Below are 43,969 nucleotides of genomic sequence, written 5' to 3' on the forward strand. Positions count from 1 at the left end.
CACGGTCGAAATGACCTCGCCCGGTGCCAGCGGCAACAGGTTGACCATCGGCCGCCCGCGCGTGGCGGGTCCGCCTTCGGGCAGGCGCCAGACCTTGTAACGATAGACCTTGCCATGGTTCGAGAAGAACAGGACTGGCGTGTGCGTACTGGTCACGAACAGCTCGGTGACGACGTCCTCGTCCTTGGTCGCCATGCCCGAGCGGCCCTTGCCGCCCCGGTTCTGCGCGCGGAAGGCATCGAGCGGTGTGCGCTTGATATAGCCCTGCATGGTCACGGTGACGACCATGTCCTCGCGCTCGATCAGGTCCTCGTCGTCGATGCCATCGGCGGCGGCGGCGATTTCCGAGCGGCGCGGGGTGGCGAACTGGTCGCGGATCGCCACCAACTCGCCACGCATGACCTCGTACAGCTTCACGCGGTTGGCGAGGATTTCGAGCAACTCGGTGATCGAGTCCGCCAGACCCTTCAACTCGTCGCCGATCTCGTCGCGGCCGAGCGCGGTCAGGCGGTGCAAGCGCAGATCGAGGATCGCGCGAACCTGCGTCTCCGACAGGCGATAGGTGTCGCCAAAGCCTTCGCTTTCGACCGCTTCGACCAGACGGATATAGGGCGCGATCTCGGCGATCGGCCATTCGCGGGCGAGCAGCGCCTCACGCGCGGCGACCGGCGAAGCCGAACCCCGGATGATCCGCACCACCTCGTCCAGGTTCGTCACCGCGATGACGAGACCCAGCAAGATGTGCGCTCGCTCACGCGCCTTGGCCAGTTCGAACTTCGAGCGGCGGGTGATGACCTGCTCGCGGAACTGAACGAACGCCTGGATGATGTCGCGCAGGTTCAGCAGCTCGGGGCGGCCGCCGCGAATGGCGAGCATATTGGCCGGGAAGCTGGTCTGGGCGGGGGTGTGCCGCCACAACTGGTTGAGCACGACTTCCGGGGTCGCGTCGCGCTTCAGGTCGATGACGATGCGAACGCCTTCGCGGTTCGATTCGTCGCGAATGTCGCTGATCCCCTCGATCCGCTTTTCCTTGGCGGCCTCGGCGATCTTTTCAACGAGTGCGTTCTTGCCCTGTTGATAGGGGATTTCGGTCAGGACGATGGCCCGACGGTCGCCGCGCATTTCCTCAATCTCGTGGCGCGAACGCACGATGATCGACCCGCGCCCGGTCTGGTACGCCGACCGCGCGCCCGAGCGGCCGAGGATCAGCGCGCCGGTGGGGAAGTCGGGGGCGGGGACGATCTCGTTCAGTTCTTCGACCGTGATCGCGCCGTTTTCCATATAGGCGAGACAGGCGTTGACCACCTCGCCCAGATTGTGCGGCGGGATGTTGGTCGCCATGCCGACCGCGATACCGCCCGCGCCATTGACCAGCAGGTTCGGATATTGCGCGGGCAGGACGGAGGGTTCGCGCTCCGAGCCGTCATAGTTGGGCTGGAAGTCGACCGTGTCCTTGTCGAGATCGTCGAGCAGCGAATTGGCCACCTTGGCCAGACGCGCTTCGGTGTAACGCATCGCGGCGGGCGGATCGGGGTCCATCGAGCCGAAATTGCCCTGACCGTCGATCAGCGGCACGCGCATCGACCAGTCCTGCGCCATGCGGGCCAGCGCGTCATAGATCGCACTGTCGCCGTGCGGATGGTATTTACCCATGACGTCGCCGACGATGCGCGCCGACTTGCGGTACGGCTTGCCCGCGACGAAGCCGCTTTCGGCGGCCGAATAGAGGATACGGCGATGGACGGGCTTCAGGCCGTCACGCACGTCGGGCAGCGCACGCGCCACGATCACGCTCATCGCATAGTCGAGATAGCTCGACTTCATCTCGTCGACGATGGAGATCGTCGAAATATCGGAAGGTTCCGCGAGGGTCGTCTCGTCGGCCAAAGTCTGTTGCTTTCCGGGTTGGTGGTCAGATGGGAATTGTCGTTCCTAGCCCAGCGCAACGCCCCTGACCACCCCCGCGCGACCCATTCGCGCCGTGCCGACATGGGGAAAGGTCAGCGCGCAAAAGAGGCGGCGGGGGCGGGCCCGATGCATCTGCTTCCCCCCTCGGCAGCAGGGTTTCGGGGCTTGGGAGTCGCTGGTCGCCAGCGGGAGTAAAGGCGACCAGCCCCGCCCTTATGGGGGCACGGCGGTTTCGGGCGAATGTCGCGGATGTTACGATATTGTAATCTGAATGATAAGTTGGACGGCGCAATTCTCGTGGGTCCGGGGAAGGATTATGGCTGGACCTCCTTACCCTCCCAATCGAACAGCTTGCCGCTGTCGGGCGCCCTCAGTCCATCGATCACGTCGAGCAACTGCACCGCCGCGCGAGCAGGATCGAACAGGCCGCCGGGGCGGACATTGCCTTGGAACGGCTTGGACAGGGCGGTGTCGACCGTGCCGGGATGCAGCGCGACCACGATCGAGCGATCGTTGCGCCGCTTATGCTCGATGGCGAGCGTACGGATGAACTGGTTGAGCGCGGCCTTGGACGCGCGATAGCCATACCAGCCGCCCATGCGATTGTCGGAGATCGACCCCACACGGGCCGACAGTGCCGCAAAGATCGTCTTGCCGGTCCGTGGCATCAGCGGGAGGAGATGCTTGGCGACCAGCGCCGGGCCGATCGCATTGACCGCGAAGTTGCGCGCCAGCCATTCGGGCGAGAGCTGATCGATCGCCTTTTCGGGGCCATGCTCGCCATCATGCAGCAGGCCGGTCGCGACGATCACCAGATCGGGGGCGGGGCCCTGTGCGATCCGCTCGGCGGCGGCGACAATGCTGGCTTCATCCTCGATATCGATATGCGAGTCACCGCTCATCGCCCGGCCGAACCGGGCGACGGTGACGCCTTCTTCTTCCAACGCATCGGCTAGGGCGCCGCCGATCCCGCCCGAGGCACCGATGATGATCGCCCGCTTCCATTCGCTCATCGCACGAACCTCCATAGCGTCGGCGTGCTTGCCTCGGCGTCGAACGCATAACCGTCGCTATCGAAACCGCGCATCGCGTCGGTATCGGTAATGCGATGCTCGACCATCCAGCGCGCCATTGCGCCGCGGGCCTTCTTGGCATGGAAGCTGATGAAGCGGTCGCCTTCGCGGAAATCGACGGCGATGACGCGGGTCGAGGGCGGCAGCTTGCCGTCCACCGCATGCCAATATTCCTGGCTGGCCAGGTTCAGGATCGTGCCCGACCCTTCCGCCTCGACCTCGTCCGCCAGCCGCTTGGCGATGCGGTCGCCCCACCAGTCGGTCAGCTTGTCGCCGTCCGATCCATCTCTATGGGGCGCCCAGCGCGTGCCCATTTCCAGCCGATAGGGCCGCATCGCGTCGAGCGGGCGGAGCAGTCCGTACAAGCCCGACAGCATCCGCAGATGATCCTGCGCGAACAGCACCGCCGGCTCGTCGAGCGTCTTGGCCTCCAGCCCGGTATAGACGTCGCCGGCAAAGGCGAAGAGGGCGGGGCGTTCCGGTCCATCGGCAAAGTCCCGAAAACGCTCGGCATTGAGCTTGGCGAGGGCAGGCGAGATGCGCATCAACGCAGACAGCTTCTCCTCGCCCAGTCTGGCGGCGGCGGCGGCGAGCGTATCGGCCTCGGTCGCGAAATGCGGCCGGGTGGAGGTGAGGGGCGGGAGCGGGCTTTTATAGTCCAGCGTCTTGGCGGGGGAGATGACGGCAATCATGATGGCCCGCCCGCTAGCGCCGGGAGCGTTCGCGTTCAATCCGCGTTCAGCGGTTGATGGATAGGGGGTAAGGCATCATTGCTTTGCTTGAACGGGGCGCTGGCTGTCCCTATCAAGCCTGCCATCGACGATCCCGGACCGACCGGCTCTATTCTTGGAGAGAATTCGCATGAAAATCATACCGAAGCTGGCGCTGGCGGCCGTGCTTGCGACGGGCGTTGGCGGCGTTGCGCTGACCGCGCCGGCCGTGGCCCAGAAGAAGAAGGAAGAAGCCGGCGGTCTGAAGCTGAGCCCCGAGGCGCTGAAGGCGGCGCAGGCGGCCCAGCCGGTGCTCCAGCAGAAGAATTATGCCGCCGCCGATCCGCTGGTGTCGGCGGTCGAGGCCGCTGCCAAGACCGAGGACGACAAGTATATCGCCGCGGCGATGCGCTACGAGCTCGAATCGGGCAAGCTGTTCGCGGCCCAGCAGGCCAATCCGAACGCCCCGATCGACGAGACGACGCTGGCCAAGCCGCTCGACGCGCTGATCGCCAGCCCCTCGACCCCGGCCGCGGACAAGCCGCGCTATGTCTATCGCCGTGGTGCGCTGGCCTTCAACGGCAAGCAATATCCGATCGCGCTGAAATATTTCGAGCAGGCCAAGCAGCTGGGCTATAGCGACCCCAACCTGCCGCTGCTGATCGTCAAGGCGAAGATGGAAGCGGGTGACGTCGCCGGCGCCAATGCCGATCTCGCCGCCACGATCGACCAGATGAACGCGTCGGGTCAGAAGGCGCCCGAGGATTATTACAAATACGCCATCGGCCGCGCCAACAAGAGCAAGATGGTGCCCGAGACGCTGAGCTGGATGCGCAAGTGGATCGCGGCCTATCCGACGGCGCAGAACTGGCGCAACGCGCTGGTCATCTACGGCCTGCAGCCGGGTTCGCTGGCGACGCTGGACAAGAATCAGCGGCTCGACCTCTTCCGCCTGATGCGCGCGTCCAAGTCGCTGGCCGACCAGAATGACTATATGGAATATGCGCAGTATGCGACCGACAAGGGCCTGCCCGCCGAGGCCGCGACGGTGCTGAAGGAAGGCATGGCGACCGGCAAGATCCCCGCCGGTAATGCCACCGCCAAGGCGATGCTGACCGCCGCCGAAGCCAAGAACCGTCAGGAAGGCTCGCTCGCCCCGACCGAGGCACGCGCCAAGTCGGCGAACGACGGCAAGCTCGCCGCGCTGACCGCCGAGGCCTATTATGGCCAGGGCAATTACGCCAAGGCGGCCGAGCTGTATCGCCTGGCGCTGCAAAAGGGCGGCGTCGATGCCAATGAGGTGAACACCCGCCTCGGCATCGCGCTGGCCGCGCAGGGCGACAAGGCTGGTGCCAAGGCGGCGTTCGACGCCGTCCAGGGTTCGCCCCGCGCCGAGCTGGCCGGCTTCTGGAACACCTGGCTCCAGACCCAGGCGTAAGACCGGATCGTCTCCGCGTTTGAGATGCGGGGATATTCGGAAAGGGCCTCGGCGAAAGCCGGGGCCTTTTTGGGGCAGGGGCGTGGCCTTCGACTTCGCTCAGGCCGAACGGGCCGAGTGAGAATGGCCCCACGCCAAAACCTCCGTTCCGCCTGAGCGAAGTCGAAGGCCACGCCCCAACCCGATCGACACAAAAAAGCCGACCATCCTTGACGGAGGGCCGGCTTTCGCACGCACCAGATGGCGCGCCCGATCAATCCGCCTCGATCGGAATCCCCGACACCTGCTTGGCGGTGCGGATGGTCAGCGAGGTCTTGACGCTCGCCACATTGGGCGCGGGCGTCAGATGGGTGGTCAGGATTTCCTGGAAGCTCTTCAGGTCCGACGCGACGATCTTCAGGATGAAGTCGATCTCGCCGTTCAGCATATGGCATTCGCGGACCTCGGGAATGCCGGCGACATGCGCCTCGAACGTCGCCAGGTCATGCTCGGCCTGGCTGCGCAGCGACACCATGGCGAAGACGGTGATCGGGAAGCCCAGACGCGCGGCGTCCAGATCGGCATGATAGCCACGGATCGCCCCGGCTTCCTCCAGCGCGCGGACACGGCGCAGGCAGGGCGGGGCGGTCAGGCCGACGCGTTCGGCGAGTTCGACATTGGTCATCCGGCCATCGGCCTGCAACAGCGCCAGGATTTGCCGATCGATGCGATCGAGCGCCATTACACAATACTCCACATAAAAAGCCGATTCCCTATGCTCTGTCGCGGCTGGATATAAGAAAATTACGCACTACCGCAATTGTCACACAATGCAACGGGGATGCATCGTGATATTTGCAGGTTACCAGTTGGAAGGATAAGGGCGTTAAGTCAGATGGCTGATGGCCATCCGGCCCAAGGAAAAGGGAATTAGGTGCGGTTCGACGACAGCCTTGCGACGATCCTGTCGGCCGACACGGCAACGCCTTTCGGCGCCCAGACCGCCTGGCGGCAACTGGTCGACCTGATGGGGCGTGGCCGCATCCCCGCCGACCCGCCGACACTGGCGCGTCTGGTCGCCTTGCGCGACTCGGTATCGCACGCGACACGTTCGGCAAGCGCGCGGCTGCTCAGCCTGTGCCAGCCCCCCGCCGCCCTGGTCGCGTTCTTCGCTCAGGACGATCTGGCAATCGCGGCACCCGTGTTGCGCATGGCGCAACTGACCGACGCCGAATGGCTCGATATCCTGCCACAGCTCAACCCCCGCACCCGGTCGGTGCTGCGCCATCGGCGTGACCTGTCCGAGACCGTGACGCGCGGTCTGGAGAATTTCGGGCCAGTCGATTTCGTCCTGCCCAACATGGTCGCCGCCAACCCATCGGTTGCCGAACCGGTGGCGCCACCGCGCCCTGTTCCGCCCCTTGCCGTCGAAAGACCCGAGGACGCGACGCCACAGCCTTGGCCGATCGCGGCGCCGTCCGCGCCCGTGCCCGAAGTAACAGAGGAGGTGCAGCGCCCACCTCTGTCGGTGATGCTCGATCCCGTGCCGACCCAGGCGGCGACGCCCTTCGTACCGCTGGGGCAGGTGGCGCGCAGCCTTCCCTTCATGGCCGAGGCCCTGCGCCATGCCCCGTCGCCCGCCGCCCCGCCGCGCTATGAGATCGCCGATCTCGTCGCCCGGATCGACGCGTTCAACCAGCGTCGCGAAGAGGTCACGGGTACGCCCCACGCCAATGCCGGCCCTGCACATTTCGACTTCGAAACCGATGAGCGCGGCCTGATCCTGGGCGTCGATGGCGTGGCGCGTGGAGCCTTGGTCGGCGTCAGCATCGCCGCGACCGTCGCCCAGGGACTGGCCCAGTTCGACGGGGTGGGGATGGGTGCCTTTCGCCGCCGCTCGCCGTTCCGCGATGCGCGACTGGAAATTGGCGGGGCGTCCGACGCGGCCGGGTCATGGCGCGTTTCCGCTGCACCCTATTTCGACTCCCTTTCAGGATGCTTCCTCGGCTATCGTGGCAGCGGGCGGCGGCCACGTCGCGACGAATGCGCCACCGTCGCACCGACCGAGAGTGTCGCGGATGCCGCCTCGTCGGATTCGCTGCGGCAGTTGGTTCACGAACTGCGCACTCCCGCCAATGCGGTGGCGGGCTTTGCCGAGTTGATCGAAAGCGAATTGCTGGGCCCCGTCGCACCTGTCTATCGCGACCGTGCCACCGCGATCCGGTCCATGGCATCCGATCTGCTGGCAGCGGTTGAGGATCTCGATACCGCGGCACGGATCGAGGGGCATGTGCTGGAGCTTCGCCCCACCAAGATTTTGCTGGCGCCGCTGATCCAGCGCCTGCTGGGCGAATTGCAGCCGCTCGCCGAACTGCGCCGGGCCGAAATCCGGTTCGAGCCGCCGGCGGCGACGATCGCGGCCTTGGCCGATGACCGCGCGACCGAGCGGCTGATCGCCCGGCTTTTCTCCGTGCTCCTGTCCAATTGCGTCGTCGGCGAGCGCCTGACTGCCAGCCTGACCGAAGAACAGGGCATGGCTAGCCTGCGGATCGACCGTCCCCTGGCGCTTGCGATCGAGACCGAGGCCGCGCTGCTGAGCGATGCGGGCGACGAGGAACAGCGTGAGGGTGCGCCGCTGCTCGGCACCGGCTTTTCCTTGCGGCTGGTCGACAAGCTGGGGGCCGAGATGGGCGGCGGCCTGACCATCGGGCTGCACCGGGTGGCCTTGAGCCTGCCAATGGGCGTGGATCAGCGCGCAGGGCAGGCGTCGACGCGCTGACCGTGTCCGTGCCGGCCCGACCCTGGCGCCCCGAAGCTCCCAGCGCTGCCGAACGGATAGGCTGGCCGGCGGCGTTCGGGACGCGGTTTCTGGTGACGGTCGATGTCGAGGAGGAGTTTGACTGGTCGGCCCCACTCGACCGGCGGCACCGGGCGACCTCGGCGATGCGGGCCTTCCCCAAAGCCCATCGGCGTTTTGCGGAGGCGGGGGTCGGGCTGAACTGCATGGTCGATTATCCCGTGGCGGTCGACCCGGTCGCGGTCGCCATATTGTCCGAATGTCTGGATGATGGCCGGTCCGAAATTGGCGCGCAGCTCCACGCCTGGGTCACGCCGCCGCACAGCGAGGTCGTCGATCCGGTGACCAGCCATGCCGGCAATTTGCCGGTCGCGCTGGAGGCGGCGAAGCTCGACCATCTGACCGATGCCATTGCCGGGGCTTTTGGCACGCGCCCTCGCACCTTTCGCTCGGGCCGTTATGGTGTGGGCCCCGCAACTCTCAAGCTGCTGGCCGAGCGCGGGTACCGGATCGACAGCTCGATGCGCGCGCTGCACGATTATGGCCGGACCGGTGGCATGGATTTCCGTGCGATCGACGCCCATGGATTTTGCCGGGATGGGATGATCGAGCTGCCGCTGACCAGCGTCTATACCGGTCTGCTGCGTGGCGCAGGGCACCGTCTCCACGCATCGGCGCGTCGATTGCCGCATGGGCGCGGCGTGCTGGCGCGGCTGGGATTGCTATCGCGGATACCGCTGACTCCGGAGGGGGTAGGGCTGACCGATGCATTGGCCGCGATCGATCGCGCGCTGGCGGACGGCGTCAGGCTGCTGACCTTTTCCTTCCATTCGCCGACGCTGGAGCCCGGCCATACGCCCTATGTCCGCACGACGCGGGATCTAGAGGCTTTCGATCGCTGGTGGGATGCGGTGTTCGAGCGTCTGGCGCTGCGCGGCGTCGAACCCGTAACGGTCGGTGAGATATTATCCGCTTTGGCGGAATGACGGGGGCGGCCGATCCGGCCACCCCCCTTTACGTATCAGCGCTTCATCGCTTCGATCAGCTTCTTGACGTCCTGGCTGCGCCCGCGCGGCAGGATCAGGATGTCGTCGCCGCTCGCCACGACGATCAAATCCTGGACGTCGACGGCGGCCACGCGCACCCGGTCGGTGCGGATCAGGCAGTTCTTGGTGTCGATCGCCAGCACTTCGCCGCGATGCGCATTGCCGAAGCCGTCGAGCTCGCTGATCGCATGGAGCGCGTCCCAGCTACCGACATCGTTCCAGCCCATGGCGACAGGCACGACCGCCACACGGTCCGCGCGTTCCATCACGGCATAGTCGATCGAGTCGGACGGGCAGTTGCTGAACTCGGCCTCGTCGGGGAAGACGCGCTTGCCCTCATGCTTGGCGGCGCGCATCGCCTTTTCGGCGGCGACGAGCATTTCCGGCGCATGTTGGCCCAGTTCCTCCAGATAGCGATCGGCACGGAACAGGAAGATGCCGCCATTCCAGGCATAGTCGCCCCGCGCCAGCATCGCCTCGGCGCGCTCCAGGCGGGGTTTCTCGACGAAGCGGGCGACCTGATGGACGCCCTTGGCGATTTCGCGGCCGACCTGGATCCAGCCATAGCCGGTCTCGGGCTTGTCGGGCGCGATGCCGAAGGTCGCCAGCCAGCCCTGCGAGACCATGGGCAGCGCGGCATGGATCGCGGCATGGAAGGCGTCGAGGTCGGCAATGACATGGTCGGACGGCATGACCAGCATGACATCCTCGGGCTTGGCGGCGAGCGCGGCGAGCGCGATCGCCGGCGCGGTGTTGCGTGCGACCGGCTCCAGGATCAGCGCCTGTGGCGGCGTGCCGGCCTCGGTCAGTTGCGTCTCGACCAGATCGGCATGCCGCTGGCCCGCGACGACGATCGGCGCGGCGAATTCGTTGGATGCGGTACGTTGCGCCGTCAGCTGCAACATGGTTTCATCCGAGGTCAGCGCGAGCAGCTGCTTCGGCATTTCCGGCTTCGACATCGGCCATAAGCGCGTGCCGGACCCTCCGGACAGGATGACCGGTACGATCTGATTGTGCATATTCGCCCCTTCCTATGCCCTGTCACCAAAAACCGGGCGACACGGCTCTCTACAACGCCGCATAACGCATATCTTCACGCTTCGTTTGTCATTCTCTGCAAAAATTGGGACAATTGGTGAGAAAGCACTGGCCGGGTACGATTGATCGGTAGATGATCCGTCTGTTCAAACACTATGTCCCGCATGCCGTGCTGCTGCTCGGGCTGGTCGATTTCGTGCTGCTGATGGCGGCGGCGGAACTCGGCTGGTCGATGCGGGCGTGGCAGATCGGCTATCCGGCCGGGCACATGGTCGAGCATCTGCCCCAAGTGCTGAGCTTTGCCGTGCCGCTTCAAATCGCGCTCATGGCCGTGGGCGCTTATGCCGCCGCGTCGTTCCTGTCGCTGCGCTTTGCCGCTGCCCGGCTGCTGGTGGCGATCTCGATGGGCGTGATCCTGCTATCGCTCATCTATTTCTTCTTCCCCGACCTGACCTATTGGCGTTCCAGCCTGTTTTTCTCGATGGTTATCGCCGTCGTGCTGCTGGTCGTCGTTCGCGGCTTGCTCGGCCGATCCCTGGGGGGTGACCGGTTCAAGCGCCGGGTCATCCTGATGGGGGCCGGCGAGCGCGCGGCCCGGATCGCGACGCTGGCGGGGCAACCGGGTTGCAATTTCCTGGTGGCCGGGGTGATCGCGATGAACGCCGACGAGACGGCATTGCCCCAGGCGATCCCGCGTTCGGCGATCCCCAATCTGCAGGGCTTCGTCATCGATCACCGCGCGACCGAGGTGGTGCTCGCGATCCAGGAACGGCGCAACGCCTTGCCCTATCAGGACCTGCTCCGCGTCCGCACCGCTGGCGTTCAGGTCTCCGAACTGTCGAGTTTTCTGGAGCGGGAGACGGGGCGGATCGACCTCGCCTCGGTCAGCCATAGCTGGTTGATCTTTTCCGATGGCTTCGCCTCCGGGCGCATGTGGTCGGCGATGATCAAGCGGGCCTTTGATATCACGGTCAGCCTGTTGCTGCTGGTGATTGCCCTGCCGGTGATCCTCATCACCGCCATCGCGATCCGGCTGGAGTCCAACGGACCGGCTATCTACCGGCAGCGGCGGGTGGGGCTGTACAATCAGCCTTTCGAAATTCCCAAGCTCCGCTCGATGCGCCAGGACGCTGAACTGGGGGGGCAGGCGGTATGGGCCGAAAAGGACGATCCACGCATCACGCGCGTCGGCCGCTTCATCCGCAAGGTGCGGATCGACGAACTTCCCCAGATTTGGTCCGTCCTGCTGGGTGAGATGAGCTTTGTCGGCCCGCGTCCGGAGCGCCCGCAATTCGTGGAGCAGCTCGAGCAGCAGATCCCCTTTTATGCCGAACGACACATGGTCAAACCCGGCATCACCGGTTGGGCCCAGCTCAACTATCCGTATGGCGCCTCGATCGAGGATGCGCGGCACAAGCTGGAATATGATCTCTATTACGCCAAGAACTACTCGCCCTTTCTCGATGCCCTGATCCTGGTTCAGACCCTCCGCGTCATCCTGTGGCCATCGGGCGCACGGTGAGCGCGGCAGAGCCCGTCCATCGCGGACGCGACCGACGCGCCGCGCAGCCTTATCCGATGATGCGGCGCAAGCGGCGGATCTGGCGGCGACGCTCGATCCGGCGTCGGGCGCGCCTGATTGCCATTCTGGCCGTGATCGCCTTGGGGATGATTGGGCTGGCCTATCTGTTGCGCGGCGGCGAGCCGCCCGTCGATCCGGCTGTAGCTCTGCGCAACGCCGCGGCGGCCCTGCAAACCGGCAATTATCACGCCGCACATGACCAGGCTCGGCGCGCTGCCATCGCCGCGCCCGGATCGCGGGCGGCGCAGATGACGCTTGCGCGCACCAGCCTGTTGCTGGAGGAAGGCGTTGCCGCCGAGGCGGCGTTGGACCGGGCCATCGCCAATGGTGTCCCGGTGGCGCAGACACTGGCGATGCGCGCCGAAGCGCGGCTGCTGCAGGGCAATCTGGCGGGCGCACAGGATGCCGTGGCGAAGATGCCGCCGGTGCGTGACGCGGAGATGATCCGTATCGCTGCCAAGGTCCGGGCCGCGCAGACGAGCGGTGGCGCCGCAATGCGCGCCACGCTCCAGCAACTGGCGACCGCCCATCCCGATGACGCGGCCATATGGACCGACCTGGGTCGGAGCCGTTTCGGGGCAGGGGACATGGCCGGTGCCACGCAAGCCGCTGCGCGGGCCGTGGCGCTGGCGCCGGCCGACCCTCGCGCCCTGACCCTGCAGGGGGAGATCGTCCGCGCCCGTTACGGGCTGGCGGCCGCTCTGCCCTGGTTGCGGCAGGCCCTAGAGCGGGATTCCTATTATCACCCAGCGTTGATCCAATATGCCGCGACGCTCGGTGACCTGGGCCGGGCGACTGACGCGCTGGCGGCGACCCGTACCGCTTTGGTGTCGCGTCCGGGCAGCCCGGAAGCTTTTTACCTGCAAGCCGTAATCGCGGCGCGCGCCGGTCGATATCCGCTGGCCGAAGGGCTGTTGCAGTTGACGCGCGGCGCCCTGGCCCAGCGACCGGCCACGGCGATGCTGGAAGGCGTAATTGCGTATGCCCAGGGCCGACCTCAAAAGGCGGCGCGCGCCTGGGGGCGGTTGGTGACGATGCAGCCGATGAACATCGGCGCGCGACGTCTGCTGGCGGCTGCCCAGATCGGCACAGGCGACCGGTCGGCGGCGCTCGCCACGCTGCGCCCGATTCTCGCACGGCCCGATGCGGACGGCTATGCGCTACGGCTCGCGGCGATGGCACTGGCCGGCGGGGGGGATAGCGCCCCGCTTGTCGATCGAGCCGCCCAAGGCCGGCGCGGCGATTCGACGGTCTTCCGCCCGGATCGACCCTTGGCGGATCTGACCCAGGGAGCGGCGGGGGCGCCGACCGATCCGACCTATGTGCTGGGCGTCCTCCGCGGGCTCGCAAGTCAGGGAAATTGGGGTGCCGCCATAGCCCGCGCCCAAGCTCTGGTCCGCGCCACACCGGGAGCGCCTGCGGCACAGATGGCCTATGGCGACATGCTAGCGCTGGCCGGTCGGTCGGGAGAGGCGGTGGCACCCTATGCACGCACCGCGGACCTGACATTCGACGAGCCGGCAATGCTGCGCCTGATCGACGGCTATGTCCGTACCGCCAGGCCAAAGGACGCGGCGGTTGCGCTCGGCCTTTATGTCTCGCAAAATCCGCAAAGCGTGTCAGCGCGGCGATTGCTGGGGCAATGGCAGCTTCAGGGCGGCGAGTGGGACGCGGCGATCGAGACGCTTGAGGGTCTGCGCAGCCAATTGGGTCCGCGTGACGTCGTACTGCTACGCGATCTCGCCTTGGCCTATGCGGGGGCGGGCGATGCCGTGGTGGCGCGCCGCTATGGCGCTGCGGCCTATCGCCTTGCCCCGATGAACGCCAAGGTGGCGGATGCATTTGGCGTTACCTTGGCGGCGGCGGGCGAGGCGGATGGCGCCCGGCAGTTGTTCGACAAGGCGCTGGCCCTGTCTCCCGGCAATCCGGCGATCATCGCCCACCGCGACGCACTCTGAACCGGCGCGCTTTGCAGTCTGGCGCGGGCCGCCTAAAAGGCGCGTCATGACCGAGCTTTCCACCGCCGCGTTGGAGCGGATCGCCGCCGCCCTGGAGCGTCTTGCCCCGGCAACACCTGCCTCCGCCGATCCGTTGGCCAGTCCGGCCTATCTGTGGCGCGGCGAGGTCTTGCAGCCGGCACGCGGCTTTTCGCCCTTGCCGCTGGCGATGTTGCAGGGGCTGGATCGGCAGCGCGATGCGTTGCTCGCCAATCTGGAGCGGATGGCCGATGGCCATGCCGCGCAGGACGTGCTGCTCTGGGGCGCACGAGGGACGGGCAAGTCGGCTCTGGTCAAGGCATCGGTCGCCGCCGTTCAAGCGACGCGGCCCGGCCGGCTGGCGCTGGTTTCGGTCGATACGCTCGACAGCCTACCGGCCTTGTTCGCCCAGCTGGAAGGGGTCGACAGGGCCTTCGCGCTGTTCATCGATGATCTTGGCTTTGACGAGGCCGGAGAGGCGCGTCGGTTGCGATCCCTGCTCGATGGTGGGGCAGAGGCCCGCCCCGCGCATGTCCGCCTGCTGGTGACCGCCAATCGCCGCCATCTGCTGCCGCGCGACCTCAGCGAACAGGACAGCGCGATCAACCCGCGCGATGTGGTCGATGATCAACTGGCTCTGGCCGATCGCTTCGGCCTCAGTCTGGGTTTCCATGCGCTCGACCAGGACGGCTATCTCGCCATCGTCCGTGCCTATACGGATCGCCACGACCTGCCGTTCGACGGGGCGGAGGCGGTCAACTGGGCGACCCGGCGAGGCAGCCGTTCGGGGCGGGTGGCATGGCAATATATCGTCGATCTGGCGGGGCGGCTGGGCCGCGCGCTGTGAGGAATTTTCGTTTCGCGTGAAAAACCTCTTGCACCCATCCGAACCGCTGGCTATTGGCGCGCCTCCAGCACGGATCGGCCTTCCCGATAGGCCGTCAGACAGCGATCCGTACTCCTTAGTCGGGGAGTAGCTCAGCCTGGTAGAGCACTGCCTTCGGGAGGCAGGGGCCGGAGGTTCGAATCCTCTCTCCCCGACCATACTCGCCGTGACACGGCTTAGTCCATCGACAATGAACGGCCCTGAAGGGCGGCCCGGCGTGACCGGGTGACATGACCTTGCTGGAATCCATCGCATTCGTTCTGGGCGTCGCGAACGTCACGCTCGTCGTGCGGCGCAGTCTTTGGAACTATCCCATCGCGTTGGTCATGGTATCGCTCTATGGCCTGCTGTTCTGGCGCGAACGGCTTTACAGCGATGCCGCGCTTCAGCTCTTCTTCTTCGTCATCAACCTTTATGGTTGGATCGTCTGGCGCCGTAGCCTTGCGGAGCAGGGGGCGGTGCGGGTCGAGACGCTGACGCTCCGTGCGCAGATGGCATGGGTGGCGGGTATCGCCACCGCCGCTCTTCTCTGGGGTGGGGCGATGGCACACTGGACCGACGCTTCGATGCCCTTCTGGGATGCGACCAACGCCGCCGCCAGTATCGCGGCGCAGATTCTGCTCGCACGGCGGCGGCTGGAGAATTGGCTGCTCTGGATCGCCGTCGATATCTCCTCGATCGCGCTGTACGCGGTGAAGGGACTGATGCTGACCGCGCTTCTCTACGTCATTTTCCTGGGCCTGTCGGTGTGGGGCTATCGCGAATGGCGGGCGCGGGCATGAAGAGTATCTGCCTCCACGGCCCCGAAAGTACCGGCAAATCGACCGTTGGTCCGCGCATCGCCGAGGCCCTGGGCGGGTGCTATCTGTCCGAATATGGCCGCGACTATGCCGAGGCGCATGGCACCGATTTCACCATGGCCGATCTGGTGTCGATCGGGCAGGGGCATGACGCGATGCTGGCCGAAGCGCTGGCGACGGGGCCCTGGCCGGTCATCACCGACACCGATCCGCTGATGACCGCCGTCTGGGCCGACATGCTGTTCGGCGAGCGGGACCCATGGTTTGCGGCGTGGGACCGGCTGTCCGACATGTATCTGCTTTTCGCCCCCGACCTGCCCTGGATCGAGGATGGCACGCGCCTGTTCGGCACGCGGGCGGAGCGGCAGCGCTTCTTCGACCTGTCGCGCGCGGAGCTTGATCGGCGCGGCGTTCCCTACGCGCTCATCGAGGGGCAGGGCGAAAGGCGCTTTGCAAATTGCATGGCCGCGCTAGAGCACTTTGGCATCCGCGCACATCTTTGCTAACGGCTTGCCGAATAGCTTTTCAGGAAACCATTCCACCCGTGTCCACGCCGCTCGACAAGATCCGCAACTTCTCCATCATCGCGCATATCGACCATGGCAAGTCGACGCTCGCCGATCGCCTGATCCAGTTCACCGGCGGCCTGACCGACCGCGAGATGAGCGAACAGGTTCTCGACAATATGGAGATCGAGAAGGAACGCGGCATCACCATCAAGGCGCAGACCGTGCGTCTGGCGTACAAGGCGCAGGACGGCGAAACCTATACGCTGAACCTGATGGACACGCCGGGCCATGTCGACTTCGCCTATGAGGTTAGCCGGTCGCTGGCGGCGTGCGAGGGCGCGCTGCTGGTCGTCGACGCCGCCCAGGGCGTCGAGGCGCAGACGCTGGCCAATGTATATCAGTCGATCGAGCATGATCATGAGATCGTGCCCGTCATCAACAAGATCGACCTGCCCGCCGCCGAACCCGAAAAGGTCCGCGCCGAGATCGAGGACGTGATCGGCATCGACGCCTCGGGCGCCGTCCTGGCCAGCGCCAAGTCGGGCATCGGCATCGGCGACATCCTGGAAGCGATCGTCAAGAATATCCCGGCGCCCAAGGGCGACGCGACCGCGCCGCTGAAGGCGATGCTGGTCGACAGCTGGTACGATCCGTATCTCGGTGTCGTCATTCTGGTACGCGTGATGGAAGGCACCCTGAAAAAGGGTCAGCAGATCAAGTTCATGCAGGCGGGCACCACCCACCTGATCGACCGCGTCGGCTGTTTCCGTCCCAAGATCGAGCAGCTGACCGAATTGGGCGTCGGCGAGATCGGCTTCATCACCGCGCAGATCAAGGACGTGGCGCAGGCGCGGGTAGGCGACACGCTGACCGACGCCAAGAAGCCGACCGAGCAGGCGCTGCCGGGCTTTAAGGAAGTCCAGCCGGTGGTGTTCTGCGGCCTGTTCCCGGTCGATGCCAACGACTTCGAGAAGCTGCGCGAGTCGATCAGCAAGCTGCGGCTGAACGATGCCTCGTTCAGCTTCGAGATGGAAACCTCGGCGGCGCTGGGCTTCGGTTTCCGTTGCGGTTTCCTGGGGTTGCTGCATCTGGAGATCATCCAGGAGCGGCTGACCCGCGAATATGATCTCGACCTGATCACCACCGCGCCGTCGGTGGTGTATCAGATCGAGTTGACCCATGGCGGCGGGCAGATCGACCTGCACAACCCGGCCGACATGCCCGATCCCAACAAGATCGAGTCGATCAGCGAGCCGTGGATCGAGGCGACCATCTATGTCCCCGACGAATATCTGGGCAGCATCCTGAAGCTGTGCCAGGACCGGCGCGGTATCCAGAAGAACCTGACCTATGTCGGCGGCCGCGCGCAGGCGACCTATGAATTGCCGCTCAACGAGGTCGTGTTCGATTTCTACGATCGACTGAAGTCGCTGTCGAAGGGCTATGCCAGCTTCGATTATCACCAGATCGGCTATCGCGAGGGCGACCTCGTGAAGATGTCGATTCTGGTCAACGAGGAACCGGTCGACGCGCTGTCGATGATCGTCCACCGCGGCACCGCCGAGACGCGCGGGCGCGGCATGTGCGAGCGGCTGAAGGAACTGATCCCACGCCACCTGTTCAAGATCCCGATCCAGGCGGCGATCGGCGGCAAGGTGATCGCGCGCGAGACGATCAGCGCGATGCGCAAGGACGTGACCGCCAAATGCTATGGTGGCGACGCAACACGTAAGCGCAAGCTGCTGGAAAAGCAGAAAAAGGGTAAGGCGAAGATGCGCGAATATGGCTCGGTCAGCATCCCGCAGGAAGCTTTCATCGCCGCGCTCCGCATGGGCGACGAGGCGTAAGCGAACCCGGCCCGCTCGCCATAGGGGAGCGGGCCGCAGGCCGTCAGCGCAGCGGCAGGAACAGGTCCGTCACCGCATCCTTTTCTGCCACGTCGGGAAAGAATGATACGCGCTGCGCATAGAGCGGAAAATCGCGCAGCTCCTCACCGCTTTCGGGCAGCCCGTCTCGGTAGAGAAATAGCGCCGCCGGTTCGAGATCGTCGCTGCGCCCGGTGACGCGCAGGACTGCGCACCGTCCGCCGGGGATCAGGCCGGCCACCACATCGTCGTCATTGGGTGCTACCGCCTGCGTCGTCTTGACGCACAGGTCGAGGCGGAAATTGGCGGGCGGAGTGGTGCGCGGATCCCGATTATCCCCGTTCGGCAGACGCCGCTCGACCGATCGTGCGGAGGTGACGGCAAAAGGCCCGCCCGGTTTCCCGGACGGGCCTTTCGATAGTCGACCAGGGGCGGATCAGAACGCGATCTTGATCGTGCCCCGATAGGACTGGTTCTCGACATCCTTGCGTTCGAACGTCGTGTCGGCCCCCAGCGACAGCTGGACGCGGCCTGCGGTGTAGGACAGGCCCAGGCTCGCCTCGCCCCAGTCCTTGTCGTGGCCGGGCAGCGCGAACAGCGCCGACGGGCCGATGCCGCCCGCGAAGTTCGCGCCGAACACGCCCGGACGATCCTGGAAATCATGGACATAATAGGCCGAGGCATAGGGACGGAACGGCCCGTCCGAGCTCAGCATCAGGCCGGCGCGACCCTGGACGCTGTTATAGTCCTGCCGGTCATAGCGCAGGGCGGGGCCGCCGCCCGTTTCGGCGGTGGGGGTGAAGCCCAGATGGCTGACGCGCGCGGCGATGCGCGGACCGATCTTCAGGCCGCCAAAGCCATAGGTCTTGGCCAGCCCCACTTCGCTCGACAGCGCCAGGGCATTGTCGCGCGACCGCAGATTATAGGCGACACCGGCCAGGGACACGTTGCGCTGGGTCCGCGCCTGGAACACGCCCGCGCTGAACTGGCTGTCCAGCGAGAAGCCGCCCAGCTCCGTCTTGCCGTAGAGCGTGCCCTGATAAAGGTCGCCGCGCGCATATTGGCCGAATGAGGTGTCGCCGGTCGTCTTGGTATAGGAGAAACCGAAGCCGAGGATGCTGGCATCGTCCACCTCCGTCTCGATGCCGGTCGCGACATAGAAGCCGTCGAAATGGTCGCGGACACCCGATGCGGCCGTCTGTGGCAGGGCGCGCGCCTTGCCGTCGAGATAGCCGCCCGCCAGGAATACGGCGACATTTTCGGGCAGGACATTCTCACGCATCGACACGCCGCCGCTGTCGGTCGCCATCTGCGCCTGACTGCCCGCCAGATTGCTCATGGCAAGGCTGGCGACCTGCACCGGCTTGCCGATCATGGTCAGCGTACCGCCCAGGCCTTCGCTCGGCGACAGGGTTGCCAGATGCTCGCGGAAGAAGCGCGCGCTGTTGTCGAGCGCCATGGTGCCCTGCGCCCGCTTCAGCGCTTCGGTGGAGGGGGCGAGCCCTTCCAGCGTGGTGCGGATGGTCGACGCCGACTGAAGGTCCAGCGTGCCATAAAGGTTGCTGAAATTGCCCTGGATCGACCGGTTCTGGTCGAGCAGACGCGCATAGGCGGTCTGATAGGGCGTGTTGGCGACGACATTGGCGTAAGCGCCGGCGACGATCCGCGCGGTCACCGCGTTGCTGCTATAGTTCAGCGTCGGCGTCAGGATCGCGCTGAGGGCCGTCGGCGTGTTGAAGCGACCCGAAACGCCGCCGCTCGCGGTCGCGATCGTGTAGATGTCGCCGGCGCGGATCAGGTGCCCGCTGACCGGCGCGAAGCCGACCGAGCCGCCCGCGTTCAACTGACCACCCGTGGTGCCATTGGCGACGACCGCGATCTTGTCCGACGTGCCACCGGGGCCGACATCGATCAGCAGCTGCGTGCCCGAGGCGAGCACGACATTACCGCCGAAGGTCAGCGTACCAATTGTCCCCACCGTGCCGGGGGCGATCACGCCGCCGACGCTGGTGAAGAACGGCGCGTTGATCCGCCCCGTGCCCTGCAGCCCGCCTGCCAGCATCAGATAATCGCCGCCCGAGGTGATCGTGCCGTTATTGGCGATCATGCCCGTCAGCTGGTTGAAATCCGCCACGGTGGTAAGCGCACCGCCGCTGGCCAGCGACAACCGGGCCTGCGAACCGCTGATCGTGAAGCGGTCGACCGTCGCCGCCGAACTCAGCGTCGTGGTGCCTGCGGCCGACAGGGTAACGTCATAATAGCGCGCCGAGACCGAGGCGGTCGGATTGACGTTGTTCGGCACGAAGTTCGTCGCGCCGGGCAGGCCATTGGCCAGCGTGGCGGCGGGCAGGGCGGCGGCGACCGCCGTGCCGCTCGCCTGCGGCTGGTTCTCGGCACCCGTCATGCTGTCGGTCAGCGTGGCGCGGCCGGCCGAATTGGCCTCTCCGCTCAGGCTGCCGGCATCGTCATTCTGCGCCGAGATCTTGCCGGTCTTGATGTTCTGGCATTCCACGCCGTCGCAGACCTCGCCGAACTTGTTGTTCGGATCGTTGGCGGTGCCCACGCCCGGCGAATTGGGAACGCCGTTCACCAACTGGCCGTTCTGGATGATCTGATAGGCCGGGTCGAGCGTCGTCACCCAATGCGCACCGTCTTCCCAGGCGCCGTCACCGGCCTTGGCCGCGGCATAGCGATAAGGGTTCTTGGCGGCGATATAGTCCCAGAAGAGGTAGAGCGGTTGGTAGAAGGACGAGGTGCCGTAGGTGGAAAAGGGCTGCGGCCCAAAGAAGCGGCTGCCGCCCGACAGGACGCCGATTACGACCTTGCGTGCGAAGGTCTGATCGAGGATCAGCGGGCCGCCGGAATCGCCGCCCGCCGTCGTGCCTTCCTTGGGCAGGGGCGCATCGCGGAACAGATTGAAGTCATAGGGGCTGGCCGCCGCCGTGCCCCGCCGGGGATCGTCGAAGTCGAGCTGATAGAGGTTCTGCGGCAGGTTCGCCCCCTGGCCGAACAGCCACAGATTGCGGTCGTCGAACGAGCCGAGCAGGCCGATATAATTCTCGGCAACCCGGCGGCGATAGTCGATGCCGTTGGTGTCGCCCTGATTGCCGACGCCGCTGCGGCCATAGCCGGTCAGTGTGACGTGATAGCCGGTGCCCGTGGTCGGATCGATCGCCGCTGGTGCCGGCAGTGCCGAGAACAGGAGTGCCCAGGTCGGAATGCCGGTCGCCGGCGTGTCGAGCGAGGCGATCGCGACATCGGCTTCCAGGAAGGTCGTGCGCGCCGAGGCCGGGTTCCAGTGGACCTGGTTCACATTGTAGATGGCGTTGGCGGTGTTCGTCTTGAACTGATTGGGGTTGGCGACGCCGCCCAGCGTACTCAGGAACCATTCGCGCACGCCCGGCAGATTGTCGGTCTTGAAGCCGAAGGAGATCGGCGTGCCGCCGCGCGCCGTGCCATAGCTGGCCGCCGCGCTGGAATTGACGCAGTGCGCCGCGAAGATCACGGTGCGCGGGTTGATCAGCGTGCCGGTGCACAGGCTCAGCCCGCCGCCGCTGGCCGCGATGAACATCTGGCCGACGCCGTTGATACCCCCGGCAGTGTCGATCGTGCTGGTCGTGGTGCCGGGCTGCGAAATGACAATCTGCGGCTCATCCACGACGCGCAGGCCGGGAATGGCGCCCATCCGCTCAGGACTGGCCGACTGCGCCTGATCGATCGCCTGTTCGGGGCGAGCCGTGGTTTGCGCCTGCGCCATAGAGGCAAGTGGCAGAGCGAGGAGCGCACTGGACGCGAGCAGTGCGGCACGTCGTCGCGCTCCGCCCATGGATGCGATATCGTAAATCAAGGACCTATCCCCCATTTTGGACGGAACGTGGCTGTTTGCCATTCGCTCCGAAAACGGAGGTTATGTAGGAAATCGTTTTTATACAATTACTAAAGGGGCAGTTGGCGTGTCCTAACGACACCAAACTGCCGAATATGGTGATAACGCTACCCAAGAAAATGGAGATGGGTTAGCCCAAAAACGGGGGAAAACAGCCAATGATAGCGCGTATGATTTTGAGTGGGATGGCGCTGTGGCTGGCATCGCCAGTGATGGCTCAAGAGCGTCCGCCTTTGGTCTTGGCGGCGGCCAGTTTGCAGGAATCGATGAACGCTGCCGCCGATTCGTGGGCGAATCAGGGGCATAAGCGACCGGTGATTTCCTTTGCCGCGTCATCCGCACTGGCGCGCCAGGTCCAGGCGGGGGGCAAGGCCGATTTGTTCGCCTCGGCGGATGAGGAATGGATGGACGTGCTGCAAAAGGATGGGCTGCTGGCGGACCGGACGCGCAGCGCGTTTCTGGGCAACCGCCTGGTGGTGATTGCGCCGGCCGGGCAGGGGGTGCGGGTGACGACGCGTAGCTTGGGCAAGATCCTGTCGGCCGGTCCTCTGGCCATGGCGGATACAGCCAGCGTGCCCGCCGGCAAATATGGCAAGGCGGCGCTGGAGCGGCTAGGGGCGTGGCCGATGGTTGCGCCGCATGTCGTCCGGGCCGAGAATGTACGTGCCGCGCTGGCCTTGGTCGAGCGGGGTGCAGCGCCCTATGGCATCGTCTATGCCACCGACGCCAAGGCGTCGTCGCGGGTCCGCGTGGTCGGCATGTTCCCGGCGGCTAGCCATCCGCCGATCACCTATCCACTCGCCCGGCTGAAGGCCTCGACCAACCCGGCAGCCGAAGGGTTCCGACGGTTCCTGATTTCGGCGCAGGGCAAGGCGATCTTCCGGCGTTTCGGTTTTTCGACTCGGTGAGCGCTTGATGTTGTCGGCCGAAGAATGGGGGATCGTCCGGCTGTCGCTGCTGGTCGGGGGCACGGCGATGCTGGTCACGCTGCCGATCGCCTTTGCCATTGCCTGGGTGCTGGCGCGGGGACGGTTTCCTGGCAAGGTGCTGCTCGACGGCATCGTCCATTTGCCGCTCGTCGTGCCGCCGGTGGTCACGGGCTGGGCCTTGCTGCTCCTCTTCGGGCCAGCGGGGCCGATCGGTGCCTGGCTGGCGCAATGGTTCGGGGTCAGCGTGCTGTTCCGCTGGACGGGCGCGGCGATCGCGGCGGCGGTGATGGCACTCCCCTTGGTGGTGCGCGCGATCCGGCTGTCGATCGAGGCGGTCGATCGGCGATTGGAACAGGCCGCGCGAACGCTGGGGGCGGGGCGCTGGCGGGTCTTCACGACGATCACGTTGCCGCTGTGTGCGCCGGGCGTGCTGGCGGGGCTCGTCCTGGGCTTTGCCCGCTCGATCGGCGAGTTCGGGGCGACGATCACCTTCGTGTCGAACGTTCCGGGAGAGACGGCGACCTTGCCGCTGGCCATCTATTCGGCGCTCCAGCGGCCGGATGGCGAAGCGATGGTGTGGCGGCTGGCGGCGGTGTCGGTCGGCCTGTCGCTGATCGCGCTGATCGCTTCCGAATGGCTGGCGCGGCGGATGGGGCGGGGTCTGCATGTCCTTTGATGTCGCGCTGTCCGTCAGCCGGGGCGAGAGCCGCATCGAGGCGTCGTTCATAACCGGCCCCGGCGCGACGGTGCTGTTCGGCCCGTCGGGGATCGGCAAGACGAGCATCCTTCAGATGGTCGCCGGCCTGCTCAAGCCGGATGAGGGGCATGTGCGGATCGCCGGCGAGACGCTGTTCGATGCTGATGCCCGGATCGACGTGCCATCCGAACGGCGGCGCATCGGCTATGTCTTTCAGGAGCCGCGCCTGTTCCCGCACATGCGGGTGGCGGCCAATCTCCGCTATGGCATGGCGCGGGGCGGTGGCGACTGGGACGGGGTCGTCGCGATGTTGGGCATCGGGCATCTACTCGACCGCTGGCCCCGCACTCTGTCGGGCGGCGAGGCGCGGCGGGTGGCGATCGGCCGGGCGCTGCTCAGCAATCCCCGCGTGTTGCTGCTCGACGAGCCGCTTTCCTCGCTCGATCGCGCGCGGCGGGGAGATATTCTCGATGCGCTGGTCGCGGTGCGTGACCGGACGGGCATCCCCATCCTGATGGTCACGCACGATCCGGAGGAGGCCGAACGGATCGCCACCGCGATCGTCCGGCTCTGAGCGTCTCAGACCAGTTCGAAGCTGCGCTTCTCGCCATCGACCGAGCTGGTTGCGACCCATAGGTCGAACTGGCCGGGCTCGACCACCCAGTCATTCTCACCCCAGAAGCGAAGGTCGTCGCGGGTCAGGCGCAGACGAATGGTGCGCGACTGGCGGGGGTTGAGCAGGACGCGCTCGAACCCCTTCAATTCGCGGACCGGGCGCGTGCGGCTGGCCACCTTGTCATGGATATAGAGTTGGACGACCTCGGCCCCGGCGCGGCTGCCGGTATTCGTCACGGTCGCGGTCACCTCCATGGCGTCGGTCATCTGCGCCGGAACCGTGACGTTGGTGAGGGTGAAGCGGCTGTAGCTGAGCCCATGGCCGAAGGGGTAGAGCGCCTCGTTCTTCGTCTCGCGATAGCGGGCCTTATATTCCTGAGAACCCGTATCGGGCGCGGAGCGGCCGGTATTCTTGTGGTTGTAGAAATAGGGCTCCTGCCCGCTTTCACGCGGGAAGCTGACCGACAGTTTGGCCGAGGGGTTCACATCGCCGAACAGCACATCGGCGATCGCATTGCCACTTTCCGAACCCAGGAACCAGGTGGCGAGGATCGCGGGGGCATCCTTGACCGCGCCGTGCAGCGCCAGCGCGCGGCCATGGCGGAGCAGCACGACCACCGGCTTGCCCGTGGCCGCCACCGCTTCGGCCAGCGCCATCTGCGCGTCGGGCACGACGATCTCAGTCCGCGACTGTGCTTCACCCGACATCAACTGGGTCTCGCCGATCGCCAGCAACACGACATCGGCATTGCGCGCCGCCGCCACCGCCGCTTCGATCCCGCCGGCGATCGGCGCTTCCACGTCCGAGCCCTTGACGACGTCGACGGTCAGTTTGCGGTTGCGAAGCCCCTGCGCGATCGAGACGTTCAGCGTGGCGTCCGACATGAACGCCCAGGTGCCGACCACATTGTCGCGGTCCTCGCCGAACGGGCCGATCAGCGCGATGCGGCCCGGATTGGCCTTGAGTGGCAGGAGGTCGCCTTCGTTCTTCAGCAGCACGATCGAGCGTGCGCCCGCCTCGCGCGACAGTTTCAGCATGCCGGGGGTCGACACCTGGGTCCGCTCGGCCTTCTGGCTGATCGAGCGATAGGGATTGTCGAACAGGCCGATCGCTTCCTTCAGCGACAGGACACGGCGGACGGCTTCGTCCAGCCGGGCCATCGGCACCTCGCCCTTCTCGATCAGATCGGGCAGCCACAGATTGAACAGGTTGGAGGCCATGGCCATGTCCATGCCGGCCAGGAACGCCTTCTTGGCGGCGTCACGGCCATCGGCGGCATAGCCATGGACGATCAGCTCCTCGTCGGCGGTATAGTCGCCGACCACCAGGCCCTTGAATCCCCATTGCCCGTGCAGCAGATCGGTCAGCAGCCACTTATTGCCCGACGACGGTACGCCGTCGATATCGTTGAACGCTGACATGATCGTCGCCACGCCCGCATCGACACAGGCCTTGAAGGGTGCCAGGTGAACCTCGTGCAGCGTCTGCGGCGAGATTTCGGTGAAGTTGTAATCCATGCCGCCACTGACCGCGCCATAGGCCGCGAAATGCTTGGCGCAGGCGGCAACGCTGGTCGGATCGCGTAAGTCGCGGCCTTGGAACCCGCGCATCCGCGCGACGGCGAGCTTGGTACCCAGATAGACATCCTCGCCCGACCCTTCGGCGACGCGACCCCAGCGCTGGTCGCGCGCCACGTCGACCATCGGCGCGAAGGTCCATTGCATGCCCAGCGCCGTCGTCTCGATCGCGGCGGCGCGTGCGGTGCGTTCGGCCAGATCGGGGTCGAAGGCGCAGGCCTCGGCGATGGGCAGCGGATAGGCGGTGCGCAGGCCGTGGATCACGTCGCCCGCGAAGATCAGCGGGATTTTGAGCCGCGTCTCCATCATCGCGTCCTGCGCCGCCCTGGCGCCCGCATAGCCGACGCCGTTGAACAGCATCCCGATCTCGCCCTTGCGGATGCGCGCCAACTGCGCGGCCGCGTCGTTACGGGCGGGCAGGCCGGGGTTGAAGGGCAGGCCGATGGGGCGGATCTGGTCGGAGAAGCAGGACAACTGCCCCGCCTTTTCCGCCGGGGTCATCTGCCGGATCAGGCTTTCGATCCGATCCGACTGCGCGAGCGCGCGTCCGCCCAGGGACAATCCGGCGATGGTGGCGCCGGCCTTCAGCATCTGGCGGCGGTCCAGCTTCGGGGCCGAATGGGGGGACATGAGCGCTCTCCTGCAAGCATGATGATTTTGTCACGCAGCTACCCCCGGTGAGCGCGACGGGCAAGGTGCCGGGCGGCTCAGCGCGGCGGCGTGGCCGGCGGATAGGTACACCACAGAACCTGCGCGACCAATCGGGGCCTGGGACAGGGGTGCTCGGGCAAGGGGAGCGGGCTGCCCGGCTGCCACAGTTTCAGCCGGCGCAACGTCTCGGGCATTTCGGAGTCGATCACGGCCAGCGGATTGCCATCGCCATAGCCGGTGCCGCTGCGATAGCGGAGCACGGGGGCATAGCGGCCATGGCTGTCCATCCGGTTCACCGTGATCCAGAAGGCGAAGGGAGCGTCCGTGGTCGGCTCGGCCGAGATGATGGCGCCGCGAAGCGGACCCTTGTCGAGGAAGCGCACATCCTGGTTGTTGTTGCGGCCCGTGCGCTTGGCATAGACGGGCACGAAGCGCTGGCCGGCGCGGTCATAGGTCAGTGCCATTCGCCCGACGATCTGGTCGCCATTGCCGCCATGCAGGCTGGCGACCTGAACCCAGAGCAACGGGCGGTCCGGCGTGAGGTGGATGATCTTCGCCGCCTCGAGATAATGGGGGGTGTCGAAGACGCTCTTCTCACCTGGCGCCACCAGCATGGCGTCGAGCGCGGGGCGGCAGCTCTTGCCTCCGTCGCGGGTGATGCAGAGGTGGAGGGGGCCCGGCGCCGTGTTGCCGCCGGGGTCTTCGACATCGGCGCCCTGCGTCGTGACCAGCTGCCACCCGGCCGGCAGGTTGAAGGGCCCGGACAGGTCGAGACGCGGCTCCGCCTGCTGCGCCGGCGCGGAGGTCGCCAACAGCATCGTGCCCAGCATGATCGGTAATGCCCACCGCATGGTCCGCCCTCCTGATGCGCCTTTATAGCGGACGGACAGGGCGGCGCGAACGGGAAAGCGATATCTGACGAGGATGTTACTCGGGCGTCAGAACAGGGTCGTGAGAAGAACCCCGCCGATAATCGCGAAGCCGGACAGGATCTGCCGCGCGCCCAGCTTTTCGCGGAACAGTCTGTGCCCGGCCAGAGCGGCGATCGGCGCTTCGATGATCCCCAATGCCCGCACCGGCGCGGCGGGGGACAGCGCCAGTGCGACGAACCATCCGGCCGAGGCACAGGCCCCGCATAGGCCCGCACCCAATGATGGTCGCCAACGGCGCAGGACCTCGGCCAGCGTCGCCGGATCGCGCCAGGCCAGGATCAGGCTGAGCGCGACGGTCTGCATCGCCTGCACCACCGCCACACAGACCAGCGCGGCAAAGACCGGGTGCACCGGATCGAGCGCCAGCGCGGCATGGCGAAAGGCGTTCAGTGAAAAGCCGAAGAAGAGCCCCGAGGCGAGCCCCATCGCCGCCCCGATCAGCGAGGCGCGGCGTTGCTCGGGCGGCGGCCAGGACAGGGCGACCAGGCCGATCGTGGTGATGACGACGCCGACCCACGCCGTGACGCTGATCCGGTCATGATAGACGATGAGGCCGAGGATGGCGGCCAGCGGCAGCGAACTCTGCTGAAGCGCGGTGCCGACCGCGAAGCCCGAACGCTGCATCGCGTCGAGCAGCGCCGCCGTCGCCAGCACCTGCGATGTGGCGCCGACGATCGCCGACAGCCAGAAGGCACCGCCCCAATGGAGATCGGCCCCCGGTACGAAACGATGGGCGAGCGCGACGAAGAGGATGGAAAAGGGCAGGCCGAACAGGAAGCGGACCAGCGTGGCCCCCCAAGGACCCGAGGAGGACATGACGCCGCGTTGCAGCGCGTTGCGCCCGACCTGAAAGACCGAGGCGGCGATCGTGGCGGGTATCCATAAGGGGTTTGTCATGCGGGGCTTTTAGAGCATTTCTGCCGTGGGTGAACCGATGACGGCTTCCGTTCCGCTGCGTAGAGAATGGTTTCCTCACCGCGCCTGCCAGGAACTCGATTTTCATGCCGACGTTGGCCGGCCATGGTCGTATTCGGATGCCTGCTGCTCATCATCCTGCCGCTGGCCGGCTTCGTGATCGGGAGTTACTTCGGCGATGTGGCCGTCGGTATCTGGGCGGCGCTTGGTGGTTTTGGGCTGGCCGTGCTCGCCTGTTCGATCTCGGTCACGGCGTTGGTGAAGGCGCGGAATCGCTGACACCGCCGAAGACACCTGAACGACAAAAGGGCGACCCTTTGCCGGATCGCCCCTTCATAGCGAAGCCTGGGATAGCCGTAGCCATCCCAGCCCGTTCGTATCTTAGCGCTTCGAGAACTGGAAGCTGCGACGCGCCTTGGCGCGGCCATACTTCTTACGCTCGACGGCGCGGCTGTCGCGGGTCAGGAAGCCAGCGGCCTTGACCGGAGCGCGCAGGACCGGCTCGTACTTGGTCAGCGCTTGGCTGATGCCGTGCTTGACCGCACCGGCCTGGCCCGACAGACCGCCGCCCTTGACGGTGCAGACGACGTCATACTGACCTTCGCGCTCGGTGATGCCGAACACCTGGTTGATGACGAGACGCAGCGTCGGACGCGCGAAATAGACTTCCTGGTCACGACCGTTGATCGTGATCTTGCCCGAACCCGGCTTCAGCCAGACGCGAGCCACGGCGTCCTTACGACGACCGGTCGCATAGGCGCGGCCGAACTTGTCCAGTTCCTGCTGACGCAGCGGGGTGGAGCTGACGCGCTCGACGGGAGCGGCGGCGGGGGCTTCACCCTCGACGGCGGGCTGCGCCGAAGCGGCGGCGGCCTGCTGGTTCAGGGTGGCGCCGAGATCGGCGAGCGACTGGCGGTTATCGGACATTATGCGCCCACCTTGTTCTTGCGGTTCATCGACGCGATGTCGAGGACTTCGGGGTTCTGAGCGGCGTGCGGATGCTCGGTGCCGGCGAAGATGCGCAGGTTGCGCATCTGCTGACGACCCAGCGGGCCACGCGGGATCATGCGCTCGACGGCCTTTTCCAGGACGCGCTCGGGGAAGCGGCCTTCCAGGACCTTGGCGGCGGTGATGCCCTTGATACCACCGGCATAACCGGTGTGCTTGTAATACACCTTCTGACCCAGCTTATTGCCGGTGAAGCGCACCTTGTCCGCGTTGATGACGATGACATTGTCACCGCAATCGACGTGCGGGGTGAAGCTCGGCTTGTGCTTGCCGCGCAGGATGTTCGCGATGATGGTGGCGGCGCGGCCGACAACCAGGCCATCGGCGTCGACGATATGCCACTTCTTCTCCACCTCGTGCGGCTTGGCCGCCTTGGTGGTCTTCATGAGCGCCTTCATGGGCGAGAGACCTTTCGGTTTGAAATGCAACACGCCGCCCCTTGGATCGGGCGGCGCGGACGAAGGGCCAATGCTGGAGGGACTCGAAAATGTCAAGCAAAGTGCGGCTTTGCTGACGGGTATTATGATACCATAGGCTTGCGCGGTGCCTGGCCGAGCCGGTGCGCGGCGGCGGTCGCCGCGATGAGGAGAAGGGCGGCATTGGCCTGATGCGCGACCGCGATATCGATCTGCACGCCGGTCAGCAGCGTCGCGATGCCCAGGGCGATCTGGACGACGACCAGCACGATCACCAGCCAGCCGGCGCGAAGGGCGCCGCTGCGGATCGCACGCGCCGCCATCCCGATAAGCATGGCCGCCGCCGTGAAGGCGAACCAGCGATGGATGAACTGGACGACGACCGGGTTGTCGAAGGCGTTGGCGATGGCTGGCGTCATCATCGGCGTGCCCGCCGGGAACCAGGCATCGCCCATCAGCGGCCAACTCGAAAAGGCATAGCCCGCGTCCAGCCCGGCGGTGAGCGCCCCGAACATTAGCTGGATGAACAGCGTCACGATCGCGCCGGCACCCAGCAGCGTCAGGCGGGAAGGGGCCGCCAGCCGATTGCGATGCAACGCCAGGAGGTCGAGCGCGGTCCATACGATCCCGGCCAGGATGAACAGCGCGGTCAGCAGATGGACGGTCAAGCGGATATGGCTGACATCGGTCCGCTCGACGAGGCCCGAGGCGACCATCCACCAGCCGATCGCCCCCTGCAATCCGCCTAGGGCGAGCAGCGCGAGCAGGCGCGGCTTATATCCCACCGGGATCGCCTTGCGGGCCCAGAACCAGATCAGCGGCAGGGCAAAGGCCATGCCGATCACTCGGCCCAGCACGCGGTGCAGATATTCCCAGAAGAAGATCGCCTTGAACCCGCCCAGCGTCATATCACGGTTGAAGGTCCAATATTCGGGAATGCGTTTGTAGTTGTCGAATTCCGCCTGCCATTGCGCCTCGGTCAGCGGGGGAATGATGCCGGTGATCGGCTTCCATTCGGTGATCGACAGGCCGCTATTGGTCAGGCGCGTAATGCCGCCGACGATCACCATCGCGACGATCAGGCCGGCGACGATGATCAGCCAGCGGGCAACGGCGCGGGGGCGGGCGGTGACCATGAAGGCAGGGCTCGGTTGCAGCATCCCTTCATCATAGGGTGCAGAAAGGGCGTGGGATAGTGGACTGAATGCCTCGATACCTGACCGGTGGAACAAATGTTATGTTGTAACGCCTTGCGGCAATGCCTAGATGATGGCGATGAACGCGGCGTCCCTAACCCTGTCCAAGCGGCCGAGACACTGGGCCGGCCTTGATCGCTGGGCGATCGGGTTGTCAGGTCTGTGCGTCGTTCACTGTATCGCCTCGTCCGTGCTTCTCGCCCTGCTGTCGACCGCCGGAGGGATGCTCGCTGCGCCGATCGTCCATGAGGTCGGGCTGGTCCTCGCCATCATGCTGGGTGTTCTGGCGCTGGGTCGGGGTGTGATCGTCCATGGCCAAGCCTTGCCGGCGGCGGTCGGGGCCTTGGGGCTGGGCATGATGGCCGGGGCCATGACGTTGCCGCACGATGAATCCGGTGGCGAGGCGTTGTGGACCATTGTCGGCGTGGCCCTGTTGGCCATCGGCCATATGCTCAATCAGCGCGCGGGCCGACTTGCCCCCGTCACGGTCAGACCCTAAGTCGCTGTCATGGCGCACGCGCATCAGCATATGGAGCCCGTAGGGGCCGATCTCGCCCAGGCGGCAAAAGCCACGCTGGAGCGGGCGGGCGAGCAATGGACCGCGATGCGCGCCAGCGTGTTCGAGGCGTTGGCCGGTTTCGAAAAGCCCGCCTCCGCCTATGACATCGCCGATGCCATGTCGAAGGCGCAAGGCCGGCGGGTGGCCGCGAACAGCGTCTATCGCATCCTGGACCTGTTCGTGGGCGCCAACCTGGCGCGGCGGGTCGAAAGCGCGAATGCCTATGTCGCCAATGCACATCCCGACTGTCTGCACGACTGTATCTTCCTAGTCTGCGACAAATGCGGCCAGACCACGCATATCGATGATGACCGGCTGACGGGTGCCGTCCGCGATGCGGCACGCGGGGCGGGGTTTAGCCCCGAACGCCCGGTGATCGAGGTGCGAGGCCGCTGTTCGGACTGTGCCAAAGGCTAAGTCAGCGGAATTCTATTTACTGAGGGTGTGGTCTAATCGGCTAAAGCGGCCTCGATGGCGGCTTGGGCATGAAGTGCCGTGGTGTCGAACAGAGGAACCGCGCTATCCTCCTGGCGAACCAGCAGCATGATCTCGGTACAGCCTAGGATCACGGCTTCGGCGCCTTCGGTGATCATGCGGTCGATGATCTGGCGAAAGGCCTCACGCGACTGGGCGTTGATCTGGCCCGCGACGAGTTCGTCATAGATGATCCGATGAACCAGCGCCCGGTCCTGCGCATCGGGAATGATGACGTTCAGGCCATGCTGACGCTCCAGCCGCCCCTTGTAGAAATCATGCTCCATCGTGAAGGCCGTGCCCAGCAGCGCCACCTTCTGAAAACCCGCGGCCTTGATGGCGGCGGCGGTGGGATCGGCGATGTGGAGCAGCGGGATGCCGATGGCGGCCTGAACCGCTGGCGCCATGCGGTGCATGGTGTTCGTGCAAATGAGCAGGACTTCGGCCCCGCCAGCTTCCAGCCGCCGTGCCGCGTCGGTCATGCGCTGGGTCAGTCCCTCCCAATCCCCGGCATGCTGCAACGCTTCGATCTCGGCGAAGTTGAACGACCAGAGCAGGCAGGGGGCGGATGCGGTCGGGCCAAGGTGGTCTCGGACGCCCTGATTGATGATGCGGTAATATTCCGCCGAGCTCTCCCAGCTCATGCCGCCTATCAAGCCGATCATCCGCATCGCAACGTCCCTCATTGTCTGCCGAACCATATGCGCGGTCATGGACGGCGCGTCATAGAGCTTTCCCCATCCGGATCAGCGGTACGGTAACCCGTCCACTGGCGCGGATTGGGCCGGTTCGATCGGTTCATAACCACAGGCGCGGTAGAGCGGTTCGCCGGCGAGCGTCGCCATCATCTCCGCACGGCGAAAGCCGGCGGCCCGCGCCGCATCTTCACACCGCGCCAGGATCATGCGGCCTAGCCCGCGCCGGACGAAATCGGGATCGGTATAGATGGCCCGGATACGTGCAGGCTGGGTCGCGGGATCGAGCATCGCGGCATCGCAAATCCGTGCTGTGGTCGCCGTCATAGAGAGTCGCGCGGGCACTCCATCCTCCGTAACCGGCCAATCGTCCGTCGCATTCCGCGAGCAGATAGCTGCCATCAGCGATCAACTGCTTATCGAGACCCACTACGGCGCGGCTGGCGACAATTTCGGCTGGGGAGAGAAAGGCTTGCTGAAGCGTTGCAATCGCGCGGTCCATCAGGACCGCGATGCCAGGAAGGTCGGTCGAATTGGCCCAGCGAAATACAAACATGTCCCGATTTTGCCATAGGACCCTATGCCGTCAACCTGACATGGGCGAACGGTTGCAATCGACACCACCGATTTGCTGCGATAAGCCGGTGTGATGGCAGACATTCCTCAGACCCCGTTGCTCGATACGGTTCACACTCCCGACGACCTTCGGCGGCTTGCGCCCGAACAGTTGCGGCAGCTGGCCGACGAGTTGCGGACCGAGACGATCTCGGCGGTCGGCATCACCGGTGGCCATCTGGGCTCCGGACTGGGCGTGGTCGAGCTGACGGTCGCGCTCCATTATGTGTTCAACACCCCGGCCGACCGGCTGGTGTGGGACGTGGGCCACCAATGCTATCCGCACAAGATCCTGACCGGACGTCGCGACCGGATCCGTACCATCCGCCAGGGCGGCGGCCTGTCCGGTTTCACCAAGCGGTCCGAGAGTGAGTATGATCCGTTCGGCGCGGCTCACAGTTCGACCTCGATCTCGGCGGCGCTGGGCTTTGCGGTGGCCAACAAGCTGGCCGGGACGCCGGGCAAGGGCATTGCCGTCATCGGCGACGGTGCGATGTCGGCGGGCATGGCCTATGAGGCGATGAACAATGCCGAACAGGCGGGCAATCGCCTGATCGTCATCCTCAACGACAATGACATGTCGATCGCGCCGCCGGTGGGTGGCCTGTCGGCCTATCTATCGCGCATCGTGTCGAGCCGCGAGTTTTTGGGCGTTCGCGACGTCTTCAAGAAGCTCGCCAAGCGCTTCCCCCGCCCGATCCAGAAGGCGGCGCGCAAGACCGACGAGTTCGCGCGCGGCATGACCATGGGGGGCACGCTGTTTGAGGAATTGGGCTTTTATTATGTCGGTCCGATCGACGGTCACAATCTCGACCATCTGATTCCCGTGCTCGAGAATGTCCGCGACGCCGAGGAAGGCCCGATCCTGATCCATGTCGTCACCAAGAAGGGCAAGGGCTATGCGCCGGCCGAGGCGGCGGCGGACAAATATCATGGCGTCCAGAAGTTCGACGTCATCACCGGCGCCCAGGCCAAAGCGCCTCCGGGACCGCCGGCCTATCAGAATGTCTTCGGCGAAACGCTGAGCCGCGAAGCCGAGAGCGATCCGCGCATCTGCGCGATCACCGCCGCCATGCCGTCGGGCACGGGCCTCGACAAGTTCGCGGCCGCGCATCCCGACCGCTTCTTCGACGTCGGGATTGCCGAGCAGCATGCGGTGACCTTCGCGGCGGGGTTGGCCGCACAGGGCATGCGGCCCTTCTGCGCGATCTATTCGACCTTCCTTCAGCGCGCTTATGACCAGGTGGTTCATGACGTCGCGATCCAGAATTTGCCGGTCCGCTTCGCGATCGACCGCGCCGGGCTGGTCGGGGCGGACGGCGCGACCCATGCGGGGTCGTTCGACGTCACCTATCTCGCCAGTCTGCCCAACATGGTGGTGATGGCGGCCGCCGACGAGGCGGAGCTGGTCCATATGGTCCATACCTGCGTCAATCATGACTCGGGTCCGATTGCCGTCCGTTATCCGCGCGGCAACGGTGTCGGCGTCGCGCTGCCCGAGACGCCCGAATTGCTAGAGATCGGCAAGGGGCGCTTGGTCCGCGAGGGCAAGAAGGTGGCGATCCTGTCGCTCGGCACCCGTCTGGGCGAGGCGCTGCGTGCTGCCGACGCGCTGGAGGCCAAGGGGCTGTCGACCTCCGTCGCCGATCTGCGCTTCGCCAAGCCGCTCGACGAGGCGCTCATCCGACGCCTGCTGACCACCCATGAGGTGGCGGTGACGATCGAGGAGAATGCGATCGGTGGCCTGGGCGCGCATGTCCTGACCATGGCGTCCGACGAAGGCCTGATCGATGCCGGCCTCAAGCTGCGCACGATGCGCCTGCCCGATCTGTTCCAGGATCAGGACAAGCCCGAGGTGCAATATGCGCAGGCCGGGCTCGACGCCGATGCGATCGTCGAGACGGTGCTGAAGGCCTTACGCCACAACAGCACGCACGTCACCGAGGGCGCGCGCGCATGATTCGCGGCTGGACCGCCGTCATTGTCTTCACAACGCTGGCGGTGGTCATGATGGTGGGCGTGAATGTGCGAATGTGGCGGCGGATGAAGGCCGCCACTGCCGCCGCCAAGGCGGAAGCGGAGCGGGATGACGCCACGCCCATGAACGCGACGGATACGAACTCCGACCTCCGTTCCGCCTGAGCGTAGTCGAAGGCCACGCTCAGGACTTGCTCAAATGTGCTGACCAACGGCCAGTCGGACAGCCAAAGTGAGCTTGGTTAGTACTATCCCTTCGCCTTCGACTTCGCTCAGACTGAACGGAGGTGAGGTAGGACGCTGCCTTTGATCCCGCCGTTTCCGATCATCACCGCCCGAGATAATGCGCCTGCGCCGCATCGGTCGCGTTGATCGCCAGCACCGCTCGCGCCTCGCTGGGCGGGAGCGGCCCGGACGGCGTCGGCCGGTCGGTGCCGCTCGCCGAGATGACCCGGCCCAGCAGTTCCTGGCCTTCCTGCCACCAGCCCAGACCGCTGGCGGCATTGATATGTCCCTGATGTCCGGCATCGATGAAATGACTGCCCCAATCGACCGCCAAGCTGTGCGCGCGTTCGATCGAGATCCAGGGATCGTCCTGGCTGGCGACGAGGATGGAGGGGAAGGGGAGCGGCGTGCGCGGCGAGGGGGCGAAGCCCTTCAGGCTGTCGGGGGCATCCGACCGGTCGACATCGGCGGGCGCCACGAGCAGCGCACCCGCGACCGGCCAGCCATAGGGCTGGGGCGACAATTCCGCCCACCAAGCCACCGCCAGACACCCGAGCGAGTGCGCGGCGAGGATGACGGGGGCCTGAGCCTGGCGGATCGCCTGATCGAGCCGCGTGACCCAGGCGTTGCGGTGCGGCGTCGACCACATGCCCAGTTCGACCCGGATCGTATCGGGCCGCGACTCTTCCCACAGACTTTGCCAATGCGACCGGCCCGAGCCGCCCAGGCCCGGCACGGTGAGAATGGTCGGCTTACGCGCTTCGTAGGATGCAAACGAACCCATCAGGCGTCTCCTTGCTGCGGGGCCGGACGGTCGTGTTCCGTATTGACCCTATCGCTGCATCTTATTCCTATCGTTATGATAGGCAATAGGCCGCGCGCCTAATGGATCGCGGCTTGCGACGAACCGAGGGGCGCGATAGGGGCGGCCATGGCCAAGCAGCGTGTCGACCAGATGCTCGTGGATCGCGGACTCGTGGAATCGCGATCTCGCGCCCAGGCCATGATCATGGCGGGCCTGGTTTTTTCCGGCGAGACCAAGATCGCCAAGCCCGGCCAGCAGCTGGCGCCCGAGGCGGCGCTGGAAGTGCGCGGGCGCGACCACCCCTGGGTGTCGCGCGGCGGGATCAAGCTGGCGCATGGGCTGGAGCATTTCGGCTGGGACGTGACCGACGCGGTCGCGATCGATGTCGGGTCGTCGACCGGCGGCTTTACCGATGTGCTGCTGCAAAAGGGCGCCGCGCGCGTCTATGCGGTGGACAGCGGGACGAACCAGCTCGCCTGGTCGCTGCGCCAGGACCCGCGCGTGATCGTCCATGAACAGACCAGCGCGCGTATCCTGACCGAGGCGCATATCCCCGAGCCCGTCGACCTAATCGTGTGCGACGCCAGCTTCATCGGCTTGGCCAAGGTGCTGGAGCGCCCATTGCGTTTTGCCGGTCCGTCCGGCCGCTTGCTCGCGCTGATCAAGCCGCAATTCGAGGCGGGGCGAGAGGAAGTCGGCAAGGGCGGGGTGGTGCGCGATCCGGCGGTCCATGCCCGCGTCTGCGACGAGGTCGTCGCCTGGCTGTCGGGCGTCGGCTGGCATGTGGCGGGGGTGACGCAAAGTCCGATCACCGGTCCTGAAGGTAATATCGAGTTTCTGGTGGCCGCATCCCGAAATTGAACGGCGCGGCATAATTGGCGTTGAGCTTTCCGTTTACTGTCTTGTCGCAGTGCGGCAGATCGGCGGCCGACATGGCGAAAGAGGGACGAGTGGGGACGATCGCATCGAAGGGACAGTTGCGGATGTCATTTCTGCGCTGGGCAGTCGTGATCGTGCCGTTGGTCCTTCTTTTGGGCTTCGCATCGGGCCGGTCGGTGCCGGCGGGCAATGAGAATGAATGGTATCGTGCGCTGGCCAAGCCTGCGCTGACGCCGCCGGGCTGGGTCTTCCCCGTCGCCTGGACGACGCTATATATCCTGATCGGCCTGGCGCTGGCGATGATCCTCCATGCGCGCGGGGCCAAGGGGCGTGGTGTGGCGATCGGCTTGTTCGTGGCGCAATTTGCGCTCAACCTTGCCTGGACGCCGCTGTTCTTCGGCGCGCACCGCGTGACTGTGGCATTGATCGTGCTGCTCGCCATCCTGGTGCTCGCCATATGGACGACCTTCGCCTTTGCGCGGATCCGGCGTGGTGCCGCTTGGCTGATGCTGCCCTATCTGGTGTGGCTGTCCTTTGCCGGCGTGCTGAATTGGCGGATCGGTCAGCTCAATCCCGACGCGGAAAGCCTTGTGCCGCGCTCCCAAACCTCCCAAATGCTGTGAAACGCTTTCTGGGATTTTGAACATGCAGGCCGACAACAAGCTTTTCGACGATTTCGCCAAGGTGATGAACGGCTTGGCCGGCACCGTGGCCGGCATGGGCCGTGAGGCCGAAGCCAGCGCCCGTTCGCGCGCCCGCGAATGGATCGGCGGTCTCGACTTCGTCAGCCGCGAGGAGTTCGAGGTGGTGAAGGCCATGGCCGTGGCCGCGCGCGATGAGGCGGATGCGCTCAAGGCCCGTCTCGATGCCTTGGAAGCCAAGCAGCAGGGCGGCGTGGCGGCGCCCCTGACCGGGGCCGAATCCTGATCGGCGTGATCCTGTCGGATGGGCTGCCCGCCGTGTCGGGCGGTGCAGCTATCCACAGTTTTCGATGCGCGACTGCTTGCAGTGAGACCGTTACGGGTGCAACCTGTAGCGGTCTGGTTTTGTTCGCAGGACAGCGTAATGCTTGAATCGACCGATCATGAAGCCGAAGAATCAGCCCCCATCGACATGTTGGAGGCGTATTTCGCCGCGCATGGTTGGGAGCATGAGCGGCATGACGAAGAGATCGTCGCGACCGTCAAGGGAAGCTGGGCGAGCTATGAGCTCCGGGCCCTCTGGCGCGATGACGACAGTGTCCTGCAATTCCTGGCCTTTCCCGACATCAAGGTGACCGAGGATCGCCGCTCCAGCATCTATGAGGCCCTGGCGCTGGTGAACGAGCAGCTGTGGATCGGCCATTTCGAACTTTGGTCGAACAGCGGCATCCTCCTCTATCGTCACGCCGCGATGGTCGACGGCGGCGAGGATGGCACCATCTCGCTCAGCGCCACCGAATTGCTCGTCGAATCAGCGATCGAGGAATGCGAGCGCTTCTATCCGGTGTTCCAGTTCGTCTTGTGGGGCGGCAAGAGCCCGAAGGAAGCGTTGGCCGCCGCGCTGATCGAGACGCAGGGCGAGGCGTGAGTTTCCCAAGCGGACCGTTCTGGTTGATCGGGTGCGGCAATATGGCAGGGGCGATGCTCCGCCGTTGGCTGTCCCAGGGGCTGGACCCGGCACAGGTTACGGTGATCACCCGCAGCGGACGCGGGGCCCCCGAGGGGGTGCGATCGCTGACCGCCTTGCCGATCGACGAGACCCCCGCGACATTGATGCTGGGCTTCAAGCCCCAGCAACTGGACGATATCGCCCCCACGCTCAGCCATCTGAACCCTAAGCTGCTCTTGTCGATCCTCGCTGGTGTCGAGGAAGCGGCGCTGGCGACGCGAATCCCGGCGGGGGCGACGGTGCGGATGATGCCCAACCTGCCGGTGGCGATCGGGCAGGGGGTGACGGCCCTCTTCACCCGCTCGACCGATGCCGAGATCCGCGCTCATGCCCAGTCTCTGGCCGAGGCGCTCGGGCTGGCCCCGTGGATCGAGGACGAAGCGCGCTTCGATGCGGTGACGGCGCTCGCAGGATGCGGCCCGGCTTTCGTTTTCCGCTTCATCGATGCGATCGCCCAGGCCGGGGTCGCGCTCGGCCTTGATGCCGAATTGGCCCAGAGGCTGGCGCTGGCGACGGTGGACGGCGCGGGATCGATGGCGATCGGGGCGGATGCTTCGCCCGGCACCCTGGCGGACCGCGTGGCCAGCCCGGGTGGCTCGACGCGGGAGGGATTGAACGTCCTCGACGCCGACGATGGGCTCAACACGCTGATGGCGGCCACGCTGGCCGCCTCGGAACGCCGCAATCGCGAAATGGCGGCGGCGGCGCGGCGCTGACCGCCGTCAGGCGTCGTTGCTGCGAAGATCTTCGATCCGGCCGCGTTCCTGCTCGGGAATCAGGCCTTCCAGCACGGTCCAGAAACCGGTGACCGCCTGTTGTCCGGCACGCGCATAGGCCTTGGCGAGTTTATCGCGCAGTGCGTCGAACAGTTGCGCCTCCATCGCCGCGCCGGCCGGGGTTAGGCGCAACAGCCTTTGCCGGCGATCGCGGTCGCCCGGGCGGGTCTCCAGCAACCCGCGGGTCGCCAGTTCGTTCAGGACGCGGCCCAGCGACTGCTTGGTGATCGCCAGCAGCGAGAGCAACTCGCTGACCGTCATGTCGGGCTTGCGCGCCATGAAATACAGCGCGCGGTGATGCGCGCGGCCCAGTCCTTGTGCGGCCAGGCCGCGGTCGATGGAACGGACGATGTGACTATTGCCGAAATACAGCAATTCCAACCCGCGACGCAGTTCGGGTTCGCGGAGAAATTGTGCCGATGCGGACTGGTTCGAGGCAGCCATGTTGACCCGTCTACTCACACGCCCTAGGCCACGGCAACCCAAAACAGAGAGTTGGTCATGAAAGCGCAGCAATCCCTGACGTTTCGGTTCGATCCTTGCACGACCCCGGTCGCGGCGAGCGAGCGAGCGGCGCGTTTGGTAGACCCGGGCTTTGGGCGCGTTTTCACCGATCACATGGCGCTGATCCGCTATAGCGACGAACAGGGCTGGCACGATGCGCAGATCACCGCGCGCGTGCCGCTGAGCGTCGATCCGGCCGCGTCGGTCCTGCATTATGCGCAGGAAATCTTCGAAGGCATGAAGGCCTATCGCCTGGCCGATGGCGGCACCGCGCTGTTCCGGCCCGAGGCGAATGCCCGGCGTTTCCAGGACTCGGCGCGCCGTATGGCGATGCCCGAACTGCCCGAGGATATGTTCCTGGAATCGGTCGAGCGACTGGTCGAGGTCGAGCGCGACTGGATCCCCGAACAGGATGGCGGCGCGCTCTATCTGCGACCCTTCATGTTCGCGAGCGAGGTGTTTCTGGGCGTCAAGCCGTCCGCCGAATATCTCTACATGGTCATCGCCTCGTCGGTGGGTGCCTATTTCAAGGGCGGCGCGCCGGCGGTGTCGATCTGGGTCAGCCAGGGCTATACCCGCGCAGCCCCCGGCGGCACGGGGGCTGCCAAGTGCGGCGGCAACTATGCCGCCAGCCTGCTCGCGCAGAAGGAAGCGATCGCCAATGGCTGCGACCAGGTGGTGTTCCTCGACGCGGTCGAGCGCCGCTGGGTCGAGGAACTGGGCGGCATGAACGTCTTCTTCGTGTTCGACGACGGCTCACTGGTGACCCCGCCGCTGACCGGCACGATCCTGCCCGGCATCACCCGCGATTCGATCCTGACCATCGCCCGCGCACAAGGCCTGACCGTCCGCGAGGAACCCTATGCCATCGACCAGTGGCGCGCCGACGCCGCCAGCGGTCGCCTGGTCGAGGCCTTCGCCTGCGGCACCGCCGCCGTCGTCACCCCGATCGGCAGCGTCGCCGAGCCGGCGGGGCGCTTCACCATCGGCAGCGGTGGCCCCGGCCAGCTGACCACGAGCTTGCGCGAGCAGCTGGTCTCGATCCAGCGCGGCCAGGCCCCCGACCCCCATGGCTGGATGCGTCGCCTGGGCTGACGATTTTCCCCGGAATAGGGGCTTTTCAAGAGCGGCGCGCCGGTTATAAGGCGCGCCTCTCCACTGGGGCGTCGCCAAGCGGTAAGGCAACGGTTTTTGGTACCGTCATACGCAGGTTCGAATCCTGCCGCCCCAGCCATTGATTTCATTGCATTTTTCACGAATTTTCCCCCTCATTTGGTGAGGCTGGCGCAGCGTTCTGCACCGTCTTCTGCAATTTGGTTGTGCGGGCTTCGAGTTTGGCGACCGCAGAATCACTCAGTGAGGCGGTCATCGCCTGGTAGAGATCGAGCATTCTGGCGACCGTGGAGACGGTCCAGCCGAGCATCGCGGCGATTTCCGACGGCGTAGCGCCGGCCTGTGCCAGGACTGTGCAGGCGGTGCCGCGCAGATCATGAAAGTGGAGACCGTTGCGACCGGCCTGCAGCACGGTTTCCCGCCAGCGGTGGTCGAAGTTGACCGAGCCCCACGGTTTGCCGTTTCGGGTCAGGATCGTGGCGGCGGTGCGCGGTTGTGCATCGAGCAGCGCTTTCAGGGACCGCGTGACAGGCATGTCGACGAAGCGCTTTCGCTTCGCCTGGCGGAGCTGGATCCGCTGCCCGTCATAGGATGACCAAGTCAGCGCCAACAGGTCACCCTTGCGCTGTCCCGTCCCCAGGGCCAGCTCGAAGGCTAACCGGATTTCCGGAGACGCCACCGCGCGCAGTGCTTCGATATCCGCCGGGAGCCAGAGCTTATCGGCGCGATCGGCGCGGTAGACCTTCTTTGGACGGGTCGCGTGGTTGTGGATCAGGTGACCCCGATCGCGGCCCCACTCCAGGACGATGCGCAAGACGCCGAGAACGGCGTCCGCCTGGCGGGGCGAAGACTTGGCCATCTCATCGCGCCACTCTAGGAAACGTATGCGGATCTTCGGATCCTCGACCACTGCCAGGGGGTGCGTGCCGAACTTATCCGAGATCTTGAGCAGCGCGGTGCCATAGTCCCGCTGTGTGCGAGGCGCGAGCTTTGTGAATTGCGGGCTCTTCTCATAGGCGTCGATGACGGATTGCAGCGTTCCTGCCGTGCGTGCACGACGCGGTGCGTCGATCGCCGCATAATAGGAGCGCATGAACGCCGGTGTGCCGGGCGCGAATGGCTGATCCTCGTCACCCTCCAGCGGGTTCAGAGCGCCCGATCCGCGCAAATAATAATAGGTCGCGCGCGAACCGTTCGCGAGCTTTTTGACCGACTTGAAAACACCCTTAAGAGGCGCGCGCATTTTCCGCCTCCCATTGTTCCAGGGGGGACAGGGTTCGGCTCGCCTTCATCAGGCCGGCATGGCGATCGAGCAGCAGATCGTGTGCGCGAACATCGTAGCGGTTCGTGCCGCGCACCGGACCAGGGACCAGGCCCTTTGCGCACCAAGCGTCGTAGGTCGCGCCGCTGATGTGCCCTAGATATACGCAAATCCCCGCCTTGGTTTGCAGACGGGCGTGGGGATCGAAGGCTTCCGCGACCCTACCCATGGGCGGCATCCCTGATCGCGTCCTCGATATCGATCTGGCGATGGTCCACCAGTTCGTGGCCATAGGTGATGGACAGGGCGATATTGCACCAGGTGCGGTGACCGGTCCTGTCGTGGTGCTGGGCCGCGAGCCCTTGCGCGTTCGGGCCCGTCCAATGCGCGGCTTGTCCGTGGCAGACGGAACATCCGGCCGCGATCGTCCGATCGGTCGATTTGACGCGGGTCATTCGTAGTCACCCCAGTCGAGGTCGTTGTAATTTTCGTTATCGCGGGGGTCGATCCGATCGCCCCAGGGCGTTTCGAAGCGCACAGCAACGGCGGTCGACCAGTCGATCTCATCCGCCAGGCGCCACGGCGCGACAGAACCGTCCGCCCGCATCGCGATGCAGTTCGGGACGAATGAATAATCAGAGATGTAGTGCGACCAATCCGGCTCCCCGAACGGAGGATCGAGGGCGATCATGCGCTCTTCCTGAATGCGGCGATCGATCGTGACGAGCTGCGCGCGCGAAAGGATCAAGGTTGCACCTCCACTTCGTCCAGTCGGAGCGCCGCCGCGGCCGCGAGGGCGGGGGCGGGGTCGCCGGCAGCCGCCGCTTTGACGGCCGCCGCGAGTTGCAGGGTCACGCCGATCGCATGGGTCATGATGGCGGCGCGGGCGTGGGCCTCGCGCAGGGTCAGGGGGGCGGCGCGGCGGACATCGCCGTCGCGGACCACCTCCAGCGCGCGCAGGCTTTGGGTGAGGGTGGCGTACATCACGCGGGTTCTTCGAGATTGAGGCGTCGCACGACCCACCCGACTATCGCCTGCGCCTGGAAGGCGAGCGGGTCGGTCAGCGTCGTGGGAAGTTCGTCGTCCAGGATGGCGGTCGGATCGTCGCGCAGATGCTGGCGAAGATCTTTCAGGCTGGATTCGAGGCCGGCAGATACCAAGCAGACCGCCTTTCTCCGATCCTCGATCGTGAAGATCGGGCGGGCCGGAGCGGCCGGCTCGACGATCGGCGTCGTGGGGGCGGGCGCCTGGGCAAACCATGCAAGGAAATCGGTGATGCAGGACGGGCAGAGATCATCCATCCCGTCCTTGCCGACGCGAGCGCCACCACCGTGACGCCGCGCCGCGATGCCGCCCCAGCCGTCCGGGCGTGCCTGGTCATCGGCAACGCTGTGTTCGGTGCCGCAACGATCGCAACGAAGGGTGAAGGTGGTGGCGATCGACATCAGATCATCCCCAGCGCCTTCATGTAGACTTCCAGGATCGCTTCCTCTTCCTGGAATTCCTCCCGCTTCTTTTTGCGGATCTGCATGATTTTCTTGATGGCTTTGGGGTCGTACCCGCGCGCTTTGGCCTCGGCGAAAACATCCTTGATGTCATCGCTCAGGCCCTTCTTTTCCTCTTCCAGGCGCTCGGCACGTTCGATCAGCAGGCGCAGTTCGTCCGCTGTGACGTTACCGGCGCCATCGGCGATTTCCATGGGATCGGGCATTTTGGTCATCCTGTTTGGGTGTTGGGGTGGGGTTTGCGGCTCTGGCCAGAGCCGACTCTTGTAGAGAGGCGCTCAACAGGAGCCGGGCGGGTCAGAAATCGGGGGGCGGGCGGCGTGGGATGGGGTGGCAATCCTTGGCCAGCGCCAGGCAGGCCGCGCCGCTGTCGAAGCGGACCGAGGCGAGCGCGCCGCGCACCGCCAGCACGTCGCAATGCCTGCCACGCGACTGACCGAGCCCGAGATAGACGGCGCGGTCGCCATGACAGATGCCGGTCGCGACCATGTCACCGCCGCG

Annotated in this window: 48 protein-coding genes and 2 tRNA genes (1 of these 50 running past the window's edge); 25 read left to right on the forward strand and 25 right to left on the reverse strand. The window is 65.7% G+C overall.

Annotated elements, in window-relative coordinates; translation table 11 throughout:
- From gyrA to SP6_RS03930, 3 genes are all read right to left on the reverse strand, one after another.
- On the reverse strand, positions 1-1,887 hold the 5' portion of the coding sequence (gyrA, locus tag SP6_RS03920; RefSeq protein ID WP_007404437.1) for a DNA gyrase subunit A. The gene continues 864 nt to the left of window position 1, outside the view; 1,887 of the gene's 2,751 nt are visible here — the first part of the coding sequence; its start codon is at positions 1,885-1,887; its stop codon lies beyond the left edge, outside the window.
- A gap of 335 nt (positions 1,888-2,222) precedes the next feature.
- Positions 2,223-2,921 (reverse strand): SDR family NAD(P)-dependent oxidoreductase, encoded by a 699-nt coding sequence (locus SP6_RS03925; RefSeq protein WP_037568221.1) that lies wholly within the window; start codon positions 2,919-2,921, stop codon positions 2,223-2,225.
- Positions 2,918-3,673, reverse strand: coding sequence for a YaaA family protein (locus SP6_RS03930; RefSeq protein ID WP_007404462.1), 756 nt, complete (start codon positions 3,671-3,673; stop codon positions 2,918-2,920). Before SP6_RS03930 ends, SP6_RS03925 begins: the two co-directional genes overlap by 4 nt.
- A gap of 169 nt (positions 3,674-3,842) precedes the next feature.
- Here SP6_RS03930 and SP6_RS03935 point away from each other — a divergent pair, with 169 nt between their 5' ends.
- Positions 3,843-5,129, forward strand: coding sequence for a tetratricopeptide repeat protein (locus tag SP6_RS03935; RefSeq protein ID WP_007404352.1), 1,287 nt, complete (start codon positions 3,843-3,845; stop codon positions 5,127-5,129).
- Positions 5,130-5,382: 253 nt separating this feature from the next.
- Here SP6_RS03935 and SP6_RS03940 read toward each other — a convergent pair whose 3' ends face one another.
- Positions 5,383-5,850 carry an Lrp/AsnC family transcriptional regulator gene (locus SP6_RS03940; RefSeq protein ID WP_007404259.1) on the reverse strand — a complete coding sequence of 156 codons (468 nt, stop codon included), beginning with the start codon at positions 5,848-5,850 and terminating at the stop codon, positions 5,383-5,385.
- 192 nt (positions 5,851-6,042) lie between these two features.
- Here SP6_RS03940 and SP6_RS03945 point away from each other — a divergent pair, with 192 nt between their 5' ends.
- Together SP6_RS03945 and SP6_RS03950 are read left to right on the forward strand one after the other, a co-directional pair.
- Complete coding sequence (locus tag SP6_RS03945) at positions 6,043-7,887, forward strand: sensor histidine kinase (protein WP_007404289.1); 1,845 nt, start codon at positions 6,043-6,045, stop codon at positions 7,885-7,887.
- Between the two features lie 2 nt (positions 7,888-7,889).
- On the forward strand, positions 7,890-8,891 hold the full coding sequence (locus SP6_RS03950; RefSeq protein WP_050794141.1) for a polysaccharide deacetylase family protein: 1,002 nt from the start codon (positions 7,890-7,892) through the stop codon (positions 8,889-8,891).
- A 35-nt stretch (positions 8,892-8,926) separates the two neighbouring features.
- Here SP6_RS03950 and SP6_RS03955 read toward each other — a convergent pair whose 3' ends face one another.
- Positions 8,927-9,970 carry a mannose-1-phosphate guanylyltransferase/mannose-6-phosphate isomerase gene (locus SP6_RS03955; RefSeq protein WP_007404386.1) on the reverse strand — a complete coding sequence of 348 codons (1,044 nt, stop codon included), beginning with the start codon at positions 9,968-9,970 and terminating at the stop codon, positions 8,927-8,929.
- Positions 9,971-10,122: 152 nt separating this feature from the next.
- On the opposite strand from SP6_RS03955, the gene SP6_RS03960 reads away from it, so the two are divergent.
- From SP6_RS03960 to lepA, 7 genes are all read left to right on the forward strand, one after another.
- Complete coding sequence (locus SP6_RS03960; RefSeq protein ID WP_007404487.1) at positions 10,123-11,511, forward strand: TIGR03013 family XrtA/PEP-CTERM system glycosyltransferase; 1,389 nt, start codon at positions 10,123-10,125, stop codon at positions 11,509-11,511.
- Positions 11,508-13,529, forward strand: a complete 2,022-nt coding sequence (locus tag SP6_RS03965; protein ID WP_128130611.1) for a tetratricopeptide repeat protein — start codon at positions 11,508-11,510, stop codon at positions 13,527-13,529. Before SP6_RS03960 ends, SP6_RS03965 begins: the two co-directional genes overlap by 4 nt.
- Before the next feature lie 46 nt (positions 13,530-13,575).
- The gene (locus tag SP6_RS03970; protein ID WP_007404257.1) at positions 13,576-14,394 is read left to right on the forward strand and encodes an ATP-binding protein; all 819 of its coding nucleotides are present in this window, start codon (positions 13,576-13,578) and stop codon (positions 14,392-14,394) included.
- Positions 14,395-14,514: 120 nt separating this feature from the next.
- Positions 14,515-14,591 (forward strand) — tRNA-Pro (locus SP6_RS03975).
- 72 nt (positions 14,592-14,663) lie between these two features.
- Positions 14,664-15,215, forward strand: a complete 552-nt coding sequence (pnuC, locus tag SP6_RS03980; RefSeq protein ID WP_007404349.1) for a nicotinamide riboside transporter PnuC — start codon at positions 14,664-14,666, stop codon at positions 15,213-15,215.
- Positions 15,212-15,739 carry an AAA family ATPase gene (locus SP6_RS03985; RefSeq protein WP_007404457.1) on the forward strand — a complete coding sequence of 176 codons (528 nt, stop codon included), beginning with the start codon at positions 15,212-15,214 and terminating at the stop codon, positions 15,737-15,739. Before pnuC ends, SP6_RS03985 begins: the two co-directional genes overlap by 4 nt.
- A gap of 38 nt (positions 15,740-15,777) precedes the next feature.
- The gene (gene lepA, locus SP6_RS03990) at positions 15,778-17,589 is read left to right on the forward strand and encodes a translation elongation factor 4 (RefSeq protein ID WP_007404479.1); all 1,812 of its coding nucleotides are present in this window, start codon (positions 15,778-15,780) and stop codon (positions 17,587-17,589) included.
- 43 nt (positions 17,590-17,632) lie between these two features.
- Here the strand turns inward: lepA and SP6_RS03995 are convergent, their stop codons facing one another.
- Positions 17,633-17,956 (reverse strand): AraC family transcriptional regulator, encoded by a 324-nt coding sequence (locus SP6_RS03995; protein ID WP_082052419.1) that lies wholly within the window; start codon positions 17,954-17,956, stop codon positions 17,633-17,635.
- 87 nt (positions 17,957-18,043) lie between these two features.
- Positions 18,044-21,454 carry an autotransporter family protein gene (locus tag SP6_RS04000; protein ID WP_007404340.1) on the reverse strand — a complete coding sequence of 1,137 codons (3,411 nt, stop codon included), beginning with the start codon at positions 21,452-21,454 and terminating at the stop codon, positions 18,044-18,046.
- A gap of 224 nt (positions 21,455-21,678) precedes the next feature.
- Here SP6_RS04000 and modA point away from each other — a divergent pair, with 224 nt between their 5' ends.
- From modA to SP6_RS04015, 3 genes are read left to right on the forward strand one after another with little or no spacing between them, the layout of a single operon-like run.
- Positions 21,679-22,401 carry a molybdate ABC transporter substrate-binding protein gene (gene modA, locus SP6_RS04005; RefSeq protein ID WP_007404469.1) on the forward strand — a complete coding sequence of 241 codons (723 nt, stop codon included), beginning with the start codon at positions 21,679-21,681 and terminating at the stop codon, positions 22,399-22,401.
- 7 nt (positions 22,402-22,408) lie between these two features.
- On the forward strand, positions 22,409-23,098 hold the full coding sequence (gene modB / locus SP6_RS04010; protein WP_037568173.1) for a molybdate ABC transporter permease subunit: 690 nt from the start codon (positions 22,409-22,411) through the stop codon (positions 23,096-23,098).
- On the forward strand, positions 23,088-23,693 hold the full coding sequence (locus SP6_RS04015) for an ATP-binding cassette domain-containing protein (RefSeq protein WP_007404281.1): 606 nt from the start codon (positions 23,088-23,090) through the stop codon (positions 23,691-23,693). The genes modB and SP6_RS04015 overlap by 11 nt, the downstream gene beginning before the upstream one ends.
- 5 nt (positions 23,694-23,698) lie before the next feature.
- Here the strand turns inward: SP6_RS04015 and SP6_RS04020 are convergent, their stop codons facing one another.
- The 3 genes from SP6_RS04020 to SP6_RS04030 form a co-directional block, all read right to left on the reverse strand.
- Positions 23,699-25,942 (reverse strand): glycoside hydrolase family 3 N-terminal domain-containing protein, encoded by a 2,244-nt coding sequence (locus SP6_RS04020; protein WP_007404419.1) that lies wholly within the window; start codon positions 25,940-25,942, stop codon positions 23,699-23,701.
- A gap of 77 nt (positions 25,943-26,019) precedes the next feature.
- Positions 26,020-26,814 (reverse strand): hypothetical protein, encoded by a 795-nt coding sequence (locus SP6_RS04025; RefSeq protein ID WP_007404300.1) that lies wholly within the window; start codon positions 26,812-26,814, stop codon positions 26,020-26,022.
- An 87-nt stretch (positions 26,815-26,901) separates the two neighbouring features.
- Positions 26,902-27,792 (reverse strand): DMT family transporter, encoded by an 891-nt coding sequence (locus SP6_RS04030; RefSeq protein WP_007404333.1) that lies wholly within the window; start codon positions 27,790-27,792, stop codon positions 26,902-26,904.
- Between the two features lie 123 nt (positions 27,793-27,915).
- On the opposite strand from SP6_RS04030, the gene SP6_RS20795 reads away from it, so the two are divergent.
- Complete coding sequence (locus SP6_RS20795; RefSeq protein ID WP_007404280.1) at positions 27,916-28,089, forward strand: hypothetical protein; 174 nt, start codon at positions 27,916-27,918, stop codon at positions 28,087-28,089.
- Positions 28,090-28,191: 102 nt separating this feature from the next.
- On the opposite strand, the gene rpsI is transcribed toward SP6_RS20795, so the two are convergent.
- The 3 genes from rpsI to SP6_RS04045 form a co-directional block, all read right to left on the reverse strand.
- Positions 28,192-28,737: a 30S ribosomal protein S9 gene (gene rpsI / locus SP6_RS04035; protein ID WP_007404415.1), complete on the reverse strand. Its 546-nt coding sequence runs from the start codon at positions 28,735-28,737 to the stop codon at positions 28,192-28,194.
- Positions 28,737-29,216, reverse strand: coding sequence for a 50S ribosomal protein L13 (rplM, locus tag SP6_RS04040; protein WP_037568175.1), 480 nt, complete (start codon positions 29,214-29,216; stop codon positions 28,737-28,739). Before rplM ends, rpsI begins: the two co-directional genes overlap by 1 nt.
- Before the next feature lie 122 nt (positions 29,217-29,338).
- The gene (locus SP6_RS04045) at positions 29,339-30,394 is read right to left on the reverse strand and encodes a COX15/CtaA family protein (protein WP_113667623.1); all 1,056 of its coding nucleotides are present in this window, start codon (positions 30,392-30,394) and stop codon (positions 29,339-29,341) included.
- Between the two features lie 115 nt (positions 30,395-30,509).
- Between SP6_RS04045 and SP6_RS04050 the strand changes: the two genes are divergently transcribed.
- Positions 30,510-30,929: a MerC domain-containing protein gene (locus tag SP6_RS04050; protein ID WP_037568228.1), complete on the forward strand. Its 420-nt coding sequence runs from the start codon at positions 30,510-30,512 to the stop codon at positions 30,927-30,929.
- A gap of 9 nt (positions 30,930-30,938) precedes the next feature.
- Positions 30,939-31,406 (forward strand): Fur family transcriptional regulator, encoded by a 468-nt coding sequence (locus SP6_RS04055; RefSeq protein ID WP_007404476.1) that lies wholly within the window; start codon positions 30,939-30,941, stop codon positions 31,404-31,406.
- Positions 31,407-31,438: 32 nt separating this feature from the next.
- Here the strand turns inward: SP6_RS04055 and SP6_RS04060 are convergent, their stop codons facing one another.
- A complete protein-coding gene (locus SP6_RS04060; protein WP_007404399.1) occupies positions 31,439-32,134 on the reverse strand; it encodes an aspartate/glutamate racemase family protein in 696 nt (231 codons plus the stop codon).
- A gap of 75 nt (positions 32,135-32,209) precedes the next feature.
- Complete coding sequence (locus SP6_RS21670; protein ID WP_007404278.1) at positions 32,210-32,485, reverse strand: GNAT family N-acetyltransferase; 276 nt, start codon at positions 32,483-32,485, stop codon at positions 32,210-32,212.
- Positions 32,486-32,807: 322 nt separating this feature from the next.
- On the opposite strand from SP6_RS21670, the gene dxs reads away from it, so the two are divergent.
- The gene (dxs, locus tag SP6_RS04070) at positions 32,808-34,733 is read left to right on the forward strand and encodes a 1-deoxy-D-xylulose-5-phosphate synthase (protein ID WP_042468565.1); all 1,926 of its coding nucleotides are present in this window, start codon (positions 32,808-32,810) and stop codon (positions 34,731-34,733) included.
- Positions 34,730-34,915, forward strand: coding sequence for a hypothetical protein (locus tag SP6_RS20800; protein ID WP_007404356.1), 186 nt, complete (start codon positions 34,730-34,732; stop codon positions 34,913-34,915). The genes dxs and SP6_RS20800 overlap by 4 nt, the downstream gene beginning before the upstream one ends.
- Before the next feature lie 163 nt (positions 34,916-35,078).
- Here the strand turns inward: SP6_RS20800 and SP6_RS04080 are convergent, their stop codons facing one another.
- Positions 35,079-35,759 carry an RBBP9/YdeN family alpha/beta hydrolase gene (locus SP6_RS04080; RefSeq protein ID WP_007404485.1) on the reverse strand — a complete coding sequence of 227 codons (681 nt, stop codon included), beginning with the start codon at positions 35,757-35,759 and terminating at the stop codon, positions 35,079-35,081.
- A gap of 147 nt (positions 35,760-35,906) precedes the next feature.
- Between SP6_RS04080 and SP6_RS04085 the strand changes: the two genes are divergently transcribed.
- The 5 genes from SP6_RS04085 (at position 35,907) to proC (ending at position 39,025) form a co-directional block, all read left to right on the forward strand.
- The gene (locus SP6_RS04085; protein ID WP_007404276.1) at positions 35,907-36,641 is read left to right on the forward strand and encodes a TlyA family RNA methyltransferase; all 735 of its coding nucleotides are present in this window, start codon (positions 35,907-35,909) and stop codon (positions 36,639-36,641) included.
- 122 nt (positions 36,642-36,763) lie between these two features.
- Positions 36,764-37,282 (forward strand): TspO/MBR family protein, encoded by a 519-nt coding sequence (locus SP6_RS04090; RefSeq protein ID WP_037568178.1) that lies wholly within the window; start codon positions 36,764-36,766, stop codon positions 37,280-37,282.
- Between the two features lie 22 nt (positions 37,283-37,304).
- Entirely contained in the window at positions 37,305-37,586 is a 282-nt protein-coding gene (locus SP6_RS04095; RefSeq protein ID WP_007404303.1) for an accessory factor UbiK family protein, read from the forward strand.
- 138 nt (positions 37,587-37,724) lie between these two features.
- On the forward strand, positions 37,725-38,228 hold the full coding sequence (locus SP6_RS04100; RefSeq protein ID WP_007404411.1) for a type III secretion system chaperone family protein: 504 nt from the start codon (positions 37,725-37,727) through the stop codon (positions 38,226-38,228).
- Positions 38,225-39,025 (forward strand): pyrroline-5-carboxylate reductase, encoded by an 801-nt coding sequence (gene proC, locus SP6_RS04105; RefSeq protein WP_037568179.1) that lies wholly within the window; start codon positions 38,225-38,227, stop codon positions 39,023-39,025. Before SP6_RS04100 ends, proC begins: the two co-directional genes overlap by 4 nt.
- Positions 39,026-39,031: 6 nt before the next feature.
- Here the strand turns inward: proC and SP6_RS04110 are convergent, their stop codons facing one another.
- Positions 39,032-39,529, reverse strand: coding sequence for a MarR family transcriptional regulator (locus SP6_RS04110; protein ID WP_007404410.1), 498 nt, complete (start codon positions 39,527-39,529; stop codon positions 39,032-39,034).
- A 57-nt stretch (positions 39,530-39,586) separates the two neighbouring features.
- Between SP6_RS04110 and SP6_RS04115 the strand changes: the two genes are divergently transcribed.
- Complete coding sequence (locus SP6_RS04115) at positions 39,587-40,684, forward strand: branched-chain amino acid aminotransferase (RefSeq protein WP_037568180.1); 1,098 nt, start codon at positions 39,587-39,589, stop codon at positions 40,682-40,684.
- Positions 40,685-40,748: 64 nt separating this feature from the next.
- A tRNA-Gln gene (locus SP6_RS04120) sits at positions 40,749-40,823 on the forward strand.
- Positions 40,824-40,841: 18 nt separating this feature from the next.
- On the opposite strand, the gene SP6_RS04125 is transcribed toward SP6_RS04120, so the two are convergent.
- The 8 genes from SP6_RS04125 to SP6_RS21205 form a co-directional block, all read right to left on the reverse strand.
- A complete protein-coding gene (locus SP6_RS04125) occupies positions 40,842-41,945 on the reverse strand; it encodes a tyrosine-type recombinase/integrase (RefSeq protein ID WP_007404466.1) in 1,104 nt (367 codons plus the stop codon).
- Positions 41,929-42,192 (reverse strand): hypothetical protein, encoded by a 264-nt coding sequence (locus tag SP6_RS04130; RefSeq protein ID WP_007404277.1) that lies wholly within the window; start codon positions 42,190-42,192, stop codon positions 41,929-41,931. Before SP6_RS04130 ends, SP6_RS04125 begins: the two co-directional genes overlap by 17 nt.
- Positions 42,185-42,418, reverse strand: a complete 234-nt coding sequence (locus tag SP6_RS04135; RefSeq protein WP_007404425.1) for a hypothetical protein — start codon at positions 42,416-42,418, stop codon at positions 42,185-42,187. Before SP6_RS04135 ends, SP6_RS04130 begins: the two co-directional genes overlap by 8 nt.
- Positions 42,415-42,711, reverse strand: coding sequence for a hypothetical protein (locus SP6_RS04140; protein ID WP_007404402.1), 297 nt, complete (start codon positions 42,709-42,711; stop codon positions 42,415-42,417). Before SP6_RS04140 ends, SP6_RS04135 begins: the two co-directional genes overlap by 4 nt.
- Entirely contained in the window at positions 42,708-42,947 is a 240-nt protein-coding gene (locus tag SP6_RS04145) for a hypothetical protein (RefSeq protein ID WP_007404383.1), read from the reverse strand. Before SP6_RS04145 ends, SP6_RS04140 begins: the two co-directional genes overlap by 4 nt.
- Entirely contained in the window at positions 42,947-43,408 is a 462-nt protein-coding gene (locus SP6_RS04150) for a hypothetical protein (protein ID WP_007404272.1), read from the reverse strand. Before SP6_RS04150 ends, SP6_RS04145 begins: the two co-directional genes overlap by 1 nt.
- Complete coding sequence (locus SP6_RS04155) at positions 43,408-43,674, reverse strand: DUF2312 domain-containing protein (RefSeq protein ID WP_042468567.1); 267 nt, start codon at positions 43,672-43,674, stop codon at positions 43,408-43,410. The genes SP6_RS04150 and SP6_RS04155 overlap by 1 nt, the downstream gene beginning before the upstream one ends.
- Before the next feature lie 91 nt (positions 43,675-43,765).
- Positions 43,766-43,969 (reverse strand): hypothetical protein (locus tag SP6_RS21205; protein WP_369397417.1); only part of this gene is annotated, 204 nt, incomplete at its 5' end.

Source organism: Sphingomonas paucimobilis NBRC 13935, assembly GCF_000739895.2.
Taxonomy (GTDB): domain Bacteria; phylum Pseudomonadota; class Alphaproteobacteria; order Sphingomonadales; family Sphingomonadaceae; genus Sphingomonas; species Sphingomonas paucimobilis.

What these genes read in the sequence shown, in the direction of transcription:
- SP6_RS03955 (WP_007404386.1), bottom strand. Translation starts at nt 9,970, where the DNA reads ATGCACAATCAGATCGTACCGGTCATCCTGTCCGGAGGGTCCGGCACG.
- SP6_RS04055 (WP_007404476.1), top strand. Translation starts at nt 30,939, where the DNA reads ATGGCGCACGCGCATCAGCATATGGAGCCCGTAGGGGCCGATCTCGCC.
- SP6_RS04060 (WP_007404399.1), bottom strand. Translation starts at nt 32,134, where the DNA reads ATGCGGATGATCGGCTTGATAGGCGGCATGAGCTGGGAGAGCTCGGCG.
- SP6_RS03935 (WP_007404352.1), top strand. Translation starts at nt 3,843, where the DNA reads ATGAAAATCATACCGAAGCTGGCGCTGGCGGCCGTGCTTGCGACGGGC.
- SP6_RS04135 (WP_007404425.1), bottom strand. Translation starts at nt 42,418, where the DNA reads ATGACCCGCGTCAAATCGACCGATCGGACGATCGCGGCCGGATGTTCC.
- SP6_RS04155 (WP_042468567.1), bottom strand. Translation starts at nt 43,674, where the DNA reads ATGCCCGATCCCATGGAAATCGCCGATGGCGCCGGTAACGTCACAGCG.
- SP6_RS04110 (WP_007404410.1), bottom strand. Translation starts at nt 39,529, where the DNA reads ATGGCTGCCTCGAACCAGTCCGCATCGGCACAATTTCTCCGCGAACCC.
- SP6_RS04030 (WP_007404333.1), bottom strand. Translation starts at nt 27,792, where the DNA reads ATGACAAACCCCTTATGGATACCCGCCACGATCGCCGCCTCGGTCTTT.
- SP6_RS04090 (WP_037568178.1), top strand. Translation starts at nt 36,764, where the DNA reads ATGTCATTTCTGCGCTGGGCAGTCGTGATCGTGCCGTTGGTCCTTCTT.
- dxs (WP_042468565.1), top strand. Translation starts at nt 32,808, where the DNA reads ATGGCAGACATTCCTCAGACCCCGTTGCTCGATACGGTTCACACTCCC.
- SP6_RS04020 (WP_007404419.1), bottom strand. Translation starts at nt 25,942, where the DNA reads ATGTCCCCCCATTCGGCCCCGAAGCTGGACCGCCGCCAGATGCTGAAG.
- SP6_RS03930 (WP_007404462.1), bottom strand. Translation starts at nt 3,673, where the DNA reads ATGATTGCCGTCATCTCCCCCGCCAAGACGCTGGACTATAAAAGCCCG.
- SP6_RS04100 (WP_007404411.1), top strand. Translation starts at nt 37,725, where the DNA reads ATGCTTGAATCGACCGATCATGAAGCCGAAGAATCAGCCCCCATCGAC.
- rplM (WP_037568175.1), bottom strand. Translation starts at nt 29,216, where the DNA reads ATGAAGGCGCTCATGAAGACCACCAAGGCGGCCAAGCCGCACGAGGTG.
- SP6_RS03925 (WP_037568221.1), bottom strand. Translation starts at nt 2,921, where the DNA reads ATGAGCGAATGGAAGCGGGCGATCATCATCGGTGCCTCGGGCGGGATC.
- SP6_RS04115 (WP_037568180.1), top strand. Translation starts at nt 39,587, where the DNA reads ATGAAAGCGCAGCAATCCCTGACGTTTCGGTTCGATCCTTGCACGACC.
- SP6_RS04015 (WP_007404281.1), top strand. Translation starts at nt 23,088, where the DNA reads ATGTCCTTTGATGTCGCGCTGTCCGTCAGCCGGGGCGAGAGCCGCATC.
- SP6_RS04050 (WP_037568228.1), top strand. Translation starts at nt 30,510, where the DNA reads ATGAACGCGGCGTCCCTAACCCTGTCCAAGCGGCCGAGACACTGGGCC.
- SP6_RS21670 (WP_007404278.1), bottom strand. Translation starts at nt 32,485, where the DNA reads ATGACGGCGACCACAGCACGGATTTGCGATGCCGCGATGCTCGATCCC.
- SP6_RS04125 (WP_007404466.1), bottom strand. Translation starts at nt 41,945, where the DNA reads ATGCGCGCGCCTCTTAAGGGTGTTTTCAAGTCGGTCAAAAAGCTCGCG.
- SP6_RS04025 (WP_007404300.1), bottom strand. Translation starts at nt 26,814, where the DNA reads ATGCGGTGGGCATTACCGATCATGCTGGGCACGATGCTGTTGGCGACC.
- SP6_RS04130 (WP_007404277.1), bottom strand. Translation starts at nt 42,192, where the DNA reads ATGGGTAGGGTCGCGGAAGCCTTCGATCCCCACGCCCGTCTGCAAACC.
- pnuC (WP_007404349.1), top strand. Translation starts at nt 14,664, where the DNA reads ATGACCTTGCTGGAATCCATCGCATTCGTTCTGGGCGTCGCGAACGTC.
- rpsI (WP_007404415.1), bottom strand. Translation starts at nt 28,737, where the DNA reads ATGTCCGATAACCGCCAGTCGCTCGCCGATCTCGGCGCCACCCTGAAC.
- SP6_RS04045 (WP_113667623.1), bottom strand. Translation starts at nt 30,394, where the DNA reads ATGCTGCAACCGAGCCCTGCCTTCATGGTCACCGCCCGCCCCCGCGCC.
- modA (WP_007404469.1), top strand. Translation starts at nt 21,679, where the DNA reads ATGGCGCTGTGGCTGGCATCGCCAGTGATGGCTCAAGAGCGTCCGCCT.
- SP6_RS03940 (WP_007404259.1), bottom strand. Translation starts at nt 5,850, where the DNA reads ATGGCGCTCGATCGCATCGATCGGCAAATCCTGGCGCTGTTGCAGGCC.
- SP6_RS03960 (WP_007404487.1), top strand. Translation starts at nt 10,123, where the DNA reads ATGATCCGTCTGTTCAAACACTATGTCCCGCATGCCGTGCTGCTGCTC.
- modB (WP_037568173.1), top strand. Translation starts at nt 22,409, where the DNA reads ATGTTGTCGGCCGAAGAATGGGGGATCGTCCGGCTGTCGCTGCTGGTC.
- SP6_RS20795 (WP_007404280.1), top strand. Translation starts at nt 27,916, where the DNA reads ATGGTCGTATTCGGATGCCTGCTGCTCATCATCCTGCCGCTGGCCGGC.
- SP6_RS04080 (WP_007404485.1), bottom strand. Translation starts at nt 35,759, where the DNA reads ATGGGTTCGTTTGCATCCTACGAAGCGCGTAAGCCGACCATTCTCACC.
- SP6_RS04150 (WP_007404272.1), bottom strand. Translation starts at nt 43,408, where the DNA reads ATGTCGATCGCCACCACCTTCACCCTTCGTTGCGATCGTTGCGGCACC.
- SP6_RS04145 (WP_007404383.1), bottom strand. Translation starts at nt 42,947, where the DNA reads ATGTACGCCACCCTCACCCAAAGCCTGCGCGCGCTGGAGGTGGTCCGC.
- SP6_RS03985 (WP_007404457.1), top strand. Translation starts at nt 15,212, where the DNA reads ATGAAGAGTATCTGCCTCCACGGCCCCGAAAGTACCGGCAAATCGACC.
- SP6_RS04095 (WP_007404303.1), top strand. Translation starts at nt 37,305, where the DNA reads ATGCAGGCCGACAACAAGCTTTTCGACGATTTCGCCAAGGTGATGAAC.
- SP6_RS20800 (WP_007404356.1), top strand. Translation starts at nt 34,730, where the DNA reads ATGATTCGCGGCTGGACCGCCGTCATTGTCTTCACAACGCTGGCGGTG.
- SP6_RS04085 (WP_007404276.1), top strand. Translation starts at nt 35,907, where the DNA reads ATGGCCAAGCAGCGTGTCGACCAGATGCTCGTGGATCGCGGACTCGTG.
- SP6_RS03970 (WP_007404257.1), top strand. Translation starts at nt 13,576, where the DNA reads ATGACCGAGCTTTCCACCGCCGCGTTGGAGCGGATCGCCGCCGCCCTG.